This is a genomic window from Arthrobacter sp. Hor0625 (genome assembly GCF_052567525.1).
The window spans coordinates 3061388-3117031 of record NZ_CP199586.1 but is presented as its reverse complement, the minus strand read 5'-3'; the positions used below and the strand labels follow the sequence as shown (position 1 = coordinate 3117031).

Sequence of the window (55644 nt, the reverse complement as noted above, 5' to 3'; positions counted from 1 at the left end):
CTCGCCGTGGTCGCGGAACAGCAGGTTCGGGGCCCGCTTGAAGATGACGGCGATCTCGGTCACCCGGCGGCCCAGGCGCTTCCCGGCCCGCAGGTAGAACGGCACACCGCTCCAGCGGCGGGTGTTGATGTCCACCCGGATCGCGGCGAACGTCTCGGTGGTGGAGTCGGCCGGGATGCCCTCCTCCTCGAGGTAGCCCACGACTTCCTCGCCGCCCTGCCAGCCGCCGGTGAACTGCCCGCGCGCCGAATGGGTCGAGAGGTCCTCCGGCAGCCGGACGGCGGCCAGGACCTTCTCCTTCTCGGCCCGGAGGTCGCCCGCGTTGAAGGAAATCGGTTCCTCCATGGCGGTCAGGGCCAGCAGTTGCAGCAGGTGGTTCTGGATGACATCGCGGGCCGCGCCCACGCCGTCGTAATAGCCGGCCCGGCCGCCGGTGCCGATGTCCTCGGCCATGGTGATCTGGACGTGGTCAACGTAGTTGGCGTTCCACAGCGGCTCGAACAGCTGGTTGGCAAAGCGTAGCGCCAGGATGTTTTGGACCGTTTCCTTGCCCAGGTAGTGGTCGATCCGGAACACGGCGTCCGGCGGGAAGACGGATTCGACGATGTCGTTGAGCTGGCGCGCGGACTCGAGGTCGTGCCCGAAGGGCTTCTCGATCACGACGCGGCGCCACTTGTCGCCTTCCGCCTGGGCCAGCCCGTGCTTGGAGAGCTGCCGGCAGACCAGTTCGAACGCCTTCGGCGGGATCGACAGGTAAAAGGCGTGGTTTCCCCGGGTCCCGCGCTGTTCATCGAGTTCGTCGATTGTGTCGCTGAGCCGCTCGAACGCGTCGTCGTCGTCGAATTCGCCCTGGACGAAGCGGATTCCCTCGGAGAGCTGCTCCCAGACCGTTTCGTCGAAGGGGGTGCGGGCGTAGTTCTTGACCGCTTCCTTCACCTCGGCGGCGAAGTCCTCGTTCTCCCACTGGCGCCGGGCGAACCCGACCAGGGCGAAGCTGGGCGGCAGGAGCCCGCGGTTGGCCAGGTCGTAGACGGCCGGCATCAGCTTCTTCCGGGCAAGGTCGCCGGTGACGCCGAAGAGGACAAGGGAGGAGGGCCCGGCGATGCGGTTGAGCCGCCGGTCCCGCGGGTCGCGGAGCGGATTGCGCCCACGGCCCGCCGACGGACGGGCGCCGTTTTGCGAAAATGGCATGGTGGTGGTGGTGCCTTAGCTTTCGGTAGAGGTTGCTGCCCGGGCGGCAGTGCCGGCCAGCGAGGAGACGAGCTGCTGCAGTTGGCTGACGCCGACGGCCCGGTCGGTCAGGTGGAGCCGCAGCACGGGGCGGCCGTGGTCGCCGAGCACCTGTGCGTCGCCGGCGGCCTGCGCCGAGATCAGTTCGCCGAAGGTGAACGGACGGCCGGGGATGGCAAGGTCGGTGGGGGACGCAGCGGTGACCTGGAGGAACACGCCGATCGCGGGGCCGCCCTTGTGGAACTGCCCGGTGGAGTGCAGGAAGCGCGGGCCCCAGCCGAAGGTCACCGGACGGCCGCTGAGGGCTGCCAGGTCGTCGCGGACGCCCTCCAGCGGGGCGTAGCTGAGCCGGTCGAAGTAGGCCTGGACGCTGAGGTAGCCGTCCGTGCCGAGCTGGCCGAGCAGGGCGCTGACGGCGTCGGCCGCCGTGGACGCGCCGTCCAGCCAGTCGCCGCCGCGGACTTCGATGGCGCCGTCGGTGAAGGCGGCAGGCGTCGGTTCCGGCTGGGCGTCCAGCAGGCCGCGGGCGGCCACTTTGGCCGCTTCGACGTCGGGCTGGTCGAACGGGTTGATGCCGAGCAGCCGGCCGGCGACGGCGGTGGCGAACTCCCAAGCCATCATCTGCGCGGCGAGGCCGCCGGCGATGGCCGCTTCGTTGGCGCCGAGTTCGACGTCGGCGTCGGCCGCCACAAGGCGGACGACCAGCACGTCGCCGGCCCCGGAGCTGACCTCCGGGGCGTCGACGCCGGCGACCACCGGCAGCACACCGGTGCCCAGTTTGCCGGTGGATTCGGCGATCAGCTGTTCGGCCCAGTCGGCGAACCCGGCGAACCCGGAGCCGTCCTCGGCGATCACGATCTTGTTCCGCAGCGGGTTGGTGCCGCCCAGGGCCGCGCCGAGGGCGAGGCCGATGTTGTCCTCGCTGTCGTCGTTGAGGATCTCGGCGGCCTCCTCGGCCTCGTCCAGGAAAGCCTGGATGTCGACGCCGGCGAGCCCGCACGGCACCAGGCCGAACGCGGTCAGCGCGGAGTAGCGCCCGCCGACGTTGGGGTCGGCGTTGAACACGGCCCGGTATCCCGCCTCGCGTGCGGCGGCATCGAGCGGCGACCCGGGGTCGGTGACGATGATGATCCGGCTCTTGGCGTCGAGACCGGCCTCGGTGAAGGCGTGCTCGAACACGCGCCGCTGCGAGTCGGTTTCCAGGGTGGAACCGGACTTCGAGGACACCACGATCGCCGTCTCGGCCAGCCGGTCGGCGAGGGCGCCGGCGACCTGTTCCGGGTCGGTGCTGTCCAGGACCGTCAGCTCGACGCCGGCGGTTCCGGCGATGACCTCGGGGGCCAGCGAGGAACCGCCCATGCCGCACAGCACGATCCGGGTGACACCCTCCGCGCGGAGGGCGTCACGGAGCGCGAGGATGTCGGCAACCAGCGGCTGGGACACGGTGGCTGCTTCGACCCAGCCGAGCCGTACCGCGGATTCGGCCTCGGCGTCGGGACCCCACAGGGTGGCGTCCTTGCCGAAGATCCGGGTGGCGACCCGGTCCTCCAACAGGGCGGGCAGGTGCTGTTCGTGGGCCTGGCGGGCGGCGCCCGTGGCGTCGTAGCTGAGAGTGGTCATGAGGAGGCTATGCGTCCTTCCGTGCAGCGGCGAGGGCGCCCTCGACGTCGGCCAGCAGTTCCTTCCAGCTTGCCACAAACTTGTCGAGGCCTTCGGACTCGAGCACGGCGACAACGTCGTTGTAGGAAATGCCGAGCGCATCGAGCGCGTTGAGCGTCGCGTTCGCGTCGTCGTATCCGCGGGTGATCGTGTCGCCGGTGATGGCGCCGTGGTCGAAGGTGGCGTCGAGGGTCTTCTCCGGCATGGTGTTCACGACGCCGGGGGCGACCAGTTCGGTGACGTACAGGGTGTCCGGGTAGGCCGGGTCCTTGACGCCGGTGGAGGCCCACAGCGGCCGCTGCGGGCGGGCGCCGGCTTCGGCGAGCAGGGCCCAGCGTTCGGTGGAGAACAGTTCCTCGTAGACCTGGTAGGCCAGCCGGGCGTTGGCCAGGCCTGCCTTGCCCTTGAGGGCCTTGGCTTCGTCGGTGCCGATCGCGTCGAGGCGCTTGTCGATTTCGGTGTCGACGCGGGAGACGAAGAAGGACGCCACGGAGTGGATCTTGGAGAGGTCGTGGCCGTTTTCCTTGGCCTGTTCGATCCCGCTCTGGAACGCGTTGATGACGGCCCGGTAGCGTTCCAGGGAGAAGATCAGGGTGACGTTGACGCTGATCCCGCTGGCCAGGGTCGCGGTGATGGCTTCGAGGCCTTCGAGCGTGGCAGGGATCTTGATCAGGACGTTGTCCTTGTTGACCTGGCCGTAGAGCTCCTTGGCCTCGGCGATGGTGCCGGCGGTGTCCCACGCCAGCCGCGGGTCCACCTCGATCGAGACGCGGCCGTCGACGCCGTTGGAGGCGGCGGCGACCGGGGCGAACAGCTCGCACGCGTCGGCGACGTCGGTGGTGGTGATCGAGAAGATGGTTTCCTCGACGGTCGCGCCGGCGGCGGCTTTTTCCTTAATGATTCCGTCGTAGTCGGTGCCGGTGGTGATGGCGGCGTGGAAGATGCTCGGGTTGGTGGTGACCCCGACGACGTTCTTCTCTTCGATCAGTTTGCGCAGCGTGCCGGTGGCCAGGCGGCCGCGGGAAAGGTCATCGAGCCAGATGGAGACGCCGGCGTCGGACAACTGCTGCGTGGGGGTGCTGTTCATAGCTAACTCCTGAAGTCTGGGGCCGCCGCCCCGTGGGGCGGCGGCCGGGTGGCGTGAGGTGGTGCTCAGGCGGTGAGGCCGGCGAGGGAATCCTTCGCGGCGGCCGTGACGGCTTCGGCGGTGATGCCGAATTCCTGGAAGAGGCGCTTGTAGTCAGCGGACGCGCCGAAGTGTTCGAGGCTGATCGAGCGGCCGGCGTCGCCGACGAACTCCTTCCAGCCCAGGGCGAGCCCGGCTTCGACCGAGACACGGGCCTTGACGCCGGCGGGGAGCACGGCGTCGCGGTAGGCCGCATCCTGCTTGTTGAACCATTCCACACAGGGCATGGAGACAACCCGGGTGGGGATGCCTTCGGCCTGCAGCGCGGCGCGGGCTTCGACGGCGAGCTGGACCTCGGAACCGGTGCCGATCAGGATGACCTGCGGCTCGGCGGTTTCACCGTTGGCCGAGGCTTCGGCCAGGACGTAGCCGCCGCGGGCAACGCCGGCGGTCGAGGCGAAGGTGTCACCGGTGGCGTCGCCGGTGCCGCGGTCCCAGGTCGGGATGTTCTGCCGGGTCAGGACGATCCCGGCGGGGTTGGCGTGGTTCTCCAGCATCGCCTTCCACGCTGCGGCGACCTCGTTCGCGTCGCCGGGACGGACCACGTCCAGGCCCGGGATGGCCCGGAGCGAGGCGAGCTGCTCCACCGGCTGGTGGGTCGGGCCGTCCTCGCCGAGGCCGATCGAGTCGTGCGTCCAGACGTACAGGGACGGCACGCCCATCAGGGCGCCGAGCCGGATCGCGGGGCGCTGGTAGTCGGAGAAGATCAGGAACGTGCCCGAGAACGCCCGGGTCGGGCCGGCCAGGGTGATGCCGTTGACGATCGATGCGGCGGCATGCTCACGGATCCCGAAGTGCAGGACCCGGCCGTAGGGGTTGCCCTTCCACGCCTCGGTCTGCCGGGACGCGGGGATGAAGGACGGTGAGCCTTCGATCGTGGTGTTGTTCGACTCGGCCAGGTCCGCGGACCCGCCCCAGAGTTCGGGCAGGACCGGGCCGAGGGCGTTCAGGACCTTCCCGGACGCGGCGCGGGTTGAGACGTCCTTGCCTGCTTCGAAGACCGGCAGGGCGTCCTCGATCCCGGCCGGGAGCTGCCGGGATTCGATCCGCTCGAGCAGGGCCGCTGCCTCGGGGTGGGCTGCCTGCCACGCGGTGAAGGACTCCTCCCATACCTTCCGGGCGTGTCCGCCGCGGGCCTGCGCCTCGCGGGTGTGGGCCAGGACCTCGTCCTCGACCTGGAAGGACCGCTCCGGGTCAAAGCCCAGGACTTCCTTCAGGGCCGCGACTTCCTCCCCGCCCAGGGCCGAACCGTGGATCTTGCCGGTGTTCTGCTTCTTCGGCGCCGGCCACCCGATGATGGTCCGCAGCGAGATAATCGAGGGCCTGCCCGTTTCGGCCTTCGCGGCCAGCAGCGCCTTGTGCAGCCCGGCGACGTCCTCGACGTACTCGCCGGTGGCGGTCCAGTCGACCCGCTGCGTGTGCCAGCCGTAGGCCTCGTAGCGGCCCAGGACATCCTCGGTGAACGCCACGTCGGTGTCGTCCTCGATGCTGATGTGGTTCTCGTCGTAAATCACGACCAGGTTGCCCAGTTCCTGGTGCCCGGCGAGCGAGGAGGCCTCGCCCGTGACGCCTTCCTGCAGGTCACCATCGGAGGCGATCACCCACACGGTGTGGTCAAACGGGGATTCCCCGGCCGGTGCGTCGGCGTCGAACAGGCCCCGCATCCGGCGCTGGGAGTACGCGAAGCCGACCGCGGACGCCAGGCCCTGGCCCAGCGGCCCGGTCGTGATCTCGACGCCGGCGGTGTGCTTGTACTCCGGGTGGCCCGGCGTCAGCGAACCCCAGGTGCGCAGCGCCTCAAGGTCTTTGAGCTCCAGCCCGTAACCGGAGAGGAAAAGCTGGATGTAGAGGGTCAGCGAGGTGTGGCCCGGGGAGAGGATGAACCGGTCACGGCCCAGCCAGTCCGGAGTTGCCGGATCATGCCGCATGACCTTCTGGAACAACAGGTACGCCGCCGGAGCCAGGCTCATCGCCGTCCCCGGGTGGCCGTTGCCGACCTTTTCCACCGCATCCGCTGCCAACACCCTCACGGTATCGACCGCACGCCGGTCCAGATCAGTCCAAGACAGTTCTTGCTCTTCCAAATGTGGCACGAAAACCGGGCCCCTCTCTGTGCTGACGGCCGGAGGCACGTGGCGCCGCCCCGGGCGTGTTGCCTGGGGTCGGCTCCGCCGGAGCACAGGAAGGTGCCCGCTGCGGTTCGTACCAGCCGTTCACCATCGAAACGTTGATCTATCACTAGTCGCATGCGCAGAGGCAGGGAGCGCCGTTGGGGCGGCCGCCCGTGCGTGCCGATCTGTGACCCAGCTTAGCCCCATTCCACCTGCCGGGCAGTGAACATCTCACGCATTGGACCGCTTTTTGTCTTATGTGAATCACCGCGGGCCGGGGGTGGCAGCGAGTCACCTCGGGTGCGGCCGAAGGGGGCGGCCCCGCGGGGAACCGGGGCCGGTGCCGCCACGCTATGATGGTGGGTGGCGACCAACGGGGGCGGGGACATGCCTGTGCGCTGTGCGCGGACCCCCTTGCGGCCGCGGTGCAACGGACCTGTCCGCACCGCGGCGACCAGCCGGACAGACCAGCCAGACAGAACAGAGTGACTGCCACCGTGAGCACAACAGATACGCCGCTTAATGCCTCCCAGGCCCCTGGCCGGATCGGCTTCGCCCGCAAGGCCAAGGCCTATCTGGCGCTCACGAAACCCCGGGTAATCGAGCTGCTGCTGGTCAGCACGCTGCCGACCATGATCTACGCCGAGCGCGGCTTCCCGTCGTTGGGCCTGATCCTCGCCACCCTGGTGGGCGGCGCTTTCGCCGCCGGCAGTGCCGGCTCCTTCAACTGCTACATCGACCGGGACATCGACAAGCTGATGCACCGGACCGAGAACCGTCCGCTGGTCACGGGCGAGGTGACACCGCGGGAAGCACTGGTGTTCTCCTGGCTGCTCGGCGCGGCCGCCATCGTGATCCTCTGGTTCGGCGCCAACCCGCTCTCGGCCTGGCTGGGCCTGGGAGCCATTGTCTTCTACGTCGTCATCTACACGATGATCCTCAAGCGCCGCACCGCCCAGAACATCGTCTGGGGCGGCGCCGCGGGCTGCTTCCCGGTGCTGATTGCCTGGGCGGCCGTGACCAACACGGTGGAATGGCCCGCGTTCGTCCTGTTCATGGTGATCTTCCTCTGGACGCCGCCGCACTACTGGCCGCTGTCCATGCGCTACGGCGAGGACTACCGGAACGCCAACGTGCCGATGCTCGGCGCGATCGCCGGCGCCAAGGTCGTCTCCGTCCAGGTGGTCCTGTACGCCTGGGCCATGGTGGCCTGCTCGCTGCTGCTCATCCCGGTCGGCGGCGCCGGCTGGGTCTACACGGTCACCGCCGCCGCCGCGGGCGCCTGGTTCCTGTACGAGTCGCACGCCCTCTACAACCGCGCGCAGGGCGGCGACGTCTCCAACAAGGGCGCCATGAAGGTCTTCCACGGCTCCATCAGCTACCTCACACTGCTGTTCCTGGCCCTCGCCGTTGACCCGTTCGTCGGGTCCGCGATCGTCGGCGGCTAGGCAGCCGTCCAAGGGGCAAGTCCCCAGGCCTGACAGAAGAGCCCCGGTCCAAACGGACCGGGGCTCTTCTGCTCGGGGGTTCTTGATGTTGACCGCGGGGGCCTCCGTGTTAGACCTTGCGCAGCCGAGTGGCTCGGGGAAAGTACTCTGGAACGCCCTCGCCGTGGACCCGTCGACCAGCGGACCGGGGGCACATTGGCGCGGACACGCCGTAACCCCAGCCCGCCGACGTCGGCAATGGCGGGCCAAAGCGCCCCCGGACGGCGGCGCCTTCGAGCCGGCGACTGGGGAAGGCAGGCTGCGCTGGGGGCTAGTTCTTCACCGGGCTACTCTGCGCGACGTCGGCGGCGTTGGTGGCGGCGCTCATCAGCAGGGCCGCGCCGAGCATGTGGGCGCCGACCAGCAGGGCCGGGATGCCGTTGTAGTACTGCGTGAAACCAATGACGGCCTGCAGCACGGTGACGCCCAGCAGCAGGAAAACGGCGGTGCGGAAGGGGCCCTGGATGCGGCCGCGGACCACCAGGAACACGCCGAACAGCGCCCCGGCGGTCACCAGGTACGCCGGGACGGCGTGGATGTGGGAGAACAGGTCCCAGTCCAGGTTGTTGCGCGGCGCGTCCGCGTCACCGGCGTGCGGCCCCGCCCCGGTGACCACGACGCCGAGGCAGACGGCGACGGCGGCCATCAGCGCCGTGGCGGCCAGCACCGGGCGGGCGGCGCCGGGCAGTGCCGCTAGTTCCCGGGTCCGGGCCCGGCCGGTCCGGCCGTAGGCCCGGTTGACCAGCAGGGTGGCCAGCACCACGAGCGCCATGGAGACTAGGAAGTGCAGCCCCACCACCCACGGGTTGAGCTGCGTGAGGACCGTGATGCCGCCGATCACGGCCTGGGCCGGGATGCTGGCCAGCAGGCCCAGGGCCAGGCCGAAGAGGTCGCGCCGTTCCTTGCGCAGGTTCCAGAGGAACACCAGCATGGCGACGGCGACGCCGGCCAGGGCGAAGGTCAGCGTCCTGTTGCCGAACTCGATGATGCCGTGGATGCCCATTTCGGGGGTGTTTACCAGGGAGCTGTCCGTGCAGCGGGGCCAGGTGGGGCAGCCCAGCCCGGAGGCGGTGAGGCGGACGGCGCCGCCTGTGACCACCAGCACGGTCTGGCCGATGAGGGACAGCACGGCCAGCCGGCGCACCGTCTTGTCGACGGTGACGGGCAGCCGGGAGGACACCCGGGACACGAGCCGGGAAGGGCGGGAGGCCGTACTCACAGTTTTCTCAATTCCACTTGAACCAACGGGTTGCCGCGAGGCCGGCCAGCGCCGTCCAGAGCAGCAGGACAAAGGCGGCGGCCAGGTTGACGCTGCCGTGCAGGAAGGCGTCCCGCAGCGACTGTCCCAGCGCGCCGGAGGGCAGGAAGTGCACCACCGCCTGGGCGGCTGCGGGGAGCCGCTCGGCCGGCAGGACGATGCCGCCCAGGGCTCCCAGCAGGATCCACAGCAGGTTGGTGATCGCCAGGGTCGCCTCGGGCCGGACGGTGCCGGCCACGAGCAGGCCCAGCGCGGTGAAGGTCGCCGCGCCGAGGACCAGCAGCAGCATTCCCGGCAGCAGGCCCGGCAGGGCGGGGCGCCAGCCCAGCGGCAGCGCGACGGCGGCAACCACCAGGACCTGCAGCACCAGGACCGCCAGCACGGCCAGGACTTTCCCGAGGATCAGCCCGGTCCGGCCCAGCGGGGTGGTGGACAGGAAGCGCAGGACCCCGTAGCGGCGGTCGAAGCCGGTGGCGATGCCCTGGCCGGTGAAGGCCGTCGACATGGCGCACAGGGCCAGGATTCCCGGGACGGCGATGTTGACCCGGCTTGAGCCGAGGCCGTCCAGCAGCGGGGTGACAGTCAGTCCCACCAGGGCAAGCAACGGCAGGATGACCGCGAGGATCAGCTGCTCGCCGTTGCGGAGCATGGTGACGGTCTCATACCGGCCCTGGAGCAGGACGCGGCGCAGCAGCGGCGCGGGCCTGCTGCCGAGCGCTGCCGTGGCGGGGGAGGAGCTCATCGGGTCTCCCTTCCGGAGATGTCGAGGAAGACGTCTTCCAGGCTGCGGGCCGCGAGGCTCATCGAGGCGGGCATGATGCCGCGGGCGGCCCACCACGCGGCCACGGCGGAGAGGTCCGCCGGCGTCAGCGGGCCGGTGGCGCTGTAGCTGCCGGCGCGTGTTTCGCGGACGTCGACGGCGTCCGGCAGCACCCCGGTGAGGTCCAGGCCGGGTTCGGCCTCGAAGAGCAGGGTGCGGATGTGCTGCCCGGCCGGGTCCGCCGTCAGCTCGTGCCGCAGCAGCTGGGCGACGGTGCCCTCGGCGACGTTGCGCCCGGCGTCGATGATGTAGACGTAATCCGCCAGCCGCTGGGCGTCGTCCATCAGGTGGGTGGTCAGGACAATGCCCATGCCGCGGTCGCGCAGCTCGCCGATCAGCTCGAACACGAGCTGCCGGGACTGCGGGTCCAGGCCGGCGCTGGGTTCGTCGAGGAAGAGCACCTCGGGTCGGCCGACCAGGGCCGCCGCGAGGGCCAGGCGCTGCTTCTGTCCGCCGGAGAGCCGCCGCACCGAAGTGCGGCTGAAAGCGTCGATGCCCAGCCGGGCGATCAGGTCATCGACAGGCCACGGGTCCTGGTACATGCCGGCGATGTGCCGCAGCAGCGGCACGGGGCGCGCCGACGGCGGCAGTCCGCCGTCCTGGAGCATCACGCCCACCCGGGCCCGCAGTTCGGCTCCGGCGGTGTCCGGGTCCGCGCCGAGCAGGCTGATCAGGCCGCCGGTCCGCTTCTGCAGCCCCTGGGCGCACTCGATCGTCGTGGTCTTGCCCGCGCCGTTGGCACCCAGCAGGGCTGTGACCTTGCCGCGTTCGGCGGTCAGGGACAGCCCGCTGACCACCCGCAGCATCTTGCCGTCAAGGCTGGGCAGCGGGCCAACATCCTTGATGAGCCCGCTGATGGTGAGGGCGGGGGATTCGGGAGATCGCACCTGAGCATTCTACGCGATGTAGTAGCAGCGGAGCCGAGCCCGGCCTGCGGCACGGGAAGCCATGCCTTACTGGATCGGGGGACTAAATTACGACATGATTGTGTTGTGTATTCCATGAGCCCCCCGACGTCCGCTGTGCCCGCAGCCGAGCCTGCCTCCGCGCCCGTGCGCGCGGAGCCGGTTGCGGTTGGCCGGGCTGCGCACGCGCGCGAGGCCGACGAGCGCACCCGGGACCGGGTCCAGGCCGCGGTCCTGGAGCACGGGCCGATCAGCGCCGCGGAGCTGGGCGAGATGCTGGGCTTCACCCCGGCCGCGGTGCGCCGCCACCTGGACCATCTGTCCCGCAACGGCGTCATCGAGGTCAAGCGCGCTGCCCGGGCAGGCGCCGGCGCAGGCCGGCCCGCCCGCCGCTACGTGCTCAGTTCGCAGGGCCAGTCCAGCCTTGGCAATGATTACCTGGACATTGCCGGGTCCGCCCTGCGGCGGATCGGTGACCTGGCAGGCCCCGAGGCGGTGCGCGAGTTCGCCGTCGAACGGTTCGCACAGATGGAACGCCGCTACACGCCGGAAATCGAGGCGGCGGGGGCTGACATCACGGCCCGCGCCCGGGCGCTGTCCGCGGCCCTGAGCCGCGACGGTTTCGTCGCCTCGGCGCAGTCCATCGAAGCCAAGGCACCGCTTCCGGCGGCGCTCTCCAGCGTCCAGCTCTGTCAGGGGCATTGCCCCATCCAGCAGCTGGCCGCGGAGTTCCCGGTGTTCTGCGAGGCGGAGACGGACGTCTTCTCCCGGCTGCTCGGCGTCGATGTCCGCCGGCTCTCCACGCTGGCGCGCGGCGGCCACGTCTGCACCACCCACATACCTACGGGCCGTCCGGCCGCTCCCGGGGCCGCCAGCCCCGCGGGGCAGGACAGTCCGGACGAAGTATCCAACCATCTGCAAGAAAGGCCGTGATGACGGACCAACTATCAGAGAAGAAGGTTGCTGAATCCACGGTGATTTCGGAGATTCTGGAAAAGAATCCCGAGCTCCACGGAATCGGCACCTACGAGTACGGCTGGGCCGACAAGACCGACGTCGGCGCCAACGCCCGCCGTGGTATCGATGAGGACGTTGTCCGTGACATCTCGGCCAAGAAGAACGAACCCGAGTGGATGCTGGACCTGCGCCTCAAGGGTCTGAAGTACTTCGACCGCAAGCCCATGCCCACCTGGGGTGCGGACCTGTCGGGCATCGACTTCGACAACATCAAGTACTTCGTGCGCTCCACGGAGAAGCAGGCCGCCAGCTGGGAGGACCTGCCCGAGGACATCCGGAACACCTACGAGAAGCTGGGCATCCCGGAAGCCGAGCGCAGCCGCCTCGTTTCCGGCGTCGCCGCGCAGTACGAGTCCGAGGTTGTCTACCACCAGATCCGCGAGGACCTGGAAGCCCAGGGCGTCATCTTCCTGGACACGGACACCGCCCTGCGCGAACACCCGGAGATCTTCCAGGAGTACTTCGGCACCATCATCCCGGTCGGCGACAACAAGTTCGCCTCGCTGAACACCGCGGTCTGGTCCGGCGGCTCCTTCGTGTACGTGCCCAAGGGCGTCCACGTGGACATCCCGCTGCAGGCCTACTTCCGCATCAACACCGAGAACATGGGCCAGTTCGAGCGGACCCTGATCATCGCGGACGAGGACTCCTACGTCCACTACATCGAGGGCTGCACCGCGCCGATCTACACCTCGGACTCGCTGCACTCCGCCGTCGTGGAGATCGTCGTGAAGAAGGGCGCCCGCGTCCGCTACACGACCATCCAGAACTGGTCCAACAACGTGTACAACCTGGTCACCAAGCGCGCCGTCTGCGAAGAGGGCGGCACGATGGAGTGGATCGACGGCAACATCGGTTCCAAGGTCACCATGAAGTACCCGGCCGTGTACCTGGTCGGTGAGGGCGCCAAGGGCGAAACCCTCTCGATCGCGTTCGCCGGTGAAGGCCAGCACCAGGACACCGGCTCGAAGATGGTGCACATCGCGCCGAACACCAAGAGCTCGATCATCTCCAAGTCCGTGGCCCGCGGCGGCGGCCGCGCCGCCTACCGCGGCCTGGTCCAGGTCCGGGAAGGCGCCAAGCACGCGGCCAACACGGTCCGCTGCGACGCGCTGCTGGTCGACACGATCAGCCGCTCGGACACCTACCCGTACATCGACATCCGTGAGGACGACGTCGTGATGGGCCACGAGGCCACGGTCTCGCGCGTCAGCGAAGAGCAGCTGTTCTACCTGATGTCCCGCGGCATGCGCGAGGACGAGGCCATGGCGATGATCGTGCGCGGCTTCATCGAGCCGATCGCCCGTGAGCTGCCGATGGAATACGCGCTCGAGCTGAACCGCCTGATTGAACTGCAGATGGAAGGATCGGTCGGTTAATGACTGACATCACTACTGAAAAGGCGCGCATCGGCGCGCCCTCATCCCCGCCGTTCATCGACGGTTTCACCGAGGAGGGCGAAAGCCTTTCGCCGCTCAACTCCGCCGAGTCGAAGGCACCGCTCGCAGGTGACGCCGTCAAGGCGCATTCGCACGGCGGCGGCGTCGGCGTCCCGGACAGCTCGCGCGCCGGCCGCCTGACTTCCTACACCCTGGCGGACTTCAAGCCGCTGACCGGCATGGAAGAGGACTGGCGGTTCACCCCGCTCAAGCGCCTCCGCGGCCTGCACACCGAGGTCCTCGGCGGGGCGGCGCCGGCCGTCGCCGTCACCGCGCCCGAGGGCGTCAGGGTCGAGACCGTCGGCCGGGACGACGCCCGCATCGGTTCCGCGGCCATCCCCGAGGACCGGGTGTCCGCGAACGCCTGGGAAAACTTCGCCGAGGCCACGGTCATCACCGTTCCCGCCAACGTCCAGGCCGAAGGCGAGGTCAGCGTGGTGCTGACCGGTCAGGGTGCAGCTGCCTCCGCGCAGCACGTGGTCATCATTGCCGAGAAGTTCTCCCGCGGCGTCGTCGTCCTGGACCACCAGGGCAGCGCCGTCGTCTCGGAAAACGTGGAAATCCTCGTTGAAGACGGCGCGGAACTGACCGTCATCTCGCTCCAGGAATGGAACGACGACGCCGTTCACGCCTCCTCGCAGCAGGCGAAGCTCGGCCGCGACGCCAAGTTCAAGCACATCGTCGTCAGCCTCGGCGGCGACCTGGTCCGCGTCACGCCGTCGGCCCGCTTCACCGCCCCCGGCGCGGAAGCGGAAATGTTCGGCCTGTACTTCGCCGACGCCGGCCAGCACCTGGAGCAGCGCCTCTTCGTCGACCACGCGGTCGCGAACTGCAAGTCCAACGTCCTGTACAAGGGCGCCCTGCAGGGCCGCAACGCGCACACCGTGTGGGTGGGCGACGTCCTGATCCGCAAGGAAGCCGAAGGCACCGACACGTACGAGGCCAACCGCAACCTGGTCCTCACCGACGGCGCGCGCGCCGACTCCGTGCCGAACCTGGAAATCGAGACCGGCCTGATCGCCGGCGCCGGCCACGCCAGCGCCACGGGCCGCTTCGACGACGAGCACCTGTTCTACCTGATGGCGCGCGGCATTCCGGAGAAGGTCGCCCGCCGCCTGGTGGTCCGCGGCTTCCTCAACGAGATCATCCAGCAGATCCGGGTGCCCGCCATCGAGGAACGCCTCACGGCCGCCGTCGAGCGCGAGCTCGCCGCCACGGACAACTAGACGACGGACCAACGGAAGAGGGCACGGGATGACGGAACAGCCAAAGGGCGAGCTGGTGTGCAACGCCGCGGAAATCCAGGTGAAGCAGGCCCTGCGCATCTTGATCGACGACTACCCCGTAGCGGTCGTGAAGGATTCGATGGGGGAGATCCACGCGATTGGTGACACCTGCTCGCACGCGGACATCTCGCTCTCCGAGGGCGAGGTGGAAGGCTGCACGATCGAATGCTGGGGCCACGGCTCCCAGTTCGACCTGCGCAGCGGCCAGCCCCTGCAGCTTCCCGCCTACGATCCCGTGCCCGTCTTCGCGGTCACCGTCCAGGACGGCGGCGTCTATGTGGACGTCAGCACCGTCCTGAACGGGGCCGAGGCTCCGAACGCCGGCTGACCGGCCACCCAGCTCCACCAAAACTTCAATGACCAGAAAACCGCACCGCCGCCGAGCCGGCGGTGCAGAGGAGAACGAGACATATGTCTACTCTTGAGATCAAGGACCTGCACGTCAGCATTGACACCGAGCAGGGCACCAAGGAAATCCTGAAGGGCGTCAGCCTGACCATCAAGACCGGCCAGACCCACGCCATCATGGGCCCCAACGGTTCCGGCAAGTCCACCCTGGCCTCCACGATCGCCGGCCACCCCCGCTACAACGTCACCGGCGGCACCATCACGCTCGACGGCGAGGACGTTCTGGCGATGAGCGTCGACGAGCGCGCCCGCGCCGGCCTGTTCCTGGCCATGCAGTACCCGGTCGAGGTCCCCGGCGTGAGCATGACGAACTTCCTGCGCACCGCCAAGACCGCGATCGACGGCGAAGCGCCCAAGCTGCGCACCTGGACCAAGGACGTCAAGGAAGCCATGGCGAAGCTGCGGATCGACGCCGACTTCACCCAGCGCAACGTTAACGAAGGCTTCTCCGGCGGCGAGAAGAAACGCGTCGAGATCCTCCAGCTCGAGCTCTTCAAGCCCAAGTTCGCCATCCTCGACGAAACCGACTCCGGCCTGGACGTCGATGCCCTGAAGGTCGTCTCCGAAGGCGTCAACCGCGCCCACGCCGAAGGCAACATGGGCACCCTGCTGATCACCCACTACACCCGGATCCTGCGCTACATCAAGCCGGAATTCGTGCACGTCTTCGTCGACGGCAAGGTTGTCGAGGAAGGCGGCCCCGAGCTGGCCGACCGCCTGGAAGAAGAGGGCTACGACCGCTACGTCCAGGGCGCCGGAACCGCCACCATCGCCGCAGCCGACGCCGCGGCACAGGCCTAGTTAGGACTACGCCATGACCGAAACCAACACGGCCCGCACGGGCCTCGAGGACGTCGAAGAGGCGCTCAAGGATGTGATCGACCCTGAACTGGGCGTGAACATCGTTGACCTGGGCCTGCTCTACGGTCTCAAGTACTCCGACGACGACGGCGCCCTGCTGATCGACATGACGCTGACCACGGCCGCCTGCCCGCTCACCGACGTGATCGAAGAGCAGGTGGGCAAGGCCCTGGACGGCATCGTTGACGACTGGCGGCTGAACTGGGTCTGGATGCCGCCGTGGGGTCCGGAGCGGATCACCGAAGACGGCCGCGACCAGATGCGCGCCCTCGGCTTCAACATCTGAGTTCCTCCCCGGACGCACAGACGGCGGCGGGCCCACCTCTCTGAGGTGGGCCCGCCGCCGTCTTTTGCGCCGTGCCGGCATCGGGTGCCCGGCAACCGACCTTCCAGCCTGTCAGAAGGGCGGTTACCCGGCGGCCGACGGGCTACGGGGTGGCGACCTTAAAGGTGTCGCACTGGTTGATGTTGCCGGTCTTGTAGCCCTGGTAGAACCACTTCTGCCGCTGCGCGCTGGAGCCGTGGGTCCAGGACTCCGGCGACACCCGGCCGGTGGCGGCCTTCTGGATCCGGTCATCGCCCACCGAGGACGCCGCGGACAGGGCGTCCTGCAGGTCCTGGGTCTTCAGCGGCTCAAGGAACGGCTGTCCGGTGTTGGGGTCCTTGGTGGTGGTCGCGTACCTGACCCAGAGGCCTGCATAGCAGTCAGCCTGCAACTCCACGCGCACCGCGCCGGACTCCGGTCCCTGCGGGTCCTGCTGGGCGCGGTCGATCGTGCCCAGGACGTTCTGGATGTGGTGGCCGAACTCGTGCGCCACCACATATTCCTGGGCCAGCGGGCCGCCGGAGGAACCGAACCGGTCCACGAGTTCCTGGAAGAAGCCGGGGTCGAAATACGCCGTCTGGTCGGCGGGGCAGTAGAACGGGCCCACCTCGGACGTGGCGCTGCCGCAGCCGGTGCTGGTGGCACCGCGGAACAGCACCGTGTCCGGCTGCGGGTACTTGCGGTTGTACTGGGCCAGGTATTCCGGCCAGAACGCGTTCAGGCTGTTGACCGTCCCCACGATCCGGCACTCAAGGTTGGCATCAGCGTCGGCGCCGGTCTTGCACGCCGGGGCGGTGCTCTGGGTCTGGGACTGATCACCGGTGGTGCCGGCCAGGCCTTCGAGCAGCTGCGGGTTGATGCCGAACAGGGCGGCCAGGAGCAGCACAATGCCGCCGCCGATCCCGCCGCCGATTTTGGTGCCGCGGCCCATGCCGCCGCGGCTTTGGACCTGGGACGGGTCCAGCTGGACGTTGTCATTGAAACTCATGCTGAAACAATATCCCCTGCCACCCGCGGCGTCGGCCCAGGCCGGTAAAGTTGATCCGATGCCTTTCCTCGACCGACTTCAGCGCTGGGCCGACGACCGCCCCGACGGGACCGCCGTGGCCGTCGCCGGCAAGCGGCTGGACTGGGCCGGGCTGCGGGATGCGGCGGCGGCGCGGGTCCCGGCGGCGCCGGCCGTCACGGTGCTGGCGGAACCGAATTCCCTGGATTTTGTGGTGTCGTTCGCGGCGGCCGTCGCGGGCCCGCGCCGCTGTGCCGTCCTCGACCCGACCTGGCCGCCGGAGCTCCTTGAGGGGCTGCGGACCAGGATCCTGGCGGCGGAGCCCGGCGAAGCGGCGGTGCCCGGCGCCCTGGGGGACCCGCATGCCGGCGCGGGGCTCACCGACGGGCCCCCGGAGACGCCGTTCCTGGTGGGACTGACCTCCGGGACCACGGCCCTGCCGAAGGCGTTCAGCCGGTCGCGGCGTTCCTGGCAGGTCTCCTTCGATTCCTCGATCGAGTTCTTCGGCCTGACGGCCCGGGACCGGACGCTGGCCCCGGGACCGCTTGCCGCCAGCCTCAACCTCTACGCCCTTGCGGAGTGCCTGTACGCCGGCTCCGAGTTCCACACCCTGGAGCGCTTCGACGTCGGTGACGCCCACACCGCCATCGCCCACGACGGCATCACCCGCCTGGTGCTGGTGCCGACGATGCTCCGCCTGCTCAGCGAGCGCGGCCTGGCCGGCGGCGTGGACGCCTCCGGCCTCCGAAGCATCATCTGCGCCGGGTCGAAGCTGGACGCCCGGACCCTGGAGGCCGCCCGCCGCTGGGCGCCCAACGCCACCATCTTCGAGTACTACGGCGCCGCCGAACTCAGCTTCGTCGCCGGCGCCGGCCTCGCCCCGGCCGGGGCCGCGGCGTCGAACGGGGCGCCGGGGTCTGACGGGATTCCGGCGTCGGTCGCGCCCCCCGCGGGAACCGGCATCGGCCGGGCGTTCCCCGGCGTCGACATCAGGATCCTCGACGGCGCCGGACGGCCGCTCCCGGACGGCGACGTCGGCAACGTGAGCGTCCGCAGCGGCATGGTCAGTGACGGGTACCTGTGGGGCGACGACGGGGAGGCGCTGCGGTGCTTCGACGGCTGGTACACGGTGGGGGACCAGGGCTACCTGGCCGACGGCGTCCTGCACCTGCTCGGCCGCCGCTCGGACATGATCAACACCGCCGGCACCAACGTGTACCCGCACGAGATCGAGCTCGCCCTCGCCTCGGTCCCGGGCGTCGCGGCGGCCGTGGCGGCCGGTGCGCCGGACGACCTGCGCGGCCAACGGGTCGTGGCCGCCGTGCTGGCCTCCCACGGCGGCCTGACCGCGACCCAGCTCCGGGCGGGACTGGAGGACATCCTGCCGCGCAGCAAACGCCCCCTGGATTACTACGCCGTGTCCGAACTTCCCCTGACCGACCGTGGCAAGCCCAGCCGTCCGCTCCTGCTCGCGTGGATCGCCGGCAACGATTCACGCCTCCGGCGCCTTGGCTGACGTCCAGCCCCGCCAGCGGCCCCGTGCGGCAGCCTCCGGGCCCGCGGCGCTCCCGGACGACTGGCAGCCCGTCATCATCGCCGCCCGCCGGACCCCGGTCTGCCGTGCCCGGGGAGCACTGAAGGCCCTGCAGGCCCAGGAGCTGCTGGCCCCGGTCCTGCGAAGCCTGCTTGCCGACTCCGGAGCCGCGCCCGGGTCGGTCGCCGACGTCGTGGCCGGCAACGCCGTGGGCGGCGGCGGCAACGTGGCACGGCTCGCGGCGCTGGAGGCGGGGCTGCCGGCGGCCGTCCCGGGACTGACCGTGGACCGGCAGTGCGGCTCAGGGCTCGATGCGATTGTCCTGGCGTCCCGGATGGTCGCCTCCGGTGGCTCCTTCGGCGGCAGCCCTCTCGGCGGCGACGGCGCCGTCTACCTCGCCGGCGGGGTGGAAAGCATCAGCACGGCCCCGCTGCGGGCGTTCCCCGGCACCGACGGTCCCGAGTTCTTCACCCGTCCCCGGTTCGCCCCGGAGAGCTTCGGGGACCCGGACATGGGCGTGGCGGCAGAGAACGTCGCTGCCCGCTTTGGCATCAGCCGGCAACGGCAGGATGACTTCGCCCTGCGCAGCCATAGGCGTGCCCTCGCCGCTGCGGCCGCCGGGGCGTTCGCCGGCGAAATCACCGCCCTGCCCGTCGCGGGAGGCACTGTAGCGGCCGACGACGGGCCGCGCCGGTCACTTACTGCCGCGACGCTGGCCCGGTTTCCAGCCGCGTTCGTCCCCGGCGGGACCGTGACCGCCGGCAACTCCTGCTTCGACGCGGACGCGGCAGCCGCCGCCGTCGTCACCTCCGTGGCGCACGCCCGCGCCCTGGGTGCCCGGGACGGGCTGCTGGTGCGGGCGACACGGACCGCGGGCGTGGACCCGGCCCTGCTGGGGATGGGGGCGGCCGCCGCCGCGGAGCGCCTGCTGGCGGATAGCGGCGTCACGGCCGCGGAGCTAGGCCTGATCGAGTTCAACGAGGCGTTTGCCTCCCAAATCCTGGCGTGTCTTGACCAGCTCGGCATCGACCCGGACCGCGTCAACCTCGACGGCGGAGCCCTCGCCCTCGGCCACGCCTACGGCGCCTCCGGCGCCGTGCTCGTGACCCGGCTCCTGGCCCAGGCCCGCCGCCAACGGGCGGACGGACTGCTGGGCCTGGCGATGATCAGCATTGCCGGCGGGATGGGGACCGCGGCGCTGTTCGAGTACCGCATCCTGTCCTAGCCGGCCCTTACATCCCGACGGACATGCTCATTCTTCGGTGCGGGGTCTGGGCATGATCCGGCATGCCCAGCGGCTAAGCCCGGGGACGGACATGTCCGTCACGTGGCAGCGGGAACGGGCGGGTCCTTGTGGGCGGCTGGAAAGGACATGCTCATTGCTCGGTGCGGGGACTGGGCATGATCTGGTATGCCCGGCGGCTAAGCCCGAGGACGGGCATGTCCGTCATGTGGCAGCGGGAACGGGCGGGTCCTTGTGCGCGGCTGGAACGGACATGCTCATTCTTCGGGACGGGGACTGAGCATGATCCGGTATGCCCAGCGGCCCGCCCTGGCGGCGGGCATGTCCGGTGGAGTTGAGGCTCAGTCCTCCGTGCCGGTCTCGCCGAGCCCGCGGGCAGCCAGCGCCTCGCCGGTCTGCCGGGCGAAGGCCACCGTCGTGATGAACACCGGCAGCACCAGGGCCCGGGGATTCCGGTCCAGGCCGCGGGCCCGGGCGGAGTCCCGCACGTCCGCGTAGGCGCCCGCGATAAAAGGGATGCTGCGCAGCATGACGGCAATCGTCAGGGCGAAGCGCTCCGGATCGGCGCCCAGCCGGCGGAAGGGCCGCGCCAGTGAGGCGACGCCGTCCAGCAGCGCCTGGACCGGGGTGGAAACTGTCAGAATCGACGCGGCCACGACACAGACCAGGATGTTCAGCACGATCCGGGCCGCCGTCGGACCACCAAGCTGCCACCACTGGAACAGCCCGACCATGGCCAGCACCGGAAGGACCGGCCGGACCGCACGGAACAGCCGGCGGGCGCCGGCGCCCGTACCCAGAAAGACGGCACAGAGCAGCGCCAGGACGACGGCGGCAACGGCCCAGTCCGCGACCAGAAACGACGCCATGCCGCACGCCAGCACCAGCAGGAACTTCAGCCACAGGGGAGCCCGGTGCAACAACGAGGTCCCTGGGACGTACTGGGCAAAGAGGAAGCCGTGACCTCTCACGGGCCCGCCTCAGGCAAACCAGCACCGGACGCTGCCGGACCGGCAGGATCCGCAGCCCTTGAAGAGTCTCCGGGATCCGCTGCGCACAGGGCACGGTAGAACCCCACCGCGTCCGCCGGGCCGCCGTCGAATACGATCCTGCCGGCGTCGACCACCAGCACCCGGTCCAGGTCGAGGGCGAGATCCAGGTCGTGGGTCGAGAGGATGACCTGCTGCTCGAGGCCGGCCAGGGTGCGGCGCAGCAGTTCCCGGTTCCGCAGGTCCAGCAGGGTGGACGGCTCGTCGAGGACCAGGATGTCCGGGGCCACGGCCAGCACGGCGGCGAGGGCCATCAGCTGCCGTTCGCCGCCGGAAAGCTCGTAAATACTCTGGTCCGCGAGCGCCAGCAGCCCGAACCGTGCCAGCACCGCCTCCGCCCGGTCGCGCCGTTCACGCCCGTCCCGCACAGAGCGGCGCAGGGACAACTCCACGTCCTCCCGGCCGGTCGGCATCACGAGCTGCGAGAGCGGATCGGTGAAGACGAAGCCCACCCGGCGCCGCACCGCCCGCACCCCGCGGACCGTGTCGGCGCCGTGGACCGTGACAGAGCCCGAGCTCGGTGCGACGAGGCCGTTCAGCAGCCGCAGGAGGGTGGATTTGCCGGAGCCGTTGGCGCCGATCACGCCGATGCGGCGCTCGGACAGGGTCAGCGTGACCTCGTCCAGGAGCGTCTTCGGCTCCGCCCGGCCGTCGACGGCGACCCGGACGGCCGCGCGGTCGATGACAATGCTCACGCGGGGACGTCCGCCCGCCGGATCCGCCGCAGCAGCAGGTCCGGGAACGCCTTGTGCAGCGCCAGCGCGATGGACACGGCCAGGATGTTCTTGAGCACATCGCCGGGGTAGAACGCGAGGTCGGCCAGGAACGCCGCGCCGAAGCTGAGCTTGGCGTTCACCACCATGCCGAGGATGCCCAGGCCGTGGACGAAGATGATGCTGCTCACCATCGCCGCGCAGAAGAGCAGCACGGCGCGCACCTTCCCGGAGCCGGCACGGGTGCGGCGGAGCACGACGACGGTCAGCGCACCCAGCGCCGTGGCCGCCAGCAGGAAACCGAAAATGTAGCCGGCGGATGGCCCGGCCAGTACACCCAGCCCGCTCCGGCCGCCGCTGAAGATCGGCAGCCCAGCGAAGCCCAGGAGCAGGTACAGCCCGACGGCGGCGAAGGCGCGCCCGGGGCCCAGGGCCAGGCCGGTCAGCATGACCGCGAGGGTCTGGAGGGTGATCGGGACGCCGAGGCCGCCCACCGGGATGGCCGCAATCAGTGCCGACACGGCGATCAGGGCGGCAAAGACGGCGATCAGCCCCAGATCAGTCGCGTCCCACCGGCGCGCCCGGGTGCCCGTGGCAGCAGACGGTGCGCCGGTTGCCGGAGCGGCACTTGGCGCGACGGCCTGCGGGGCGGACCGGGTGGCGGAATCGTCGGCGGCCTGGGTGGCGGCAGCGGGCTCGGCGGGGCCGTGCGTCCGCGCCGGGGAGGCGCCGCCTCCGGGCTGGCTGGTGTCGTTCATGGTGTGTCCTTCGTGCGGGCGGTAGAGGGGCCTTTACTCCGACGATACGGCTGCGGCGCCGGCCCCATTTTGTAGGCCTCCCACTAAACCGGCGCCCCCGCTCTGGGGAACCACGCCAATGGGCCGGGAAGGGCTCAGCCACGGCGCCGGGGGACGCCGCCCAAGGGGGCGCCCGACGGCGCCCGGCGCCCGCCGTCGTCCGCGGTGCCCAGGCGGATGTCACCCGGCGCGGACTCGGCCGGTAGACTGGTTAAGGCCGTTGTTCCGGCCATTCTGCCCCGGCCCCGTTCAGACTCCATCCGTTGTGCCGCGGCGTTCCCTGTTGTGAAAGGCCTTAGCTGCATTGATTACCGTCCAGGATCTCGAACTGCGCGCCGGCGCCCGTCTGCTTATGGACCAGGTGAGTTTCCGGATCGACAAGGGGGACAAGATCGGCCTGGTCGGCCGTAACGGTGCGGGCAAGACCACCCTGACCCGCGTACTCGCCGGCGAAGGCCTGCCGGCCGCCGGCAAGGTCACCCGCAGCGGCGAGATCGGCTACCTGCCCCAGGATCCCCGCACCCCGGACATGGAGCAGCTGGCCCGCGACCGCATCCTCTCCGCCCGCGGCCTGGACATCGCCGTCGGCAAGCTCCGCGCCGCCCACGAGGAGATGGCCAGCGAGGACGCTGCCGTCCAGCGCAAGGCCATGAACCGCTACGACCGGCTGGAGTCCGAGTTCCTCGCCGCCGGCGGTTACGCCGCCGAGGCCGAGGCCGCGGCGATCTGCTCCAACCTGGCACTGCCGGACCGGCTGCTGAACCAGCCGCTGAAGACCCTCTCCGGCGGCCAGCGCCGCCGCGTGGAGCTGGCCCGCATCCTGTACTCCGACGCCGAGACCATGCTCCTCGATGAGCCGACCAACCACCTCGACGCTGACTCGATCGCCTGGCTGCGGGACTTCCTGAAGAACCACCAGGGCGGGCTGATCGTCATCAGCCACGACACCGAGCTGCTCGAGGCGACGGTGAACAAGGTCTTCCTGCTGGACGCCAACCGCGCCCACATCGACATCTACAACATGGACTGGAAGCGCTACCAGGTCCAGCGCGAGACGGACGAGCGCGCCCGCAAGCGCGAACGCGCCAACGCCGAGAAGAAGGCCCAGGTCCTCATGGACCAGGCCAACAAGATGCGCGCCAAGGCCACCAAGGCCGTGGCCGCGCAGAACATGGCCAAGCGCGCCGAACGCCTGCTCGGCGGCCTCGAGGCGGTTCGCGAAACCGACCGCGTGGCGGCCCTGCGCTTCCCGGATCCGTCCCCGTGCGGCAAGACCCCGCTGACCGCGGACGGGCTGAGCAAGTCGTATGGCTCGCTGGAAATCTTCACCGACGTCGACCTCGCGATCGACCGCGGCTCCAAGGTCGTCATCCTGGGCCTCAACGGCGCCGGCAAGACCACGCTGCTGCGCATGCTCGCCGGCGTGGACAAGCCCGATACCGGCGAGGTCATTCCCGGTCACGGGCTGAAGGTGGGCTACTACGCCCAGGAGCACGAGACCCTCGACGTGGACCGCACCGTGCTGCAGAACATGCGCTCGGCCGCCCCGGACATGAACGACGCCGAGGTCCGCGGCATCCTGGGCTCGTTCCTGTTCTCCGGCGACGACGTCGACAAGCCCGCCGGCGTGCTCTCCGGCGGCGAGAAGACCCGTCTGGCCCTGGCCACGATCGTCGCCTCCAGCGCCAACGTGCTGCTGCTCGACGAACCCACCAACAACCTGGACCCGGCCAGCCGCTCGGAGATCCTGGGCGCGCTGCGCAACTACACCGGCGCCGTCGTTCTGGTCAGCCACGACGAAGGCGCCGTCGAGGCGCTCAACCCGGAACGCGTCGTCCTGCTGCCCGACGGCGTCGAGGACCTCTGGAACGACGACTACCTGGACCTGATCACGCTGGCGTAGGCGTCGTTGGTGGCCTCTTCGGTCACCTCCACGCCGCCGCCCGTTGTTGCTTCGCGGCTCGGCACGCCCGATTTGCCGCGTGCTCGCTCGTTCCTCGCTTAGACGCACGCTACGCAAATCAGCCGTGCCGTTCCGCTAGCGTGCACGTCCCCTTGCGCTTGTGGACTCCCCGTTCTGCGCTCGTGTGGACCTCACCTTGCGCCGGTGGACGTCGCCCTTCCGGGCTAACGCACCTGGAGTTCTTCCGCGTTGGTGATCCGGCGGAGCTCTTTGTAGGTGATGGAGAACATGGAGTTGTGGTCTCCGGCGCCGGCCCAGAGGATGGGGTGGGCTGCCAGGGATTCGTCCAGCAGGGTCCTGATCTTGCTGGGGTGGCCGAGCGGGGCGACGCCGCCGACGCGCTGGCCGGTGTGGAGCAGCACGAAATCGGGATCGGCGCGGCGGATCTTGCCTGAGCCCAGGGACAGCGCCACCTTGCGGACGTCCACCTTGGCGGCGCCGCTGGCGAGGATCAGCAGGGGAGCGCCGTCGAGGTCGTACACCAGGCTGTTCGTGATCGCCGCGACGTCGCAACCCAGCTCGGCCGCTGCCGCCGCCGCGGTCGGCACGGCCGTGTCGAAGACAGCCACGGTGTCCTCCGCGCCGGCGGCCTCCAGTGCGCGGCGGACATTCATTACAGCGTCGGGGTGCATGGTGTGCTCCATGTTCTCTGCCTAGAACCCTTGGGCATCAAGGATGGCGTCTTCCTCTTCCTCCGCCGTCGCCTTCCTGCCCTGGCGGGGCGGCGGACGACGGCGGGGCGCGGCGTTGCTGCCGTCGTGCAGGTACGGCCCGGTCCCGCCGTCTGCGGCGGCCGCCTCGTCCTCGGCGTCGATGGCCGCATTGCGCGCCTGCTGCCGCGCCGCGTAGCCGAAGCCGACGAACATCAGCACACCGAAGGCGAACCACTGCAGCGAGTAGGACAGGTGCGTGCCTTCCTCGGTGGACGGCTTGGGGAACCCGATCGGCATGTCCGCCGCCGGCGGCGTCTCGGAGGCCAGCTGGCCATAGGCGCCGGTGAGCAGCGGGTAGCCGAGCTGGGCCGAGTAGGCGGCCAGGTCAATGGACGCCAGCTGGCCGTCCGGGGCGCCGCGGTTCAGTTCGGGTTCGGTGTGTTTGAGCCGGGCCACCACGGTGACCTTTCCGGCCGGGGGCGCCGGCACCGAGTCCGGTCTGCCGGGGGTTTTGTTGCCGATGGGCAGCCAGCCGCGGTCGATGACGACCGTCTCGCCGGATTCCAGTTTGAACGGAACCACCACCTCGTAGCCGGGCTGCCCGTTCAGGGGCCGGTTGCGCACGATCCGCTGGCCTGCGGTGTCGTAGCTGCCCCGCAGTTCCACCTGGGTCCATTCACGCTCGGGATCGAGCCGGACGAACTGGTCCCGGGCGTCGGCGAAGGGGATCGGCGTGGCCGAGTAGTTCGAGACCACGCGGTTGATCTCTGCCAGGGTTTCGGCCCGGCGGTCCATCTGCCAGCGGCCCAGGAAGACGCAGGCGGTGGCGAAAATCGCGGCCAGCAACAGGTAGCCCAGCCATTTGCTGGAGAAGAGAAAGCGGTACATTCAGCGCGCCCCGCCGCGATCCGCGGCTGTCTCCGCGCGCGCCGCATCCCCGCCGGTGTCGGAGGATTCCGTCTCGAGGGCGACCGTCTCCTTCCAGAGCCCGCGGGTCTGGAGGTAGTCCTCCAGCCAGTCGCGGTGTTCCGGGCAGGCCAGCCAGACCTTGCGGCGCTCGGGGGTGTGGATGCGGGGGTTGTTCCACAGCAGCTGCCAGGCGGCGTCGGCGCGGCACGCCTTGCGCGAGCACATGGCGGCGGCGGGCTCCCCGGCGGTGCCGGCCAGGTCAAGAAGGTTCATGAAGCAGCCCGTCCGTGGTCCTCGTCGTCGTCAATCACTTCGCCCTGCAACAGCGTGGAGGAGGGATCCTCCTGCGGCGCTGCCTGCGGGCCGGTGCCCGGCGTGCCTGCCGGGGCTTCCAGTTCGGCCAGCGGGACGTAATCGATCAGGGATTCGCTGTGCACTTCGGCGTGGTCGCTGCCGTTGGCGATCACCACCGCGACCCAGGGCAGGAAGACCGCACCGATCACCGGCAGTACCTTGAACCAGCCGTCCACCACGAACACGAGCACGAGGCAGACCATACGGATCCCCATGGCCACGGCGTACTTGATCATGCGCTGGCGCATTTCTTCCGAATGCGCGGCAGCGGCGTCAGTGATGCTGTGGACCTCGGCGTCGCCGGAGTTCTCCCCGGGAGTCCGCTCACCGGGTCGGGTCTTGTTTGTCACGGCTGTCAGATCACGCTCCATAGGCTTCCCTTAATTCTCTCACCATCGGCGGAGGGCCCCAAATAGGGCACGCCCCGCAAGGAGGCCCGCCGCGCCTGCGGCTAAGATCGGAGGCAGGAAAATCCAGCCCACCCACCGCGGTACCAGTGCGCCGCAGAAACCGGAGTCCACCATGTCTGAAGCAACCGCGACCGGCCGCAGTGTCCTGATCACCGGCGGCAACCGGGGCATCGGCCTCGCCATCGCCGAGGCCTTCCTCGCCAACGGGGACAAGGTGGCCGTCACGTACCGCAGCGCAACGGCGCTGCCGGACGGGATCCTGGGCGTCAAGGCCGACGTCACGGACGAGGCCTCCGTGGACGCGGCGTTCGCCGAGGTGGAGGCGGCGCACGGCCCCGTCGAGGTTCTCGTCGCCAACGCCGGTATCACCAAGGACACGCTGCTGCTGCGGATGAGCGAGGGCGACTTCACCTCCGTGATCGACACCAACCTCACCGGCGCGTTCCGTGTCATCAAGCGCGCCTCGAAGGGCATGATCCGCGCCCGCAAGGGCCGCGTAGTCCTGATCTCCTCGGTCTCCGGCCTCTACGGGGCGCCCGGCCAGATCAACTACTCCGCGTCCAAGGCCGGCCTTGTCGGTATTGCCCGTTCCCTCACCCGCGAACTCGGCGGCCGCGGCATCACCGCGAACGTCGTGGCTCCGGGATTCATCAACACCGACATGACGGCCGAGCTCCCGGAGGCCACCCAGCAGGACTACCTGTCGAAGGTGCCGGCGGGCCGGTTCGCCGAAGCGTCAGAGGTTGCCGGCGTCGTGCGCTGGATCGCCAGCGACGAGGCCGCCTACATTTCCGGCGCCGTCATCCCGGTCGACGGCGGCCTCGGCATGGGGCACTAGGGGCGCTTTTCCGACGGCGGCGGCAGGTGCCGTGCGGCGCACGGCGTCCGTCACGGCGCCGCCGTCGTTTTCGCGCCTCCGGCCCGCGCCCAGGCGGGGCCTTTGGTCCTTGGCGCCGCCGCGGGCCGGGCGTGTAATGGGGGTACAGCCCCCGACCATGCCTGGGCGGGGCATGGACCCAGGAGGACAAATCATGACTGATCTCAGCAAGTGGACGCCCTCGGACATGCTCGAGCCGGTCCGCCGGTTCCTCGACGGCGACCTGACGATGGCGTCCAGCATCAAGGTCGAACAGTTCCAGGACGGCAACACGCTGGTGGTGCGGGCGGAGGTCCCCGGCATCGACCCGGACAAGGACGTCGACGTCTCGGTCAGTGACGGCATGCTGCACATCAAGGCCGAACGGGAAGAGAAGACCGAACACAAGAGCAAGACCGGCTACCGCTCGGAATTCCGGTACGGCTCGTTCGTGCGCAGCATCGCGCTGCCCGCCGGTGCCCGGGAAGAAGACATCACCGCCAGCTACAAGGACGGCGTGCTCGAAGTGCGGGCCCCGGCCCCCGTCGCGGCCCCGGCCGAGACGGCAAAGAAGATCCGGATCGACCGCAGCTGATCCGGCCGGGCCCGGGCGCTCAGCTTGCCTCGTCCCGGGCCCGCCGCAGCCAGTCCGCGACCTCGGCGTCGAGATCCTCCTCGGAACGCAGCTCCAGGTGGTGCATCCACAGGCTGGGGGAGACCCGCACCACGGACTTGAACCGGGGCGAGGAGAGCCGCTCGTGGAGCGCGATCGAAAGCGCGGCCGGAACTGTCGACCGCACGTAGCGCCCCGGCCACCAGACGTAGGCAAAGCCGCGGCGGGCGCGGAAAGCGACCTGGCTCGTGGTCGCCCGGACGTGTAGAGGGCCGGGCGCCGCCGCCGGGCCCTGCGTTTCCAGCAGCCGCTCCACCGCCCGGAAGAGATCCAGTCCGCGCGGGGACCCGCTGAAGACTGCCTCCGGCGTGGAATCGGTACCTCGCCCTGCCATGCCCGGATCCTACGCCGCCACCCGGAGCCGGGACAGGCCCGGTACCCCACTCGCCGCGAGGGCGCCGCGGTGGACCCGGCTGCTTCCCTGCGCGACGGGCATGTCCAACGGAACCCCGGCCTGAACTAGCCGGGTCCGTCTTCTTTGTGGATCCGGTACAAACGGTTTGCCCGGGGACGCTGGCATGATGGACAGCAGACCCCACGTATTTGGATGTTTGGAACAAAGGAGCTCGTATGGGACTGCTGGAGAACAAGACCGCGATCGTTACCGGTTCATCGCGTGGCATCGGCGCCGAGGTTGCCAAATTCCTCGCCGCGGAGGGTGCCGCCGTCGTCGTGAACTACCGCCAGAAGGCACCCCGGGCCAATAAGGTTGTCGCCGAGATCGAAGCCGCGGGCGGCCGCGCCGCAGCCGTGGGCGCGGACCTGACCACGCAGGAAGGCGTGCAGGCCCTGGCCAGCGCCGCGATGGAGAACTTCGGCTCCCTGGACCTGCTGGTCCTGAACGCCTCCGGCGGCATGGAATCCGGCATGGAGGAGGGCTACGCGCTCAAGCTCAACCGTGACGCGCAGGTCAACATGCTCAACGCGGCTGTGCCCCTGATGGCAGAGGGGTCCCGGGTGGTCTTCGTGACCAGCCACCAGGCCCACTTCATCGAGACCGTGCCCACCATGCCCGAGTACGAACCGGTCGCCCGCAGCAAGCGCGCCGGCGAGGACGCACTCCGCGACCTCATCCCTGCCCTGGACGAGAAGGGCATCTCGCTGGTGGTCGTCTCCGGCGACATGATCGAAGGCACGGTCACCGCCACGCTGCTGGACCGCTCCAACCCGGGCGCGATCGAGGCCCGCCGCGCCGAGGCCGGCAAGCTCTACTCGGTAAAGGAATTCGCCGCCGAGGTTGCCAAGATGGCCACGGCCGACGTCGAGACCGGCCACACCGAGTACGTCGGCGGCGCCGACTACTTCGACAAGGCGGACGGCGCGGGCACCAACTAGCCGCTACCGGGATGACACCTGGCGGCAGCGCTCCTGAAGGACACTGCAGCCGGGTGTCATCTCGCGTTAAGGCTCAGACGCCTGCAATGTGGCGGACGGCGTCCAGGTACGGCATGTCCACGGCAGCGTCCGCCGCGGCGCGGACGGCCGGCTTGGCGTTGAAGGCCACCCCGATGCCGGCAGCGCCAAGCATGTCCAGGTCGTTGGCGCCGTCGCCCACCGCGATGGTGTGTTCCATCGGGATGCCCTCGGCCGCGGCCCACTCGCGCAGGTACTTTTCCTTCGCGGCGCGGTCCACGACGTCGCCGAGCACCCGCCCGGTCAGAGCCCCGTCGACGATCTCCAACTCGTTCGCGATCCAGTAGTCCAGGCCCAGCCCCTCGGCAATCGGGCGCAGGATCTGGTTGAACCCGCCCGACACGACGGCGACGGCGTGGCCCGCCGCCTTGAACGCCGCCACCAGGGCCTCGGCGCCGTCGCTCAGCTCCACCTCGGCGCGGACGGAGTCGACGACGTCGGCCGGCAGCCCGGCGAGCACCGCGACCCGGGCGTGCAGGCTCTGCGCGAAGTCCAGTTCCCCGCGCATGGCCGCCTCGGTCACCGCCGTCACTTCCTCCCGCTTGCCGGCATAGGCGGCGAGCAGTTCAATGACTTCCTGCCGGATCAGGGTGGAGTCCACGTCCATGATCAGCAGTTTCCGCGGAGCCTGCCGGAGGGCTGCGGGCACGACGGCGGTTCCCGCGCCGGTGCCGGCGGCCGTGCCCGCGCCGGTGACCGCGCGGCGGACCTCCGCCAGGCCCGCTTCGGTCAGAGGTTCCGGGGCCGTGCACTCGATCGTGTGGACCTCGAAGCGTCCGTCGCCGGAGCGGGCCTCCGCTCCCACGGTCAGGCCCGCCGAGGCCAGGGCGCGGTGGAGCTGCTGCACGTCGGAGGGGGACAAATGGACGCCGTAGCTGACCGCGGTCACGTTCGAACTCATGGCTTCAATCCTAGCGATCGGCCCGGCGCGCCCCTGAATTCGTTTCGGTCCGGTGACGCCCGGGCGCGGGCCCCGGTGACGCGCCCGGTGACGCCCCCGGCCGGGCCGCCGCTGCCGGTTATCAGTAGCCCGCTTTTTTGTCCTAGTGTCTACTCCTATGAGTGAAGTTCTTGAATTGGCCGCCGTCAGCGTTGTGCGTGGGGCGAAGACGCTCCTGGACAAGGTCGACTGGCAGGTCAAGGAGGGCGAGCGCTGGGTCATCCTGGGACCCAACGGTGCCGGCAAGACCACTCTGCTCCAGGTCGCCGGCGCGCGGCTCCACCCGACCAGCGGCATGGCGGGCATCCTGGAAGAAGTCCTCGGCGCCGTCGACGTCTTCGAACTCCGCCCCCGGATCGGCCTGTCCTCGGCCGCCCTGGCCAACCAGATCCCCGGGCACGAGACGGTCCTCAACGTCGTCGTGACCGCCGCCTACGGCGTGACCGGGCGCTGGCGCGAAGGCTACGAGAAGGACGACGAGCGCCGCGCCTTCGCCCTGCTGAACGAGTGGGGAATGGGCCCGCTGCTCAACCGTCCCTTCGCGTCCCTGTCCGAAGGGGAGCGCAAACGCGTGCAGATCGCCCGCGCCCTCATGACGGACCCCGAACTGCTGCTCCTCGACGAGCCCGCCGCCGGCCTGGACCTGGGCGGCCGCGAGGACCTCGTGCACCGGCTCAGCGGGCTGGCCCGGGACGAGGCCGCACCGGCGATCGTCCTGGTCACGCACCACCTGGAGGAGGTGCCGCCCGGATTCACCCACGCCCTGCTGATGCGCGACGGCGGCATCGTCGCCTCCGGCCCGATCGGGGATGTGCTCACCGCCGGGAACCTCAGCGAGACCTTCGGCGTGGACCTGGACGTGACCGTCACCGGCGGCCGGTACACCGCCACCGCCCGCCGCTAACGGGGCCGCGCACAGCACGTGGAGTTCCTCAGCAGCATCTTCATCTTCTTCGCCGGGCTCTGGGCCGGCACCATCAACAGCGTGGTCGGCTCGGGCACCCTGGTGACCTTCCCGGTGCTCATCGCGCTGGGCTTTGCGCCGGTCACCGCCTCGATCAGCAACGCCATGGGCCTGGTCGCGGGCAACGCCGCCGGCGCCTGGGGGTACCGCAAGGAGCTCGCGGGGCGGGGGAGGCAACTGCTGCGCCTGCTCCCGGCGTCCCTCGCCGGCGGCATCACCGGCGCCTACCTGCTGCTGCACCTTCCCGAGGCCGTCTTCCATTACGCGGCCCCCGCCCTGATCGTCGTCGCGCTCCTGATGGTGGTGTTCCAGCCGAGGCTCCAGCGCTGGGTCCAGACCAGGGAAGAGAACCCTGCGAACGCGCTCCGCGACAAGCGGCACTCGGTCCTGCTGGTGGTCCTCGTCTACCTCGCGGGCGTGTACGGCGGTTACTTCGTTGCGGCCCAGGGCATCCTGCTGGTCGGCATCCTGGGCGTGTTCATGGCGGGCACCATGCAGAATGCCAACGCCATGAAAAACATCCTGGTCCTCGGCGTGAACGTCGTCGCCGCCGCGTCCTACCTCTTGTTCGCCTTCGACCGGATCAGCTGGACCGCGGTCGGCCTGATCGCGGTCAGCTCCCTGATCGGCGGCTTCATCGGCTCAAAGGTGGGCCGGCGGCTGTCCCCGCCGGTGCTGCGCGGGGTCATCTTCACCCTCGGCGTCGTGGCGCTGGGCTTCATGATCGCCAAACTGCTGAATTGACCGCGCCCGTGAACTTCCACTACCTGAACTCCGCCGACGATCCCCGGGTCGCGGATTACACGCAGCTGACCGACGTGCACCTGCGCAAACTCCGCGAACCCGCCGAGGGCATGTACATCGCCGAATCCTCCCGCGTCCTGCGCCGCGCCCTCGCCGCTGGCCACCGGCCGCGGTCCTTCTTCCTCGCCGAGAAGTGGCGCGAGGACCTCGCCGACGTCTTCGAGGCCTACCCGGACATGCCGGCCTACATCGGCTCCGCCGAACTCCTGGAACAGATCACCGGCTTCCACCTGCACCGCGGCGCGATGGCCGCCATGCACCGCCCGGCGCCGGTGCCGCTGCCCGAACTGCTCGCCGGGGCCCGCCGGATTGCCGTCCTCGAAGACATCGTCGACCACACCAACGTCGGCGCGATCTTCCGCTCCGCCGCGGCCCTGGGGCTCGACGCCGTGCTCATCTCCCCGCGCTGCGGTGACCCGCTGTACCGGCGCAGCGTCCGCGTCAGCATGGGAACGGTCTTCCAGGTCCCGTGGGCCAGGCTTGATGAATGGCCGGGGAACCTGGCGGTGCTGAAGGACCACGGCTTCCTCGTCGCCGCCATGGAGCTGACGCCCGACGCCGTCGACGTCGATGACCTCGCGGCCCGGAACCCGGAGCGGCTGGCGCTGGTGCTGGGCACCGAGGGCGCGGGAATGAGCGAGGCCACCCTGGCCGCCGTCGACCTCGCCGTGAAGATCCCCATGCGCCCCGGCGTCGACTCGCTCAACGTCGCCGCGGCCTCCGCCGTCGCCTTCTGGGAACTGCGCCACCGCGGCTGAACGCGGCCGCCCACCCCGGTCCGGCCGGTTCGTCGGAGCCGCGGATCTGGGCTATCATTGGTAGCTGGCTGTTCAGCGTTTTCCGGCGCCGGACGCCCACTCCCACTCATACCTGGCAGCTGGCAAAATCCAGTTGCGCGAACAAAGGTCCAATTATGCAGTCTGATATCCACCCGAAGTACGAAGCTGTTGTTTTCAACGACCTGGCTTCCGGCGTCAAGTTCCTGACCAAGTCCACCGTGTCTTCCTCGAAGACCATCGAGTGGGAAGACGGAAACACCTACCCGGTCATCGACGTCGAAATCTCCTCCGAGTCCCACCCGTTCTACACGGGCAAGCAGCGCATCATGGACTCCGCAGGCCGCGTCGAGCGCTTCAACGCTCGCTTCAAGGGCTTCGGCGGCAAGAAGTAAGCTTCTTCTTCCCAAGGTCTTGTGGAAAGCCCGCACCGGAAACGGTGCGGGCTTTTTGCGTCCCGGCAGGAGGGCGTCCCGGCGTGGCAGGATGGAGGGTATGACTTCCTCTCCCGCCTCCGACGCCGCCACGACCGAGGACGACGGCGGCCGCCGCCACGGCGAGTACAAGGTGCCCGGCGGCAAGCTGGTCGTGGCCGACCTTGACGTCGTCGACGGCGTCCTGGCCCACGTCTCGATCAGCGGCGACTTCTTCCTCGAGCCGGATGAGGCGCTGCCCGAAATCAACCGGAGCCTCACCGGACTCCCCGCCGACACCGGCGCGGCCGACCTCGCCGCGGCCGTCACGGCGGCCCTGCCGGCAGACGCCGTCCTGTTCGGATTCTCCGCCGACGCGGTCGCCATCGCGGTTCGCCGTGCCCTGGCCAAGGCCACCGGCTGGGGCGACCACCGCTGGGACATCATCGGCCCCACGGTCCTGCCCACGCACGTGAACGTCGCCCTCGACGAGGTCCTCACCGAGGAAGTCGGCGCCGGCCGCCGCAACCCGGCGCTGCGCTTCTGGGACTGGGAGGAGCCGTCCGTGGTGATCGGCAGCTTCCAGTCCGTCCGCAACGAGGTCCACCCCGAGGGGGTCAGCCGGCACGGGATCAGCGTTGTCCGGAGGATCAGCGGCGGGGGAGCCATGTTCATGGAGGCGGGCAACTGCATCACGTACTCGCTGTATCTGCCGCAGACGCTCGTGGACGGCATCAGCTTCGCGGACTCCTACGGGTTCCTGGACTCCTGGGTCATGGCCGCACTGGAAAAGGTCGGCATCAGCGCCTACTACGTGCCGCTGAACGACATCGCCACCGAGCACGGCAAGATCGGCGGCGCCGCACAGAAGCGGCTCGCCAACGGCGGCATGCTGCACCACGTCACGATGAGCTATGACATCGACGCCGACAAGATGGTCGAGGTGCTGCGGATCGGCAAGGAGAAGCTGTCCGACAAGGGCACCACGAGCGCCAAGAAGCGCGTCGACCCGCTGCGCCGGCAGACCGGGCTGGCCCGTGCCGAAATCGTCGCGGCCATGATGGAGGTCTTCAGCGAACGCTACGGCGCGACGCCGGCCGAGCTCACCGACGCCGAACTGGACGCCGCCCGCCACCGGGTGGAATCCAAGTTCGGCACCCCGGAGTGGCTGCACCGGGTCCCGTAATGCCCCGTTACGGAGCAGCCGATGACGGTTCCTGGCCCGCGGCCTGGGCCGTCAGCGCCCGGAGCAGCTGGCTGCGCTGTTCGACGATGATCCGGCGCAGGGCCCGCGGCGCGTCCTGGTGTCCGGCCAGCCATGCGTCCGTCCTCACCAGCACCGGGTGCTCGGCCGGGGAGCCGCCGTCGAGGTCCTGTCCGGCCGGGAAGAGGCCGCGGACGATCCTGCTGGCAATCTCGATGCTGCGGGTGGCCCAGACCCGCTCCAGGCACTCGAAGTACGGTTCCACATAGCCCGCCAGCAGGGATGCCGGGGCGGTGGTGAAGCCGGCGATGGTGGCGCTGAGCAGCTGGTTGGACAACGCCGTGCCGTGCACGGCGGCGTCCCAGGCGGCGTCTTTGACGGGCGGGTCCGGCCGCGCCGCAAGGGCCGTGGCGTGGCCGGATTTCCCGGACGCGGTGTTGTCGCGGGCCAGTTCGGCCTCCAGCTGCTCGGGCCCGGCCTGGCCGTGGGCTGCCAGCGCGTGCCAGAAGTTCCAGCGCAGTTCGGCGTCGACGGTCAGTCCCTCGATGACGGTGCTGCCGTCCAGCAGGCCGCGAAGCAGGTCCAGTTCGCCGGCGTCGAAACGGCTGGTGGCGGCCAGGGTCCTGGCCCAGGCCAGCTGCTGGTCCGAGCCGGGGACCGCGGCGGCCAGTTGCTCTGCGGCGGTGGCCAGGAACGCGTGCCGGACCGCGCCGCGGCGGCGGGCCGGAACGTAGCGTTCAATGGCCGTCGAAGCGTTCCCGAGCACGGCCAGCAGGACCCCGATGCCGGGTTCGGCGGGGGCGAAGCGTTGCACGGCCTCGACGTAGCGCTCAGCCGGGGCGGCCGCGTCGCGGGCCGCGTCCCACAGCGCGGTCCAGCACAGCGCCCGGGCCATCGGGTCGCTGATCGCGCCGAGCGAGCTGCGCACCGTGGCTTCGGACTGCGGGTCCAGCCGGACCTTGGCGTAGCTGAGGTCCTCGTCGTTGACCAGCAGCAGCGCCGGCCGGGCCTTACCGGTGAGGGCGGAGACTAGGGTGCGGCCGCCGTCGACGTCGGTTTCGACGCTGTCGGTGCGGACCAGGGCGCCGGCCGCGTCCGGGTTGTAGAGGCCGATCCGCAGCCGGTGCGGGCGCGGTTCCTGCCGGCCGGTGGCGGGGTCTTCCGCCTGCTGGGTGATCGCCACGGAGCCCATGACCCCGCCGGCGTCGTCGATCTCGGCGGTCAGCGTTGAAATGCCGGAGGTCTGCAGCCACTGCCGGGCCCAGGCGCCGAGGTCCCGGCCGGAGGCGGTGCTGAGCGCGGCCAGCAGGTCCGCGAGGGTGGTGTTGCCGTAGGCGTGGTCGCGGAAGTATTGGCGTGAACCGGCGATGAAGGCGTCAAAGCCCACGTAGGCGACCAGCTGCTTGAGCACCGAGGCGCCCTTGGCGTAGGTGATCCCGTCGAAGTTCTGCTTCGCGGCCTCGAGGTCCGGGATGTCCGCGACGATGGGGTGCGTGGTGGGCAGCTGGTCCTGGACGTAGGCCCAGGCTTTGCGGTTGTTGGCGAAGTTGACCCAGGCGGTGTCCCAGTCCGTGGTGCGGTCCACGCCCAGGGTGCCCATGTAGTCCGCGAAGGATTCCTTGAGCCACAGGTCGTCCCACCACCGCATCGTGACCAGGTCGCCGAACCACATGTGCGCCATCTCGTGCAGCAGCGTGTTGGCCCGGCCCTGGTACTGCGAGTCAGCGGCCCGGGAGGTGAAGACGTAACTCTCGGTGAACGTCACCAGTCCGGGGTTCTCCATGGCGCCGAGGTTGTACTCGGGGACGAAGGCCTGCTCGTACTTGCCCCAGGGGTAGGGGTAGTCGAAGAGGCCGTTGAAGAAGTCCAGCCCGTTCCGGGTCAGCCGGAAGAGCTCGTCCGGGTCAAAGGACGGCGCCATCGACGCGCGGCAGTACAGCGCGAGCGGCACCTCCAGTGCGGTGCCGTCCGCGAGCGTCCCGTGCCAGGTGTCCTCGGCCTTGAAGTAGGGGCCGGCGAGGACGGTGGTGATGTAGGTCGACATCGGCCGGGTCGGTGCGAAATCCCAGCGGCTGGCAGCCGGGTCACCGGGCAGCGGGGTCCGCTGCGTTTCGGCGCCGTTCGAGGACACCGCCCACCCGGAGGGGGCAGTCACGTGGAAGGTGAATTCGGCTTTGAGGTCGGGCTGTTCGAAGTTGGCGAACACCCGCCGCGCGTCGGCCGGTTCGTACTGGGTGTAGAGGTAGCACTGCCCGTCGGCCGGGTCGAAGAACCGGTGCATGCCCTCGCCGGAGGTGCTGTACAGGGCCGTGCCGGTGACCGTGACCTGGTTGTCCGCCTGCAGGTCATCCAGCCGGATCCGGGAGCCGTCCACGACCTCGCTGACCGCGAGTTCCCGGCCGTTGAGGGTGACAGCCTGCACCGCGCCGCCGATGAAGTCCAGGAACGTCCCGGCGCCCGGTTCCCGGGCGGAGAAGGTGATGGTGGTCCGGCTGGGGTAACCCGTCTCGGCCGGGTCCTCCGCCTGGCGGACATCCAGCCAGACGTCGTAGCTGTGGGTGCTGATCAGGGCTGAGCGGGCCGCCGCTTCGTCGCGGCTGAGGTTCTGGTTCGACACCCCGCTATCTAATCACGGTCGGCCCCGCGGGCCGGGTAGCGGCGAACTCCGGGCAGCGGTGAACTCCGTCAGCCGGCGGGGATGAGCACGACGGCGGCGCCGAGCCCCAGCGCGGCGATCAACAGCCACGACGCCAGGGCAGCCAGCAGGGCGGGCGTGCCCGTGTGCAGCAACTGCCTGACGCGCACGGCCGAGCCGAGGCCGAACAGTGCCATGCCAAGCAGGCCATCCTGCACGACGGCGGCCGCCGCGAGCACCTCCGGGGCGAGCCAGCCGGTGGACCGCAGCGCGGCCAGGGCGATGAAGCCCAGGACGAACAGCGGGACCAGGGGAGGCCGCTGCCCTCCGCCGTCGGCGCCCCTGCGGTGGTGCAGGCCGGCGGCGGCGACCATCGGGGCGAGCAGCAGCACGCGGGTGAGCTTGACGATCACGGCGACGGCGAGCGCGGAGGCGCCCGCGGTCTGGGCGGTGGCCACGACCTGGCCGACGTCGTGCACCGACGCGCCCGCCCAGGCGCCGAAGGTCTCCGGCGCCAGGCCCAGCGGTCCGACCAGGAGCGGCAGTGCGCCGATCGCGAGCGTGCCGCACAAGGTGACCAGGGCGATCGGAAGCACGGTGTCCTGCTGCCGGATCCGGCGCACAGCTGCCATGGCACCGATTGCCGAGGCGCCGCAGATGGCGAAACCGGTCGCAATCAGCAGCGACACCGGCGGCGGCAGCCGGAACAGCCGGCTGATCCCGTAGGTACCGGCAAACGCCGCCAGCACCACCGCGGTGATCAGCAGCAGCGCGGGCCAGCCCAGGCCCAGCACGTCGACCACGCTGACCTTGAGCCCGAGCACCACGATCCCCGCGCGCATCAGGTGCTTCCCGGCGAAATCCAGGCCGGCACGGCCCTGCCCGGCGCTCCAGCCGGCCGCGCCGGGAAGGTTCGCGGCGAGCAGGCCCAGCACCACCGCGGCCGTCATCGCCGGCAGGGCGGGCAGCGCCGCGTGCACGGCAAGGGCTAGACCGACGGCGGCGGCGCAGCCGAGCAGGCCGGGCAGGAGGCGCAGCGCAGCCCCGCCGGCCGGCGGCTGCGAAGAGGGGCGGGGAAGAGGCACGGCTTCCACCCTGCCCTATGAGGGCGCCAGCCGCCGCACGCAACACGGCCCGTGGCACGGCACGCACCGGCGAACCACGGCGCGCCCCGCCGCCGCGCCGCGTCCACGGCGCGGCAGCCGTGGACCGAAATGATTTCGTAACGAAAAGATGGTTGGCTAGTGGGCATGTCTGACCTTTTCGAGGATTACTCCGCGGCTGCCGGCCGCAGCGGCGCCTACGACGAGATGTTCGCCCCGGGCCAGCAGGCCCGCAGCTCGTACGGCCAGGTCGCCGGCGCGCTGCGCGAACTGTCGCTGGCCGACGTCACCGCCCGCGCCGACTCCATGGCCCGGACCTTCCTGGACCGCGGAGTCACCTTTGACTTTGCGGGGGAGGAGCGGCCGTTCCCGCTGGACATCGTGCCCCGCGTGATCCCGGCCGACGAATGGAGCGTCCTCGAACGCGGCGTCGCCCAGCGTGTGAAGGCGCTCGAAGCGTTCCTCAACGACGTCTACGACAAGATGGCGGTCGTCGCGGACGGCGTCATCCCGCGGCAGCTCGTCACCACCAGCGCGCACTTCCACCGCCAGGTCCACGGCTTCGAGCCGGCCGGCGGGGTCCGCGTGCACATCTCCGGGATCGACGTGGTGCGCGATGCTGCGGGCACGTTCCGGGTCCTGGAGGACAACGTCCGCGTCCCCTCCGGCGTCAGCTACGTCCTGGAGAACCGCCGCGCCATGGCCAAGGGCCTGCCGGAGGCGTTCGGCCAGCAGCTCATCCGCCCGGTGGAGGAATACCCGCGCCGGCTGCTCTCCGCGCTGCGCAAGACCGCGCCGGCCGGCGTCGACGACCCCACCGTGGTGGTCCTGACCCCCGGCGTGTTCAACAGCGCCTACTTCGAACACACCCTGCTGGCCGGCCTGATGGGCGTCGAGCTGGTCGAGGGCCGCGACCTGATCTGCCGCGGCAACCGGGTGTACATGCGCACCACTGCCGGTGAGCAGCGCGTGGACGTCATCTACAAGCGGATCGACGACGAGTTCCTCGACCCGCTGCAGTTCCGCTCCGACTCCATGCTGGGCTGCCCCGGGCTTGTGAATGCCGCCCGCGCCGGCGGCGTGACGATCGCCAACGCGGTCGGCAACGGCGTCGCGGACGACAAGTTGGTGTACAGCTACGTGCCGGACCTGATCCGCTACTACCTTGGCGAGGAGCCGGTGATCGCCAACGTCGACACCTTCCGGCTTGAGGAGCCCGAAGCCCGCGAGCACGTGCTCGACCGGCTCGATGAACTGGTGGTCAAACCGGTGGACGGCTCCGGCGGCAAGGGCCTGGTGATCGGCCCGGACGCGTCCCGGGACGAGCTCGACGCCCTGCGCAAGCGGATCATCGCCGACCCGCGCGGCTGGATCGCCCAGCCGGTGCTGCAGCTCTCCACCGTGCCGACGCTCAGCGGCGACAAGTTCGGGCCGCGGCACGTGGACCTTCGCCCGTTCGCGGTGAACGACGGCGACGACGTCTGGGTGCTTCCCGGCGGGCTCACCCGAGTGGCGCTGAAGGAAGGCTCGCTGATCGTGAACTCCAGCCAGGGCGGCGGCTCCAAGGACACCTGGGTGCTGGCGGACTCCCCGCAGGTGCCGGTCGAGGCCATCCCGCGGCCGGCCATTGCGGTGCGCGAACGGGTCTCCGTCTGGCCGGTCGAGAGCAACTGGCGCGACAGCCAGAAAGAGCAGCAACAGCAGCAGATGTCCGACGCGCAGGAGGTAGCCGCGAATGCTTAGCCGTATTGCCGAGTCACTGTTCTGGATTGGCCGTTACGTCGAACGGGCCGACGGCACCGCCCGCATCCTGGACGTCCACCTCGAACGGCTGAACCACCTGCCGATGGAGGAGCAGCGCAGCGTCGCGCAGGAACTGCTCGCCGTCATGGGGGCGCGGCCGCAGTCCGAGGAGTTCGGCCTGGACGAGCTGCTGCACGCCCTGGCCTACGACAAGCACAGCGCCACCTCGATCGCCGGTTCCCTCGGCGCGGCCCGGGAAAACGCCCGCCGCGCCCGCGAGACCGTGTCCTCCGGGCTCTGGGAAAGCCTGAACACCACGTACTACGGGCTGAACCAGCACCGCAAGGACGTCGTGGGGACCTACCGGTTCTGCAACTGGGTGCTCGAGCGCACCGCGATGGTCAGCGGCCTGGCCGACACCACGGTCAGCCACGACGAGAGCTGGCTGTTCCTGGTCCTGGGCCGGTCCCTGGAGCGGGCCGACATGACCGCGCGCATGCTCTCCACCCGGGATGTGCTCTCCGCCGGCATGTCCTGGGTGAACATGCTCCGCTGCGCCGGCGCATACGAATCCTTTTTGCGCACCCGCCGCGCCGCATTCGGCGACCAGCACGCGGCAGAATTCCTGCTGCTGGACCGGCTCTTCCCGCGCTCCATCGTCTACGCCCTGCGCGACGCCGACGACTGCCTCGCCAAGCTGGACCCCTCGGCCCAGCGCGTCGGCTTCATCAACGACGCCCGCCGGATCGTGGGCCAGGCCCGGACCTTCCTCGAGTTCCACCGCACCGATGACCTGATGTCCGAGCTGCCCGAGCACATGGAACGGGTACAGAAGGCCGTCTCGCAGGCCTCGGACGCGATTTCCCGTAAGTACTTCAATCAGGCAGATGAACTGGCCTGGGTGGGAGAAGTTTCATGACCCGGCTCAGCATCACGCACAGGACCGCGTACAAGTACAACCGGCGGGTCACGCTCTCCTACAACGAGGCGCGGATGACGCCGCTGACCGACCCGCAGCAGGTGGTGCTGGAATCCTCGATGAAGGTGTCCCCGGCGCAGGCGGCGGTCAGCAGCTACCGTGACTACTGGGGCACCCGCGTGACGGCCTTCGACATGCAGATGCCGCACGAGTACCTGGAGGTCCTCTCCACCACCACCGTCGAGGTGCACCGTGTGGAGCGGATCCCGGCCGAGGCCGACATCGTCGGCTGGGAGGACCTCGCCTCGGCGGAGACGCTGAACCGGTTCAGCGACTGGATCCCGCAGTCCCAGCTCACCGGCCCCGGCGCGGAGGTGCTCGGCATCGTGCCCGGGGTCGTCGCCGGGCGCAACCCGCACGAGGCCGCCATGGCAGTGTTCGAGTGGATGCGCGGCGAAATGAGCTACATGAAGGGCTCCACCGGGGTCACCACCAACGCCGAACAGGCGTGGAACCAGCGCCAGGGTGTCTGCCAGGACCTCGCCCACTTGGCCATCGGGGCCCTGCGCAGCTGCGGGATCCCCGCCCGGTACGTCTCCGGCTACCTGCACCCGCGTTCGACGGCGGAACTGGGGGAGGCCGTCGCGGGCCAGTCACACGCGTGGCTGGAATGGTGGGACGGCGAATGGCGCAGCTGGGACCCGACCAACCACAAGCCGGCCGGGGATTTCCACGTCACCGTGGCCCGGGGCCGCGACTACCGGGACGTGCCGCCGCTCAAAGGCATCCTGTCCGGCGGCGGCGGGTCGGACCTGTCCGTGACGGTGGAGATCACCCGGCTGGCCTGAGCCGCACGGGGACCCTGCTGCCGCCGGATCCGGGCAGGCTACTCCAGGCCCGAGCGGGTGGCGTCATCCAGCGGGGTCCACCAGGTCAGCGGCGGCACGATCTTGAACCGCCGCCCGGTGATGGTGTCCGGTGTGATCCGGACGAAATGCTCCTTCTTGCCAGCCTGCCAGGGGAAGAGCAGCAGCCCCACCGTGTCCAGGACCTCCGCCTGGTTCTTCACCGCGGCGGCCTGGCCCTTGACGACGACGCTCCAGGCGATGCCGCTGTCCGAATCCACGCCGTCGGCCTCGACCGCGACCGGGGTGTCACCCGTGGCGGCCTGCAGCTTGGTCCCCTCCGCGGTGCGGAACACCAGGGTGCCGTGGTCCACCTTGTAATTGATGGGGAAGATATCCGGGTGGTCATCGACCCAGACCGCCATCCGGCCCACCGTGACACTGCGGAGCAGCCGCCAGCACTCGTGGCTGTCCAGGTTTTCGACTTCGTGGGACTGGCCGGCGTGGGATTGGCCGGTGGCCGGCTTCGGATCAGTGCTCATGGCGCCGAGCCTACGACAGCGGCCGCGGCAGAAGCTAGGGCATTACGGCCCGACGGCCGAATATACGTTCCTTCATCCAAGGGATGTTCCCGGCGGATGGGGGTATTCTGGCCTCACGGCATCGGCGTGGATGTCCGGCGTGAGAATTGGGGCCAATGAAGATGCATTCACCTGGTGACAGCACGGAAACCACCGGTTCGGGCAGTCCCCGGATCGAGGATCTGCTCAAGGACGTGGTCTCCCGCGCCGGGGAATTGCTGCAGTCCCAGGAACGCATGGCAGGCCTGCTCGAGGCCGTCGTGGCCGTTGCCGAGGACCTCAGCCTCGATGCCGTGCTCGAACGCGTCGTGCAGTCCGCCTGCCGGCTCCTGAAGGCCCGCTACGGCGCCCTCGGCGTGATCGGGGACGACCACGCCCTGAGCCACTTCATCACCGTCGGCATCGACGGCGACCTGGCCCGGCAGATTGGGCCGCTGCCGACCGGGCACGGCGTGCTCGGCCTGCTGATCAGGGATCCCCGGCCGTTGCGGCTCCACGACCTGAGCAAGCACCCCGAAGCGTACGGTTTCCCGGAACACCATCCGCCCATGCAGTCCTTCCTCGGCGTTCCGGTCCGGGTTCGGGACACGGTCTTCGGCAACTTGTACCTGACCGAGAAGGAAGGCGGCGGGGACTTCACCGACGAGGACGAGGGGCTCGCCAACGCCTTGGCCGCTGCGGCCGGTGTCGCGATCGAAAACGCCAAACTGTACGACGACGCCCGCCGGCGGGCCCGCTGGCTGGAAGCCTGCATGGACGTCTCCGGCCTGATGCTCGGGTCCGACCGCGACTCCGCTGCCGGCGGTTTGGACCCCATCGCGGCGCGCGCGCTGCAGGAGTCCGGTTCACGGCTGGTCCTGGTCGCGGCCACCTGCCCCGACGGCCCCGGCTATGTCGTCGCCGGAGCCGCGGGGGAGCGCGCCCGGGAGTTCACCGGGGCACCACTGGAGCTCGACGCGCCCGGGCTGCAGGACGTGCTGGCCGGCGGCGAACCGGTGATGCTGGAGCACCCTGCCGAGGTCCTCGGAGCCGCCGGCGCCGAGGGGCTGGGCCCGCTGCTCGCGGTGGCCCTGAGCACCCAGGGGGCCCACCACGGCCTGCTGTTGATGGCCCGGAAGCGGGAGGAGCTGCGGTACGCCCGCACCGACATCGAGATGGGCGCGGTCTTCGGCTCGCACGTGGCGCTGGCGCTGGAACTCGCCCGCGTCCACCGGCTCCGTGAGGAACTGCTCGTCTTCACGGACCGCGACCGGATTGCCCGCGACCTGCACGACCTGGTCATCCAGAGGCTGTTCGCGGCAGGCCTGAGCGTGCAGAGCCTGACGCGGTTCACCAAGGACGAACTCGCCACCGACAGGGTCCGGAACATCACCGGCGAACTCGATGAGGCGATCCGCAGCCTGCGGGACACGATCTACTCGCTCAAGAGCAGCAGCAGCGGCGAGCCCGAGATGCTCAGCGGCCGGATCCGGCGCGTCACCCGCAGTTCCGCCAAGTCCATGCCGTTCACCCCGCGGCTGACGCTGACCGGACCCGTCGACGCGGTCACACCGGAAAAGGCGGACAACGTCGTGGCGGTGGTCTCCGAGGGGCTCAGCAACGCTATCCGTCACTCCGGAGCGGACGCCATCTCCGTCTCGGTGGCCGTGATCAAGGGCCGCGTCAACGTGGTCATCACGGACAACGGCTCCGGGTTCAACGACTCTCTGGAGCGCAACGGCCTGGCCAACCTGGAGGACCGGGCCCGGATGCTCGACGGCGAGTGCACTATCACAACGGCGCCGGAGGAAGGCACCAGCGTCGAATGGTCCGTGCCGCTCTAGCGCTTGACGTCGCCGCTTTGGCGGCGGGTCAGTGACTCGTCAGCAGCGCCGTGTCAGCGGCCGCCCTGGCCGGGCGCGCCGTGCACCGCATACGGCCGGCCGCCGTCGGCGGACCCGCCGGCCGAGGGGCCGGCCAGGGCAGGGCTGGCGATGAACACCGCGGCCTGGGTGCGGCGCTCGAAGCCGAGCTTGGCCAGCAGGGACGAGACGTAGTTCTTGACGGTCTTTTCCGCCAGGAACATCTCGGCCGCGATCTGCCGGTTCGTCAGCCCGCCTCCGACGAGCTCCAGTACCCGGCGTTCCTGCGGCGTCAGGGCCGCGACCCGCGGATCGACCTCTTCCGTTTCCACCAGGCTGTCGACGATCCCTGCGGCGACGCCCTCCTCAAAGAGGGATTCACCGGCCGCCGCCTTCCGGAGCGCGCCGATGAGGTCGGTTCCGCCGATTTCCTTAAGCACATAGCCGGACGCGCCGGCGAGCACTGCCCCGCGCAGGGCCTGGTCGTCGTCGAAGCTGGTCAGGATGATGCAGTTCAGCGACGGGTCCACCGAACGGACGTCCCGGCACACCTCGATGCCCGTCCCGTCGGGGAGCCGCGCGTCCAGGACACACACGTCCGGATGCAGCGCCGGAATGCGGCGGGTCGCCTCCACCGCCGAGCCGGAGCTCCCGACAACGACGAAGCCTTCGCCTTCGAGCAGTTCCTGCAAGCCCCGGCGGACCAGCTCGTGGTCGTCAAGGATAAAGACACGCAACGGGGCCGCTTGGCCTTCTGCCGTGAGACCGGCGTCTTCCCAGGCAATCATGATTCTCCTGTCCGGACACCGTTGCCGCCGCAAGCCGCTGCGGAGCTTCCCCCGGCTCTCGGTGCAGCGCGGCGGCGGACGGCGTCCGTCCTTCTTGGTGCGGGACCGGAGGCCGGTTCCGCGGTACGGAAAGTCGTATGTTCCATTGTGGCCCCGGAGGGGCCGCGACGGTTGCGATGCGACAATATTTCTTCGCTGCGCACAGCCAGTCTCCGGTTCCCCGCGGCCTCGGGGCAAGGGCCGTTCGGCCCCGGACCAGCGCCGGGACCGGCCGTGGCGCCGGATTTGGCGGTGCAACCGGGCCCGCCACCCCGGCCGCGTGGGCTGCAGGGTGGCGTGACTTTCGGCCCTAGCCCGGGCGCGGCGGCCAGGGCTACCTTGAGCGACGTGCCGCAGCGCGGTGACGGGGACGGGAAAGGGGCCAAGCCATGAGTGAACCCACGGGTATCGGGACCATTGTGGTCGGAGTCGACGGATCGGATGCTTCCGTGGAGGCCCTGCGGCAGGCTCAGCGGCTCGCCGCGCCGTTGTCGGCCAATATCGTGGCCCTGGCCTGCTGGGACGTGCCGCCGGTCTATGACGGGTATGTGGCCATGGGCATCAACGATTTCGACGTCCGCGCCGGGGAGATCCTGCAGGAGACGGTGGCAAAGGCCTTTGGCGGCGAGACGCCCGCGAACGTGGAAACCCGGCTGGTGCAGGGGCATCCGCGCCGCACCCTGATCGAGGAGAGCCGCACGGCGGACCTCCTGGTGCTGGGCCGGCGCGGCCATGGCGGGTTCGGCGGGCTGTTGCTCGGTTCGGTCAGCTCCGCCCTCGTCGCGCATGCGCACTGTCCGGTGCTGGTGGTCCATACCCCGGAAAAGCGTTAGCCGCCCGGCAGGGACGCCCAGCCAGAGAAGCGCGGACGGGCCCGTCCCCGGGGTGCCCGAACCGTCCGCCTCGCCTATTCGAACGAGGTCCGGCGCGGGTCGGCGAGCCGGGTCCGCCAGACGTCGGGCTGGTTGACCTTGAAACGGCGCCCGGTCAGGGCCTTGGGTGCCACCCGGACGTAGTAGTTTTTCTCGCCGGGCTGCCAGGGCTCCAGCAGCAGCGCGTCCACCGCATCCTTTTCGGCCTGGTCCTCGATGAGCTCGGCCTCGCCGCGCGCGACGACGCTCCACGCCGCCTGCTCGTGCGAGTCGTAGCCGTCGATTTCGAAGGCCACCGGTTTGGCGGTGATGGCGCCCCAGAGCTTGGTGCCGCCAGCGGTCCGGAACACGATCGAACGGCGCTGGAGAACAAAATTCACCGGGAAAACCTCCGGATGGCCGTCGACGATCAGCGCGATCCGCCCCACCACCTCGCTGTCGAGCAGGGCCCAGCACTGGTCGATGGACAGCTGGAAGTTTGGCGGCGGCGTCGTCGTAGTCACAGCTCCACGTTACGGACGCTCCCGCGGCCAGATCAGGGCCATATGGCCCTTGGCGGCCGCGGCCGGCCTCCTACCAGGGGCTGGGCTTGTAGTCCTTGAGGAAGACTCCGTACTGGTCCTCGCCGGCCTCGCCCATCACGATGGGGTCGTAGACCCTGGCGGCCCCGTCGACCAGGTCCAGCGGGGCGTGGAAGCCTTCCTCCATCAGCCGGACCTTCGTGTAGTGCGGACGTTCGTCCGTGATCCAGCCGGTGTCGACGGCGGTCATCAGGATGCCGTCGGACTCCAGCATCTCCTTGGCGCTGGTGCGCGTCATCATGTTCAGCGCCGCCTTGGCCATATTCGTGTGCGGATGGCCCGGGCCCTTGTAGGCGCGGGAGAACTGGCCCTCCATGGCGCTGACGTTCACGATGTACTTGCGCCGCGCATCCGAGCGCCTCATCGCTCCGCGCAGCCTGCTGACCAGCAGGAACGGCGCCGTGACGTTGCAGAGCTGCACCTCGAGCATTTCCAGCGGATCAACCTCGTCCACCACCTGGGTCCAGCTGTTGATCGTGGCGAGGTCCGGGACCAGGCCGCCGGCGTCAATCGCGGTGCCGGAGGCGATCCGCTCCAGCGACGCCGAGCCGGTGGACAGCGCCAGCGAGGTGATCGCGTCGCCGGCCAGGACCGGGTGCTCCAGGACCGAGCTGGCCAGCGCCAGCGGGTGCTTGTCATGGGCGTGGCCGAACGTGACGAGTTCGGGCCCGCCGTTGGCCGCCTGCAGCTCCGCCGGCAACGGCTCGTCCTCGGCGTCGACCAGCGGCTTGTACGCGTTCCCGGACCGACGGACGGTCTGCGCGGCGTTGTTGATGATGATGTCCAGCGGCCCGGCGGCGTCGAGGGAGTCGGTCAGCGCCATGACCTGGGAGGGATCGCGCAGGTCGATGCCCACGATCCGCAGCCGGTGCAGCCAGTCGGCGCTGTCCTCCATGGCGGCGAAACGCCGCGCGGCGTCCTTGGGGAAGCGGGTGGTGATGGTGGTGTGGGCCCCGTCGCGCAGCAGCCGCAGCGCAATGTACATGCCGATCTTGGCCCGGCCGCCGGTCAGCAGCGCACGCCGGCCGGTCAGGTCCGTCCGCGCGTCGCGCTTGCTGTGGCTGAAGAGCGCACATTCGGGGCAGAGCTGGTGGTAGAAGGCATCCACCTGGGTGTAGTGCTGCTTGCAGATGTAACAGGGCCGGGACCTGATCAGGTGCCCGGCGACCTCTCCGGTCGCCGAGGGTGCCAGCTTGTTGCCGCGCGTTTCATCGTCGATGCGGTCCGGCGCCGCCGTCGCGGTCTGGGCGATCACGGCACGGTCCGCCTCGGCGATCAGGTCCCGTTTGGTGACCCGGCGGTGGCGCTTGACCGCCTTGAACATCTTCCCGGTGGCGCGGCGCACGGACACGTAGTCCGGGTGCTCCTCGTCGTAGGCATGGATGTTGTTCAGCACCTTCAGGCAGGCGGCGATGTCCTCGGGGGTCAGCCCGGCGGCCGGCGTCGCGTCGCCGGCCGGGTCGGGCTGCAGGTCGGGAGAGCTCATTAGGCCAATTTTACAGCCTGGCGGCCGCCTGCCGGGACACCGGACGCCGGCCCCCCCCCGGCGGGCGTCCCGGCGTCCGCTGCGTCAGGCGCCGGCGCCGGGGTTGGTTCCGGACGGATCGACGCCGACGGCGGCGGCGTGCACTTCGCCGACCTTCTCCACCGACTCACGCACGGCCGGCCAGTTCTCCGTGGCCGTCTTGACGGCGTTGGGGACCAGGTAGAGGTTGGCGGCGGAGAGCGAACGTTCGGCTTCGCCGGGCTCGGGGACCTCCTGGCCCTTGGCGAGCACGGTGATACCGGAGTCGGTGACTTTGAAACCGCGTGCCCGGTCCAGGTCGGGGTCCAGGCCGATCGCGGCCCCGGCCGGGATCCGGACGTTCTTGTCGATGATGGCGCGCTTGATCACGGCCCCGGCCCCCACCTGGACCTTGTCCATCAGCACCGAGTCGAGGACCCGGCTGGCGGTCCCGACGTAGACGTCGTTGGAGAGGACCGAGCCTTCCACGATGCCGCCGGAGATCACCACGCCGCTGGCGACGATCGAATCCAGTGCGGTACCGACCGTGGAACCCTCGCCGCGGACGAACTTGGCCGGCGGCGAGATGCTCTGGCGGGTGTAGATCGGCCATTCGGAGTTGTACAGGTTGAAGACCGGCACGGGGGAGATCAGGTCCATGTGGGCGTCGTAGAAGGAGTCGATGGTGCCGACGTCGCGCCAGTACGTCCGGTCGCGCTCGGTGGAGCCCGGGATGTCGTTGAGGGTGAAGTCGTAGACCCCGGCTTCACCCTTGTCGACGAAGTACGGGATGATGTCCCCGCCCATGTCGTGCTTGGTATCAAGCCGTTCGGCGTCGACGTGCAGCGCCTCGACAAGGGCATCGGCGTCGAAGACGTAGTTGCCCATGGAGGCCAGGAACTGGCTGGGGTCCGCGGCGAGGCCCGGGGTCGAGGACGGCTTCTCGACGAACGCCGCGATCTTCTCCGGGTTCTGCTGGTCCACCTCGATCACACCGAACTGGTCGGCCATGTGCAGCGGCTGGCGGACGGCGGCGACCGTGGCCTTGGCCCCGCTGGCGACGTGCTGGGCCACCATCTGTGCGAAGTCCATCCGGTACACGTGGTCGGCGCCGACGACGACGACGATGTCCGGGTTGGCATCGTGGATCAGGTTCAGGGACTGGTAGATGGCGTTGGCACTGCCCAGGAACCAGCTCTTGCCCACGCGCTGCTGCGCCGGCACCGACGCAATGTAATTCCCCAGCTGGGTGGACATGCGCCAGGTTTCGGAAATATGCCGGTCGAGGCTGTGGGATTTGTATTGGGTGAGGACAACAATCTGCAAATACCGGGAATTCACCAGGTTGGAAAGCGCGAAATCAATGAGCCGGTAACTGCCGGCGAACGGGACGGCCGGCTTGGCCCGGTCTGCCGTCAACGGCATCAGCCTATTTCCCTCGCCACCTGCGAGGACAATGGCCAAGACTTTCTTCTGCTGCGGCATGATATCGCTCCTGAACGCCTTCGATGCTCCCCAAAATCCGCCCGGTGTGCCCGGACCTCTTCACACTAGAACAGATCAGCCGGAAGGACTACCTTGGGGTTTGTGCGAATAGACATTGTGACCAAGGAATTCCCGCCCGAAATCTATGGCGGCGCCGGCGTGCATGTGGCCGAACTCAGCCGTGTGCTGGCCCAGAAGGTGGACCTGCGGGTCCGCGCCTTCGGCGCCCCGCGTGACCCGGATTACCACGGCGCGGCCGTGTCCTCCTATCCGGTGCCGGAGGACCTCTCGGCCGCCAACGCCGCGGTGCAGACGCTCGGCGTGGACCTGCGGATCGTGCCCGACGTTGCCGGCGCCGACCTTGTGCACTCGCACACCTGGTACGCCAACATGGCCGGCCACCTGGCCTCGCTGCTGCACGGCATCCCGCATGTGCTCAGCGCGCACAGCCTGGAACCGCTGCGGCCGTGGAAGGCCGAACAGCTCGGCGGCGGCTACGCCCTGTCCTCCTGGGTGGAGAAGACCGCCTACGAGGCCGCCGCCGCCATCATCGCCGTGTCCGAGGGCATGCGGCAGGACATCCTCCGCAGCTACCCGGACGTGGACCCCGCCAAGGTCCGGGTGGTCCACAACGGGATCGACGTCAGCCTTTGGAACCGGGACGAGGACAACGACGCGGTCCGCGCCCTGGGGATCGACCCCGAGCGGCCCAGCGTGGTCTTCGTCGGCCGCAACACCCGGCAGAAGGGGGTGCCGTACCTGCTGCGCGCCGCCGCGAAGCTCCCCGCGGACGTCCAGCTGGTGCTGTGCCTGGGCGCGGCGGACACCCCGGAGCTGGCCGCCGAGACCTCCAAGCTGATCGATGAACTGCAGGCCAAGCGCAGCGGCGTCGTCCTGATCGAACGGATGCTTCCGCGCCGGGAACTGATCCAGGTCCTTAGCCACGCCACCGCCTTCGCCTGCCCGTCCATCTACGAACCCCTCGGGATCGTGAACCTGGAAGCGATGGCCTGCGGGGCCGCCGTCGTGGCCAGCGCCACTGGCGGTATCCCGGAGGTGGTTCAGCACGGCGAGACCGGGCTCCTCGTGCAGCTCGAACAGGTCACCGACGGCACCGGCACCCCGCTGGACCCGGAGAAGTTCGTCACCGAGTTCGCCGCCGCCCTCACGGAGGTGGTCACTGACCCGGAGCGGGCCCGGGCCATGGGCGCGGCAGGCCGCCGCCGGGCCGAGGAGCACTTCTCCTGGGAATCAATTTCGGAAACCACCCTGGAGGTCTACCGCTCGGTCCTTCCGCAGTAGTTACGCCAAACGACGACGGCGCCGCCCCGGTTCAGGGGCGGCGCCGTCGTCGTGCGGACGCTGCTAAGCGGTGCTGCTAATCAGCCGCGCTTCACCTTGCCGGACTGCGATTTGCCCGACTGTGATTTGCTGGACTGAGATTTGCCCGACTGGGCCGTGCGGGCCAGCAGGATCTTCTCGTCCACCGGGGCCTGGCCGCTGGCGCGCTGGCTGCGGAAGAACTCCCGGGCCTCGTCCTGGCGGGCCTTCTCCGCGCCGGTGGCGATCGCGGCGCGCAGGTGCTCCGGGCCGTAACCGAAGGCATCCACCAGGTCCAGGGCATGCGGCCGGATCTTCACCAGCAGCCGGTTGATGTACTCGCCGACGGTGCGGGCGCGCTGCATGGAGAGCCGGCCGTTCATGAGGTACCAGGCCAGGTTTTTCTCGATCAGCGACAGCCCGAACAGGTCGCGCAGCCAGGTCAGGACGGTCTTGGTGCCCGGGTCCGAGGTGTGGCCGAGGGCTTCGGTGAAGGCCTCCCACTGGAGCAGCTCGGCGTGCGCCTGGGCGGCCTCGATCAGTTCGTGCTGGTGGCTGTTGAACAGCGCCGCGGCCTGCTGCTGCGGCAGCTTGTTCGCGCCCTTGAGGGCCGCGCCGACCTCGGCGACCATGGCCTGCACGCGCTCGGTGAGCAGGGCGCGCTGCCCGGCCTCGTCCTTGAGCGCGGTGGCGGCCTTCTGCACCGAGCCGGAGTCCGCCACGAACTGGGCCACACCGCGCAGGCCGGTCCGGTGGATGGCGGCGCCGGTGGCCTGTCCGACGACGTAGCGGGCCAGCACGCCGAAGTCGACGTTGCGGAATTCCTTGGCGTAGTCGGCCAGCAGGCGCTTGGCGACCAGCTGCAGCAGGACGGTGTTGTCGCCTTCGAAGGTGGCGTAGACGTCCAGGTCGGCGCGCAGCGACGCGAACCGGTTCTCGATCAGGAACCCGGCGCCGCCGCAGGCCTCGCGGCATTCCTGCAGGGTGTCGAGGGCGTGCCAGGTGCTTAGCGGCTTGAGCGCGGCGGCCAGTGTCTCCAGGTCCTGGCGGTCCTCGTCGGTGTCGTTCCGGCCGGAGAAGACGTCGTCGAACTTCTCCAGCAGCTGTTCGCTGGCGAAGCCCGCGGCGTAGGTGGTGGCGAGGCGGGTGAACAGGCGGCGCTGGTGCCGCTGGTAGTCCAGCAGCACTTCCTCATCCGTGGCGGAGGAGGCGTTGAACTGGCGCCGTTCCGTGGCGTACTGGATGGCGGTCTTCAGCGCCAGCCGGGATGCGGCGACGGCGGCGCCGTCCAGGGAGACCCGGCCCTGGACCAGGGTGCCGAGCATCGTGAAGAAGCGGCGGCCCGGGCTGGCGATGGGGGAGCTGTACGTGCCGTCGGGGTCGACGTTGCCGTACCGGTTGAGCAGGTTGGTGCGCGGGATCCGGACGTCGGTGAAGTGCAGCCGGCCGTTGTCGATGCCGTTCAGGCCGCCCTTGACGCCGTCGTCCTCGCCGCCGATGCCGGGCAGGAACTCCTTGGTCTTCGGGTCGCGCAGCTGCACGTAGAAGGCATGCACGCCGTGGTTGACGCCCTGGGTGATGAGCTGGGCGAAGACGACGGCGGCCAGGCCGTCGATCGCCGCGTTGCCGATGTAGTCCTTCCAGGCCGCCCGGAACGGGGTGTGCACGACGAACTCTTCGGTAGCGGCGTCGTAGGTGGCAGTGGTGGCGATGCTGGCCACGTCCGAGCCGTGCCCGGTCTCGGTCATCGCGAAGCAACCCGGGATCTCAAGGCTCAGGATGCCCGGCAGCCACTTCCGGTGGTGCTCTTCGGTGCCAAGGTGGTTTACGGCGGAGCCGAACAGGCCCCACTGCACGCCGGCCTTGATCTGCAGCGAGGGATCGGCCACGACGAGTTCCTGGAACCCGGCGATGTTCGCCCCGTGCTCGTCGGCGCCGCCGAGCTCCACCGGGAAGGCCCGGTGGACGGCTCCGTTGTCGACCAGGATCCGGAGCTGGTCGAAGGTCCGCTTCCGGTGCTCGGTGTGGGTCAGGCCCTCGGTCTTGTGCAGCTCGGGCTTTCCGGCCAGCGCCCGGGCCTCGCGGCGGACCGCGGCCCATTTGCCCAGCAGCTGCTCGCCGAGGGCGGCGACGTCGACGGAGGGGCCCGCGGCAGCGGCCGGGGCGGCCGCCCCGGCGGCGGAGGAGGATGAGCCGGCGGGCCGGTTGGCTAGTTCAGTCATGTCGATTCCTTCGTTGGCACTGACATCGGTCAAACGGTTGGTACGGGGGTGGCGGAGCGGATCCGGTGCGGGGCGCTCCGCCGGGTCAGGACGGGCGGATCATACGGGCCGGTCCCGGAGTTCCGGGGCGATGCCGAAGCACAGCCAGTCGGTGATCTGCCGGGCCATGGCTTCCTGGCCCGGTTTGGCGGGGGAGTCGGGGCTGGCAAGCCACTGCTCGCCCGCATTACGGACCAGGCCGATCGCAGCGTTCGGCCAATACCCGATCACGGCTTCCTTCCCGGCGACGGCGCGCAGCTGCTGCCGCATGGGCGCCGCGATCATCTCGCTGATCGCGGCGAAGAAGTGGCCCAGGGCGCCCGCGGCAGCGACCGAACCGTGGTCCACACCCGGGTCGCCGGGGGCATACCGGGTCACGAAGGTGTAGACGTTCGGGCTGGTCTCGGCCATCTGCAGGTAGGCCGAGACCATGGCGTACAGCCCTTCGCGCGGCGTCTGGGCGCCCTGCGCGGCCTCGAGGATCCGGCGCTGCATCTGGCTGAGGACCACCTCGCCGACTGCCTGCTGCAGGCCGGCCTTGTCGCGGAAGTAGCGGTAGAACACTGACTTCGACGTGCCGGCTGCGGCCGCGATGTCCTCCATCGAGGCTTCGCTGCCGAGCGCGTGCACGGCCTTGCGGGCCGACTTGATCAGTTCCCGGCGGCGCTCCTCGCGGTGCGACTGCCAGCGGGAGACCCGGCCATCGACGGCGCCCGCGCCGCCGTCGGGCGCGCCGCCGTCGGGCGCGCCGGACCCGGGGCCGGCTGCGGCGCCCGTCTCACTCTGCGGCGCACCAGGCCCCGCCGGAAGGATGTTCACGATACCCAGCGTATCAGGTACGCTGGGTATCGGTAACCGGCTTTGATCGAAGGAGACAGCAGATGCCCGACAATGGAACCCCCGCGCCCGGAGCGGCGACAACGCCCGCGGCCGCCACGCAACTCCGCAAGGCCGTCGTCGTCGGCGGAAACCGCATCCCCTTCGCACGCACTGGCGGCGCGTACACCAAGTCGTCCAACCAAGACATGCTCACCGCGGCGCTCGACGGGCTGATTGCCCGGTTCGGGCTGCAGGATGAGCGGATCGGCGAAGTCGCTGCCGGCGCCGTGCTCAAGCACTCCCGGGACTTCAACCTCACCCGCGAAGCCGTTCTCGGCTCCGCGCTCTCCGCCGAGACCCCTGCCTACGACCTGCAGCAGGCCTGCGCCACCGGTCTGGAGACCGTGCTGGGCCTGGCCAACAAGATCAAGCTCGGCCAGATCGACTCCGCCATCGCCGGCGGCGTGGACTCGGCCTCCGACGCCCCGATCGCGGTCAGCGAGGGACTGCGTGAGGTCCTGCTGGACCTGAACCGTGCCAAGACCCTGCCGCAGCGGTTGCAGGTTCTTAGCCGGCTCCGCCCCAAGGACCTGGCTCCCGACGCCCCGAATACCGGCGAGCCGCGCACCGGCCTGTCCATGGGCGAACACCAGGCCCTGACCACGGCGCAGTGGAAGATCACCCGCGAAGCCCAGGACGAGCTCGCTTACAACAGCCACCGCAACCTCGCCGCCGCCTACGACGCCGGGTTCTTCGATGACCTGATGACGCCGTACCGGGGGCTCAGCAAGGACTCCAACCTCCGCGCCGACACCACGCCGGAAAAGCTCGCGGGCCTCAAGCCGGTTTTCGGCAAGAACCTGGGCGCCGAAGCGACCATGACCGCCGGCAACTCCACCCCGCTCACCGACGGTGCGTCCACGGTCCTGCTCGCCTCCGAAGCCTGGGCCGATGCCCACGACCTGCCCAAGCTGGCCACCGTCCTCGACGGTGAAGCAGCGGCGGTCGACTTCGTCCACGGCAAGGACGGCCTGCTGATGGCTCCGGTCTTCGCCGTTCCGCGCCTGCTGGCCCGCAACGGCCTGGGCTTCGGGGACATCGACTTCTTCGAAATCCATGAAGCCTTCGCCGGCACCGTCCTGAGCACCCTGGCAGCCTGGGAGGACGAGGAGTTCTGCCGCACCCGCCTCGGCCTGGACGGCGCCCTGGGCAGCGTCGACCGCGCCAAGCTCAACGTCAACGGCTCCTCGCTTGCCGCAGGCCACCCGTTCGCCGCGACCGGCGGCCGGATCGTCGCCTCGCTCGCGAAGATGCTGCACGCCAAGGGCCAGGTCGACGGACGTCCGGCACGCGGGCTCATCTCCATCTGCGCGGCCGGCGGCCAGGGCGTCGTCGCCCTTCTCGAAGCACACTAAGGGGACCCGATGAGTGACAAATACACCCAGTTCGTCAGCCGGGGCCTCGGCCGTGACCTGGCCCGCAAGCTCGGGTTGCCGCAGCCGGTGGAGCTCCGCCGCTACCGGCCCGGCCAGCCCCTCGTGGAAGGGCCTGTGCTCATCCAGGGCGCCGGCACCGGCGCGGATGAGCTTGCCGCTGCCCTGCTGGCCTGGAACCTCGATGTCCGGCGCCACGCCGTGCCGCG

The 55644-nt window shown here is 69.8% G+C and carries 52 protein-coding genes (2 of these 52 only partly in view); 26 read left to right on the top strand and 26 right to left on the bottom strand.

What is annotated here, in order from left to right; translation table 11 throughout:
- From zwf to tkt, 4 genes are all read right to left on the bottom strand, one after another.
- On the bottom strand, positions 1–1191 hold the 5' portion of the coding sequence (gene zwf / locus ACTWLI_RS14320; protein ID WP_445154443.1) for a glucose-6-phosphate dehydrogenase. 372 nt of this gene lie to the left of the window's left edge; the window shows 1191 of its 1563 coding nt (coding positions 1–1191); it begins with the start codon at positions 1189–1191; its stop codon lies off the left edge, out of view.
- A 15-nt stretch (positions 1192–1206) separates the two neighbouring features.
- Complete coding sequence (locus ACTWLI_RS14315) at positions 1207–2850, bottom strand: glucose-6-phosphate isomerase (protein ID WP_445154442.1); 1644 nt, start codon at positions 2848–2850, stop codon at positions 1207–1209.
- Positions 2851–2857: 7 nt separating this feature from the next.
- Positions 2858–3976, bottom strand: a complete 1119-nt coding sequence (tal, locus tag ACTWLI_RS14310) for a transaldolase (RefSeq protein ID WP_445154441.1) — start codon at positions 3974–3976, stop codon at positions 2858–2860.
- Positions 3977–4041: 65 nt separating this feature from the next.
- Positions 4042–6159 (bottom strand): transketolase, encoded by a 2118-nt coding sequence (tkt, locus tag ACTWLI_RS14305; protein ID WP_445154440.1) that lies wholly within the window; start codon positions 6157–6159, stop codon positions 4042–4044.
- Between the two features lie 512 nt (positions 6160–6671).
- On the opposite strand from tkt, the gene ACTWLI_RS14300 reads away from it, so the two are divergent.
- The gene (locus ACTWLI_RS14300) at positions 6672–7634 is read left to right on the top strand and encodes a heme o synthase (protein ID WP_445154439.1); all 963 of its coding nucleotides are present in this window, start codon (positions 6672–6674) and stop codon (positions 7632–7634) included.
- A 310-nt stretch (positions 7635–7944) separates the two neighbouring features.
- On the opposite strand, the gene ACTWLI_RS14295 is transcribed toward ACTWLI_RS14300, so the two are convergent.
- Genes ACTWLI_RS14295 through ACTWLI_RS14285 form a run of 3 tightly spaced genes read right to left on the bottom strand, consistent with a single transcriptional unit; the run spans position 7945 to position 10638 of the window.
- Complete coding sequence (locus tag ACTWLI_RS14295) at positions 7945–8892, bottom strand: COX15/CtaA family protein (RefSeq protein WP_445154438.1); 948 nt, start codon at positions 8890–8892, stop codon at positions 7945–7947.
- 7 nt (positions 8893–8899) lie between these two features.
- Positions 8900–9673, bottom strand: coding sequence for an ABC transporter permease (locus ACTWLI_RS14290; protein ID WP_445154437.1), 774 nt, complete (start codon positions 9671–9673; stop codon positions 8900–8902).
- Positions 9670–10638, bottom strand: a complete 969-nt coding sequence (locus tag ACTWLI_RS14285) for an ABC transporter ATP-binding protein (RefSeq protein ID WP_445154436.1) — start codon at positions 10636–10638, stop codon at positions 9670–9672. Before ACTWLI_RS14285 ends, ACTWLI_RS14290 begins: the two co-directional genes overlap by 4 nt.
- 105 nt (positions 10639–10743) lie before the next feature.
- Between ACTWLI_RS14285 and ACTWLI_RS14280 the strand changes: the two genes are divergently transcribed.
- From ACTWLI_RS14280 to ACTWLI_RS14255, 6 genes are all read left to right on the top strand, one after another.
- Complete coding sequence (locus ACTWLI_RS14280) at positions 10744–11589, top strand: helix-turn-helix transcriptional regulator (protein WP_445154435.1); 846 nt, start codon at positions 10744–10746, stop codon at positions 11587–11589.
- Positions 11589–13052, top strand: a complete 1464-nt coding sequence (sufB, locus tag ACTWLI_RS14275; RefSeq protein WP_445154434.1) for a Fe-S cluster assembly protein SufB — start codon at positions 11589–11591, stop codon at positions 13050–13052. Before ACTWLI_RS14280 ends, sufB begins: the two co-directional genes overlap by 1 nt.
- Positions 13052–14338, top strand: coding sequence for a Fe-S cluster assembly protein SufD (gene sufD, locus ACTWLI_RS14270; RefSeq protein WP_445154433.1), 1287 nt, complete (start codon positions 13052–13054; stop codon positions 14336–14338). The genes sufB and sufD overlap by 1 nt, the downstream gene beginning before the upstream one ends.
- A gap of 28 nt (positions 14339–14366) precedes the next feature.
- Positions 14367–14726 (top strand): non-heme iron oxygenase ferredoxin subunit, encoded by a 360-nt coding sequence (locus ACTWLI_RS14265; protein WP_056739506.1) that lies wholly within the window; start codon positions 14367–14369, stop codon positions 14724–14726.
- An 83-nt stretch (positions 14727–14809) separates the two neighbouring features.
- Positions 14810–15607 (top strand): Fe-S cluster assembly ATPase SufC, encoded by a 798-nt coding sequence (sufC, locus tag ACTWLI_RS14260; protein WP_056739504.1) that lies wholly within the window; start codon positions 14810–14812, stop codon positions 15605–15607.
- Positions 15608–15620: 13 nt separating this feature from the next.
- Positions 15621–15953, top strand: coding sequence for a metal-sulfur cluster assembly factor (locus tag ACTWLI_RS14255; protein WP_056739502.1), 333 nt, complete (start codon positions 15621–15623; stop codon positions 15951–15953).
- A gap of 142 nt (positions 15954–16095) precedes the next feature.
- On the opposite strand, the gene ypfJ is transcribed toward ACTWLI_RS14255, so the two are convergent.
- A complete protein-coding gene (gene ypfJ, locus ACTWLI_RS14250) occupies positions 16096–16980 on the bottom strand; it encodes a KPN_02809 family neutral zinc metallopeptidase (protein ID WP_445154432.1) in 885 nt (294 codons plus the stop codon).
- 58 nt (positions 16981–17038) lie between these two features.
- Between ypfJ and ACTWLI_RS14245 the strand changes: the two genes are divergently transcribed.
- Both ACTWLI_RS14245 and ACTWLI_RS14240 read left to right on the top strand, forming a co-directional pair.
- On the top strand, positions 17039–18514 hold the full coding sequence (locus ACTWLI_RS14245) for a class I adenylate-forming enzyme family protein (protein WP_445154431.1): 1476 nt from the start codon (positions 17039–17041) through the stop codon (positions 18512–18514).
- The gene (locus ACTWLI_RS14240) at positions 18507–19757 is read left to right on the top strand and encodes a thiolase family protein (protein ID WP_445154430.1); all 1251 of its coding nucleotides are present in this window, start codon (positions 18507–18509) and stop codon (positions 19755–19757) included. Before ACTWLI_RS14245 ends, ACTWLI_RS14240 begins: the two co-directional genes overlap by 8 nt.
- Before the next feature lie 359 nt (positions 19758–20116).
- Here ACTWLI_RS14240 and ACTWLI_RS14235 read toward each other — a convergent pair whose 3' ends face one another.
- From ACTWLI_RS14235 to ACTWLI_RS14225, 3 genes are read right to left on the bottom strand one after another with little or no spacing between them, the layout of a single operon-like run.
- A complete protein-coding gene (locus tag ACTWLI_RS14235; RefSeq protein WP_445154429.1) occupies positions 20117–20746 on the bottom strand; it encodes an energy-coupling factor transporter transmembrane component T family protein in 630 nt (209 codons plus the stop codon).
- Positions 20743–21519, bottom strand: a complete 777-nt coding sequence (locus ACTWLI_RS14230; protein WP_445154428.1) for an energy-coupling factor ABC transporter ATP-binding protein — start codon at positions 21517–21519, stop codon at positions 20743–20745. The genes ACTWLI_RS14235 and ACTWLI_RS14230 overlap by 4 nt, the downstream gene beginning before the upstream one ends.
- Positions 21516–22295 carry a biotin transporter BioY gene (locus tag ACTWLI_RS14225; protein ID WP_445154427.1) on the bottom strand — a complete coding sequence of 260 codons (780 nt, stop codon included), beginning with the start codon at positions 22293–22295 and terminating at the stop codon, positions 21516–21518. Before ACTWLI_RS14225 ends, ACTWLI_RS14230 begins: the two co-directional genes overlap by 4 nt.
- A 343-nt stretch (positions 22296–22638) precedes the next feature.
- On the opposite strand from ACTWLI_RS14225, the gene ACTWLI_RS14220 reads away from it, so the two are divergent.
- On the top strand, positions 22639–24237 hold the full coding sequence (locus tag ACTWLI_RS14220) for an ABC-F family ATP-binding cassette domain-containing protein (RefSeq protein ID WP_056739491.1): 1599 nt from the start codon (positions 22639–22641) through the stop codon (positions 24235–24237).
- 224 nt (positions 24238–24461) lie between these two features.
- Here ACTWLI_RS14220 and ACTWLI_RS14215 read toward each other — a convergent pair whose 3' ends face one another.
- From ACTWLI_RS14215 to ACTWLI_RS14200, 4 genes are read right to left on the bottom strand one after another with little or no spacing between them, the layout of a single operon-like run.
- Entirely contained in the window at positions 24462–24941 is a 480-nt protein-coding gene (locus tag ACTWLI_RS14215; protein WP_445154426.1) for a YbaK/EbsC family protein, read from the bottom strand.
- Positions 24942–24950: 9 nt separating this feature from the next.
- Positions 24951–25838 (bottom strand): SURF1 family cytochrome oxidase biogenesis protein, encoded by an 888-nt coding sequence (locus ACTWLI_RS14210; RefSeq protein WP_445154425.1) that lies wholly within the window; start codon positions 25836–25838, stop codon positions 24951–24953.
- Entirely contained in the window at positions 25839–26132 is a 294-nt protein-coding gene (locus ACTWLI_RS14205; RefSeq protein ID WP_445154424.1) for a hypothetical protein, read from the bottom strand. It lies immediately after the preceding gene.
- Positions 26129–26584: a DUF3099 domain-containing protein gene (locus tag ACTWLI_RS14200; protein WP_445154423.1), complete on the bottom strand. Its 456-nt coding sequence runs from the start codon at positions 26582–26584 to the stop codon at positions 26129–26131. Before ACTWLI_RS14200 ends, ACTWLI_RS14205 begins: the two co-directional genes overlap by 4 nt.
- 151 nt (positions 26585–26735) lie before the next feature.
- Here ACTWLI_RS14200 and fabG point away from each other — a divergent pair, with 151 nt between their 5' ends.
- Both fabG and ACTWLI_RS14190 read left to right on the top strand, forming a co-directional pair.
- Positions 26736–27461 carry a 3-oxoacyl-ACP reductase FabG gene (gene fabG / locus ACTWLI_RS14195; RefSeq protein ID WP_445154422.1) on the top strand — a complete coding sequence of 242 codons (726 nt, stop codon included), beginning with the start codon at positions 26736–26738 and terminating at the stop codon, positions 27459–27461.
- 193 nt (positions 27462–27654) lie between these two features.
- Positions 27655–28074, top strand: coding sequence for an Hsp20/alpha crystallin family protein (locus ACTWLI_RS14190; RefSeq protein ID WP_445154421.1), 420 nt, complete (start codon positions 27655–27657; stop codon positions 28072–28074).
- Between the two features lie 19 nt (positions 28075–28093).
- On the opposite strand, the gene ACTWLI_RS14185 is transcribed toward ACTWLI_RS14190, so the two are convergent.
- Positions 28094–28486 carry a DUF5655 domain-containing protein gene (locus ACTWLI_RS14185; protein WP_445154420.1) on the bottom strand — a complete coding sequence of 131 codons (393 nt, stop codon included), beginning with the start codon at positions 28484–28486 and terminating at the stop codon, positions 28094–28096.
- A 236-nt stretch (positions 28487–28722) separates the two neighbouring features.
- On the opposite strand from ACTWLI_RS14185, the gene ACTWLI_RS14180 reads away from it, so the two are divergent.
- Positions 28723–29487, top strand: coding sequence for an SDR family oxidoreductase (locus ACTWLI_RS14180; RefSeq protein WP_445154419.1), 765 nt, complete (start codon positions 28723–28725; stop codon positions 29485–29487).
- A 73-nt stretch (positions 29488–29560) separates the two neighbouring features.
- On the opposite strand, the gene serB is transcribed toward ACTWLI_RS14180, so the two are convergent.
- The gene (serB, locus tag ACTWLI_RS14175; RefSeq protein ID WP_445154418.1) at positions 29561–30466 is read right to left on the bottom strand and encodes a phosphoserine phosphatase SerB; all 906 of its coding nucleotides are present in this window, start codon (positions 30464–30466) and stop codon (positions 29561–29563) included.
- Positions 30467–30623: 157 nt separating this feature from the next.
- Here serB and ACTWLI_RS14170 point away from each other — a divergent pair, with 157 nt between their 5' ends.
- The 5 genes from ACTWLI_RS14170 (at position 30624) to ACTWLI_RS14150 (ending at position 34648) form a co-directional block, all read left to right on the top strand.
- Complete coding sequence (locus tag ACTWLI_RS14170; RefSeq protein ID WP_445154417.1) at positions 30624–31409, top strand: ABC transporter ATP-binding protein; 786 nt, start codon at positions 30624–30626, stop codon at positions 31407–31409.
- 18 nt (positions 31410–31427) lie between these two features.
- Positions 31428–32213: a sulfite exporter TauE/SafE family protein gene (locus ACTWLI_RS14165; RefSeq protein WP_445154416.1), complete on the top strand. Its 786-nt coding sequence runs from the start codon at positions 31428–31430 to the stop codon at positions 32211–32213.
- Between the two features lie 8 nt (positions 32214–32221).
- On the top strand, positions 32222–33031 hold the full coding sequence (locus tag ACTWLI_RS14160) for a TrmH family RNA methyltransferase (RefSeq protein ID WP_445156197.1): 810 nt from the start codon (positions 32222–32224) through the stop codon (positions 33029–33031).
- A gap of 155 nt (positions 33032–33186) precedes the next feature.
- Complete coding sequence (locus tag ACTWLI_RS14155; RefSeq protein ID WP_056739465.1) at positions 33187–33444, top strand: type B 50S ribosomal protein L31; 258 nt, start codon at positions 33187–33189, stop codon at positions 33442–33444.
- A gap of 100 nt (positions 33445–33544) precedes the next feature.
- Positions 33545–34648, top strand: coding sequence for a lipoate--protein ligase family protein (locus ACTWLI_RS14150; RefSeq protein ID WP_445154415.1), 1104 nt, complete (start codon positions 33545–33547; stop codon positions 34646–34648).
- 7 nt (positions 34649–34655) lie between these two features.
- Here the strand turns inward: ACTWLI_RS14150 and pepN are convergent, their stop codons facing one another.
- Positions 34656–37283 (bottom strand): aminopeptidase N, encoded by a 2628-nt coding sequence (gene pepN / locus ACTWLI_RS14145; RefSeq protein WP_445154414.1) that lies wholly within the window; start codon positions 37281–37283, stop codon positions 34656–34658.
- A gap of 68 nt (positions 37284–37351) precedes the next feature.
- Positions 37352–38386, bottom strand: coding sequence for a YeiH family protein (locus ACTWLI_RS14140; protein WP_445154413.1), 1035 nt, complete (start codon positions 38384–38386; stop codon positions 37352–37354).
- Between the two features lie 165 nt (positions 38387–38551).
- On the opposite strand from ACTWLI_RS14140, the gene ACTWLI_RS14135 reads away from it, so the two are divergent.
- Genes ACTWLI_RS14135 through ACTWLI_RS14125 form a run of 3 tightly spaced genes read left to right on the top strand, consistent with a single transcriptional unit; the run spans position 38552 to position 41914 of the window.
- A complete protein-coding gene (locus tag ACTWLI_RS14135; RefSeq protein ID WP_445154412.1) occupies positions 38552–40147 on the top strand; it encodes a circularly permuted type 2 ATP-grasp protein in 1596 nt (531 codons plus the stop codon).
- Positions 40140–41066, top strand: coding sequence for an alpha-E domain-containing protein (locus tag ACTWLI_RS14130; protein WP_056739454.1), 927 nt, complete (start codon positions 40140–40142; stop codon positions 41064–41066). The genes ACTWLI_RS14135 and ACTWLI_RS14130 overlap by 8 nt, the downstream gene beginning before the upstream one ends.
- Positions 41063–41914 (top strand): transglutaminase family protein, encoded by an 852-nt coding sequence (locus ACTWLI_RS14125; protein ID WP_445154411.1) that lies wholly within the window; start codon positions 41063–41065, stop codon positions 41912–41914. Before ACTWLI_RS14130 ends, ACTWLI_RS14125 begins: the two co-directional genes overlap by 4 nt.
- A gap of 38 nt (positions 41915–41952) precedes the next feature.
- Here ACTWLI_RS14125 and ACTWLI_RS14120 read toward each other — a convergent pair whose 3' ends face one another.
- Positions 41953–42453, bottom strand: a complete 501-nt coding sequence (locus ACTWLI_RS14120; protein WP_445154410.1) for a pyridoxamine 5'-phosphate oxidase family protein — start codon at positions 42451–42453, stop codon at positions 41953–41955.
- 161 nt (positions 42454–42614) lie between these two features.
- On the opposite strand from ACTWLI_RS14120, the gene ACTWLI_RS14115 reads away from it, so the two are divergent.
- Positions 42615–44315: a sensor histidine kinase gene (locus ACTWLI_RS14115; protein ID WP_445156196.1), complete on the top strand. Its 1701-nt coding sequence runs from the start codon at positions 42615–42617 to the stop codon at positions 44313–44315.
- Between the two features lie 53 nt (positions 44316–44368).
- Here the strand turns inward: ACTWLI_RS14115 and ACTWLI_RS14110 are convergent, their stop codons facing one another.
- Positions 44369–45121, bottom strand: a complete 753-nt coding sequence (locus ACTWLI_RS14110) for a response regulator (protein WP_445154409.1) — start codon at positions 45119–45121, stop codon at positions 44369–44371.
- A gap of 428 nt (positions 45122–45549) precedes the next feature.
- Between ACTWLI_RS14110 and ACTWLI_RS14105 the strand changes: the two genes are divergently transcribed.
- Positions 45550–45993 (top strand): universal stress protein, encoded by a 444-nt coding sequence (locus ACTWLI_RS14105; RefSeq protein ID WP_445154408.1) that lies wholly within the window; start codon positions 45550–45552, stop codon positions 45991–45993.
- A gap of 74 nt (positions 45994–46067) precedes the next feature.
- Here ACTWLI_RS14105 and ACTWLI_RS14100 read toward each other — a convergent pair whose 3' ends face one another.
- From ACTWLI_RS14100 to glgC, 3 genes are all read right to left on the bottom strand, one after another.
- Positions 46068–46535, bottom strand: a complete 468-nt coding sequence (locus ACTWLI_RS14100; RefSeq protein ID WP_445154407.1) for a pyridoxamine 5'-phosphate oxidase family protein — start codon at positions 46533–46535, stop codon at positions 46068–46070.
- Between the two features lie 70 nt (positions 46536–46605).
- Positions 46606–48099: an SDR family NAD(P)-dependent oxidoreductase gene (locus ACTWLI_RS14095; RefSeq protein ID WP_445154406.1), complete on the bottom strand. Its 1494-nt coding sequence runs from the start codon at positions 48097–48099 to the stop codon at positions 46606–46608.
- An 84-nt stretch (positions 48100–48183) separates the two neighbouring features.
- Positions 48184–49602 carry a glucose-1-phosphate adenylyltransferase gene (gene glgC / locus ACTWLI_RS14090; RefSeq protein WP_445154405.1) on the bottom strand — a complete coding sequence of 473 codons (1419 nt, stop codon included), beginning with the start codon at positions 49600–49602 and terminating at the stop codon, positions 48184–48186.
- 102 nt (positions 49603–49704) lie between these two features.
- Between glgC and glgA the strand changes: the two genes are divergently transcribed.
- Complete coding sequence (gene glgA, locus ACTWLI_RS14085) at positions 49705–50904, top strand: glycogen synthase (RefSeq protein ID WP_445154404.1); 1200 nt, start codon at positions 49705–49707, stop codon at positions 50902–50904.
- A gap of 80 nt (positions 50905–50984) precedes the next feature.
- On the opposite strand, the gene ACTWLI_RS14080 is transcribed toward glgA, so the two are convergent.
- Positions 50985–53144: an acyl-CoA dehydrogenase family protein gene (locus ACTWLI_RS14080; RefSeq protein ID WP_445154403.1), complete on the bottom strand. Its 2160-nt coding sequence runs from the start codon at positions 53142–53144 to the stop codon at positions 50985–50987.
- 99 nt (positions 53145–53243) lie between these two features.
- A complete protein-coding gene (locus tag ACTWLI_RS14075) occupies positions 53244–54002 on the bottom strand; it encodes a TetR/AcrR family transcriptional regulator (RefSeq protein WP_445154402.1) in 759 nt (252 codons plus the stop codon).
- 62 nt (positions 54003–54064) lie between these two features.
- On the opposite strand from ACTWLI_RS14075, the gene ACTWLI_RS14070 reads away from it, so the two are divergent.
- Both ACTWLI_RS14070 and ACTWLI_RS14065 read left to right on the top strand, forming a co-directional pair.
- Positions 54065–55417, top strand: coding sequence for an acetyl-CoA C-acetyltransferase (locus ACTWLI_RS14070; RefSeq protein ID WP_445154401.1), 1353 nt, complete (start codon positions 54065–54067; stop codon positions 55415–55417).
- A gap of 9 nt (positions 55418–55426) precedes the next feature.
- Positions 55427–55644: the 5' portion of a 3-oxoacyl-ACP reductase gene (locus tag ACTWLI_RS14065; protein ID WP_445154400.1), read on the top strand. The gene runs 1132 nt beyond the window's last position; only the first 218 of its 1350 coding nucleotides appear in the window; its start codon is at positions 55427–55429; its stop codon lies off the right edge, out of view.

What these genes read in the sequence shown, in the direction of transcription:
- ACTWLI_RS14315 (WP_445154442.1), bottom strand. Translation starts at nt 2,850, where the DNA reads ATGACCACTCTCAGCTACGACGCCACGGGCGCCGCCCGCCAGGCCCAC.
- tal (WP_445154441.1), bottom strand. Translation starts at nt 3,976, where the DNA reads ATGAACAGCACCCCCACGCAGCAGTTGTCCGACGCCGGCGTCTCCATC.
- ACTWLI_RS14290 (WP_445154437.1), bottom strand. Translation starts at nt 9,673, where the DNA reads ATGAGCTCCTCCCCCGCCACGGCAGCGCTCGGCAGCAGGCCCGCGCCG.
- sufB (WP_445154434.1), top strand. Translation starts at nt 11,589, where the DNA reads ATGACGGACCAACTATCAGAGAAGAAGGTTGCTGAATCCACGGTGATT.
- sufD (WP_445154433.1), top strand. Translation starts at nt 13,052, where the DNA reads ATGACTGACATCACTACTGAAAAGGCGCGCATCGGCGCGCCCTCATCC.
- ACTWLI_RS14265 (WP_056739506.1), top strand. Translation starts at nt 14,367, where the DNA reads ATGACGGAACAGCCAAAGGGCGAGCTGGTGTGCAACGCCGCGGAAATC.
- sufC (WP_056739504.1), top strand. Translation starts at nt 14,810, where the DNA reads ATGTCTACTCTTGAGATCAAGGACCTGCACGTCAGCATTGACACCGAG.
- ACTWLI_RS14255 (WP_056739502.1), top strand. Translation starts at nt 15,621, where the DNA reads ATGACCGAAACCAACACGGCCCGCACGGGCCTCGAGGACGTCGAAGAG.
- ypfJ (WP_445154432.1), bottom strand. Translation starts at nt 16,980, where the DNA reads ATGAGTTTCAATGACAACGTCCAGCTGGACCCGTCCCAGGTCCAAAGC.
- ACTWLI_RS14245 (WP_445154431.1), top strand. Translation starts at nt 17,039, where the DNA reads ATGCCTTTCCTCGACCGACTTCAGCGCTGGGCCGACGACCGCCCCGAC.
- ACTWLI_RS14225 (WP_445154427.1), bottom strand. Translation starts at nt 22,295, where the DNA reads ATGAACGACACCAGCCAGCCCGGAGGCGGCGCCTCCCCGGCGCGGACG.
- ACTWLI_RS14215 (WP_445154426.1), bottom strand. Translation starts at nt 24,941, where the DNA reads ATGGAGCACACCATGCACCCCGACGCTGTAATGAATGTCCGCCGCGCA.
- ACTWLI_RS14210 (WP_445154425.1), bottom strand. Translation starts at nt 25,838, where the DNA reads ATGTACCGCTTTCTCTTCTCCAGCAAATGGCTGGGCTACCTGTTGCTG.
- ACTWLI_RS14205 (WP_445154424.1), bottom strand. Translation starts at nt 26,132, where the DNA reads ATGAACCTTCTTGACCTGGCCGGCACCGCCGGGGAGCCCGCCGCCGCC.
- ACTWLI_RS14200 (WP_445154423.1), bottom strand. Translation starts at nt 26,584, where the DNA reads ATGGAGCGTGATCTGACAGCCGTGACAAACAAGACCCGACCCGGTGAG.
- fabG (WP_445154422.1), top strand. Translation starts at nt 26,736, where the DNA reads ATGTCTGAAGCAACCGCGACCGGCCGCAGTGTCCTGATCACCGGCGGC.
- ACTWLI_RS14190 (WP_445154421.1), top strand. Translation starts at nt 27,655, where the DNA reads ATGACTGATCTCAGCAAGTGGACGCCCTCGGACATGCTCGAGCCGGTC.
- ACTWLI_RS14185 (WP_445154420.1), bottom strand. Translation starts at nt 28,486, where the DNA reads ATGGCAGGGCGAGGTACCGATTCCACGCCGGAGGCAGTCTTCAGCGGG.
- ACTWLI_RS14180 (WP_445154419.1), top strand. Translation starts at nt 28,723, where the DNA reads ATGGGACTGCTGGAGAACAAGACCGCGATCGTTACCGGTTCATCGCGT.
- serB (WP_445154418.1), bottom strand. Translation starts at nt 30,466, where the DNA reads ATGAGTTCGAACGTGACCGCGGTCAGCTACGGCGTCCATTTGTCCCCC.
- ACTWLI_RS14170 (WP_445154417.1), top strand. Translation starts at nt 30,624, where the DNA reads ATGAGTGAAGTTCTTGAATTGGCCGCCGTCAGCGTTGTGCGTGGGGCG.
- ACTWLI_RS14155 (WP_056739465.1), top strand. Translation starts at nt 33,187, where the DNA reads ATGCAGTCTGATATCCACCCGAAGTACGAAGCTGTTGTTTTCAACGAC.
- ACTWLI_RS14150 (WP_445154415.1), top strand. Translation starts at nt 33,545, where the DNA reads ATGACTTCCTCTCCCGCCTCCGACGCCGCCACGACCGAGGACGACGGC.
- ACTWLI_RS14135 (WP_445154412.1), top strand. Translation starts at nt 38,552, where the DNA reads ATGTCTGACCTTTTCGAGGATTACTCCGCGGCTGCCGGCCGCAGCGGC.
- ACTWLI_RS14130 (WP_056739454.1), top strand. Translation starts at nt 40,140, where the DNA reads ATGCTTAGCCGTATTGCCGAGTCACTGTTCTGGATTGGCCGTTACGTC.
- ACTWLI_RS14125 (WP_445154411.1), top strand. Translation starts at nt 41,063, where the DNA reads ATGACCCGGCTCAGCATCACGCACAGGACCGCGTACAAGTACAACCGG.
- ACTWLI_RS14120 (WP_445154410.1), bottom strand. Translation starts at nt 42,453, where the DNA reads ATGAGCACTGATCCGAAGCCGGCCACCGGCCAATCCCACGCCGGCCAG.
- ACTWLI_RS14115 (WP_445156196.1), top strand. Translation starts at nt 42,615, where the DNA reads ATGCATTCACCTGGTGACAGCACGGAAACCACCGGTTCGGGCAGTCCC.
- ACTWLI_RS14110 (WP_445154409.1), bottom strand. Translation starts at nt 45,121, where the DNA reads ATGATTGCCTGGGAAGACGCCGGTCTCACGGCAGAAGGCCAAGCGGCC.
- ACTWLI_RS14105 (WP_445154408.1), top strand. Translation starts at nt 45,550, where the DNA reads ATGAGTGAACCCACGGGTATCGGGACCATTGTGGTCGGAGTCGACGGA.
- ACTWLI_RS14095 (WP_445154406.1), bottom strand. Translation starts at nt 48,099, where the DNA reads ATGAGCTCTCCCGACCTGCAGCCCGACCCGGCCGGCGACGCGACGCCG.
- glgC (WP_445154405.1), bottom strand. Translation starts at nt 49,602, where the DNA reads ATGCCGCAGCAGAAGAAAGTCTTGGCCATTGTCCTCGCAGGTGGCGAG.
- ACTWLI_RS14080 (WP_445154403.1), bottom strand. Translation starts at nt 53,144, where the DNA reads ATGACTGAACTAGCCAACCGGCCCGCCGGCTCATCCTCCTCCGCCGCC.
- ACTWLI_RS14070 (WP_445154401.1), top strand. Translation starts at nt 54,065, where the DNA reads ATGCCCGACAATGGAACCCCCGCGCCCGGAGCGGCGACAACGCCCGCG.